59 protein-coding genes (2 of these 59 only partly in view) are annotated in these 54,619 nt (G+C 65.7%); 29 read left to right on the plus strand and 30 right to left on the minus strand.

Going from position 1 to position 54,619, the window contains the following annotated elements:
* Both ACVENA_RS07230 and ACVENA_RS07235 read left to right on the plus strand, forming a co-directional pair.
* Positions 1–1,024, plus strand: the 3' portion of a protein-coding gene (locus ACVENA_RS07230; protein ID WP_449328219.1) for a TrbI/VirB10 family protein. Its footprint begins 224 nt before the window's first position; the window shows 1,024 of its 1,248 coding nt (coding positions 225–1,248); its start codon lies off the left edge, out of view; its stop codon occupies positions 1,022–1,024.
* Entirely contained in the window at positions 1,021–1,269 is a 249-nt protein-coding gene (locus tag ACVENA_RS07235; RefSeq protein WP_449328220.1) for a DUF2274 domain-containing protein, read from the plus strand. Before ACVENA_RS07230 ends, ACVENA_RS07235 begins: the two co-directional genes overlap by 4 nt.
* Here ACVENA_RS07235 and ACVENA_RS07240 read toward each other — a convergent pair.
* From ACVENA_RS07240 to ACVENA_RS07270, 7 genes are all read right to left on the minus strand, one after another.
* Positions 1,242–2,153 carry a LysR substrate-binding domain-containing protein gene (locus ACVENA_RS07240; protein WP_449328221.1) on the minus strand — a complete coding sequence of 304 codons (912 nt, stop codon included), beginning with the start codon at positions 2,151–2,153 and terminating at the stop codon, positions 1,242–1,244. The two genes, ACVENA_RS07235 and ACVENA_RS07240, sit on opposite strands and share 28 nt — an antisense overlap.
* Positions 2,153–3,550, minus strand: a complete 1,398-nt coding sequence (locus ACVENA_RS07245; protein ID WP_449328222.1) for a PepSY-associated TM helix domain-containing protein — start codon at positions 3,548–3,550, stop codon at positions 2,153–2,155. Before ACVENA_RS07245 ends, ACVENA_RS07240 begins: the two co-directional genes overlap by 1 nt.
* An 11-nt stretch (positions 3,551–3,561) precedes the next feature.
* Positions 3,562–5,634, minus strand: coding sequence for a TonB-dependent receptor (locus ACVENA_RS07250; protein ID WP_449328223.1), 2,073 nt, complete (start codon positions 5,632–5,634; stop codon positions 3,562–3,564).
* Positions 5,635–5,667: 33 nt separating this feature from the next.
* A complete protein-coding gene (locus ACVENA_RS07255) occupies positions 5,668–6,201 on the minus strand; it encodes a DUF2244 domain-containing protein (protein WP_449328224.1) in 534 nt (177 codons plus the stop codon).
* Positions 6,202–6,270: 69 nt separating this feature from the next.
* The gene (locus ACVENA_RS07260) at positions 6,271–6,675 is read right to left on the minus strand and encodes a DUF2946 family protein (protein WP_449328225.1); all 405 of its coding nucleotides are present in this window, start codon (positions 6,673–6,675) and stop codon (positions 6,271–6,273) included.
* Positions 6,672–6,986: a hypothetical protein gene (locus ACVENA_RS07265; protein WP_449328226.1), complete on the minus strand. Its 315-nt coding sequence runs from the start codon at positions 6,984–6,986 to the stop codon at positions 6,672–6,674. Before ACVENA_RS07265 ends, ACVENA_RS07260 begins: the two co-directional genes overlap by 4 nt.
* Before the next feature lie 47 nt (positions 6,987–7,033).
* Complete coding sequence (locus ACVENA_RS07270; protein ID WP_449328227.1) at positions 7,034–7,414, minus strand: DUF2946 family protein; 381 nt, start codon at positions 7,412–7,414, stop codon at positions 7,034–7,036.
* A gap of 61 nt (positions 7,415–7,475) precedes the next feature.
* On the opposite strand from ACVENA_RS07270, the gene ACVENA_RS07275 reads away from it, so the two are divergent.
* Together ACVENA_RS07275 and ACVENA_RS07280 are read left to right on the plus strand one after the other, a co-directional pair.
* Positions 7,476–8,156 (plus strand): hypothetical protein, encoded by a 681-nt coding sequence (locus tag ACVENA_RS07275; RefSeq protein WP_449328228.1) that lies wholly within the window; start codon positions 7,476–7,478, stop codon positions 8,154–8,156.
* 238 nt (positions 8,157–8,394) lie between these two features.
* Positions 8,395–9,126, plus strand: a complete 732-nt coding sequence (locus ACVENA_RS07280; protein WP_449328229.1) for an RNA polymerase sigma factor — start codon at positions 8,395–8,397, stop codon at positions 9,124–9,126.
* On the opposite strand, the gene folE is transcribed toward ACVENA_RS07280, so the two are convergent.
* Positions 9,123–9,770, minus strand: coding sequence for a GTP cyclohydrolase I FolE (gene folE, locus ACVENA_RS07285; protein WP_257549598.1), 648 nt, complete (start codon positions 9,768–9,770; stop codon positions 9,123–9,125). The genes ACVENA_RS07280 and folE overlap by 4 nt on opposite strands.
* A gap of 150 nt (positions 9,771–9,920) precedes the next feature.
* Here folE and ACVENA_RS07290 point away from each other — a divergent pair, with 150 nt between their 5' ends.
* The 6 genes from ACVENA_RS07290 to ACVENA_RS07315 all read left to right on the plus strand — a co-directional run bounded on the left by ACVENA_RS07290 (position 9,921) and on the right by ACVENA_RS07315 (position 15,527).
* Positions 9,921–10,508: a ferritin-like domain-containing protein gene (locus ACVENA_RS07290; protein WP_449328230.1), complete on the plus strand. Its 588-nt coding sequence runs from the start codon at positions 9,921–9,923 to the stop codon at positions 10,506–10,508.
* A 3-nt stretch (positions 10,509–10,511) separates the two neighbouring features.
* A complete protein-coding gene (locus tag ACVENA_RS07295; protein WP_449328231.1) occupies positions 10,512–10,886 on the plus strand; it encodes a c-type cytochrome in 375 nt (124 codons plus the stop codon).
* Between the two features lie 192 nt (positions 10,887–11,078).
* Entirely contained in the window at positions 11,079–12,050 is a 972-nt protein-coding gene (locus ACVENA_RS07300; RefSeq protein WP_449328232.1) for a glucokinase, read from the plus strand.
* A gap of 42 nt (positions 12,051–12,092) precedes the next feature.
* Positions 12,093–12,833, plus strand: a complete 741-nt coding sequence (locus ACVENA_RS07305) for a gamma-glutamyl-gamma-aminobutyrate hydrolase family protein (protein WP_449328233.1) — start codon at positions 12,093–12,095, stop codon at positions 12,831–12,833.
* A 212-nt stretch (positions 12,834–13,045) separates the two neighbouring features.
* Positions 13,046–14,419: an aspartate aminotransferase family protein gene (locus tag ACVENA_RS07310; protein ID WP_449328234.1), complete on the plus strand. Its 1,374-nt coding sequence runs from the start codon at positions 13,046–13,048 to the stop codon at positions 14,417–14,419.
* 172 nt (positions 14,420–14,591) lie between these two features.
* The gene (locus tag ACVENA_RS07315) at positions 14,592–15,527 is read left to right on the plus strand and encodes a DUF808 domain-containing protein (RefSeq protein WP_449328235.1); all 936 of its coding nucleotides are present in this window, start codon (positions 14,592–14,594) and stop codon (positions 15,525–15,527) included.
* A 104-nt stretch (positions 15,528–15,631) separates the two neighbouring features.
* Here ACVENA_RS07315 and ACVENA_RS07320 read toward each other — a convergent pair whose 3' ends face one another.
* From ACVENA_RS07320 to ACVENA_RS07350, 7 genes are all read right to left on the minus strand, one after another.
* Positions 15,632–16,759 (minus strand): ABC transporter ATP-binding protein, encoded by a 1,128-nt coding sequence (locus ACVENA_RS07320; protein ID WP_449328236.1) that lies wholly within the window; start codon positions 16,757–16,759, stop codon positions 15,632–15,634.
* A 111-nt stretch (positions 16,760–16,870) separates the two neighbouring features.
* The gene (locus tag ACVENA_RS07325; RefSeq protein WP_449328237.1) at positions 16,871–17,716 is read right to left on the minus strand and encodes an ABC transporter permease; all 846 of its coding nucleotides are present in this window, start codon (positions 17,714–17,716) and stop codon (positions 16,871–16,873) included.
* Positions 17,716–18,621, minus strand: coding sequence for an ABC transporter permease (locus ACVENA_RS07330; protein WP_449328238.1), 906 nt, complete (start codon positions 18,619–18,621; stop codon positions 17,716–17,718). The genes ACVENA_RS07325 and ACVENA_RS07330 overlap by 1 nt, the downstream gene beginning before the upstream one ends.
* A 30-nt stretch (positions 18,622–18,651) precedes the next feature.
* Complete coding sequence (locus ACVENA_RS07335) at positions 18,652–19,758, minus strand: ABC transporter substrate-binding protein (protein ID WP_449328239.1); 1,107 nt, start codon at positions 19,756–19,758, stop codon at positions 18,652–18,654.
* A 93-nt stretch (positions 19,759–19,851) separates the two neighbouring features.
* Positions 19,852–21,243 carry a glutamine synthetase family protein gene (locus tag ACVENA_RS07340; RefSeq protein ID WP_449328240.1) on the minus strand — a complete coding sequence of 464 codons (1,392 nt, stop codon included), beginning with the start codon at positions 21,241–21,243 and terminating at the stop codon, positions 19,852–19,854.
* A gap of 13 nt (positions 21,244–21,256) precedes the next feature.
* On the minus strand, positions 21,257–22,519 hold the full coding sequence (locus ACVENA_RS07345) for an NAD(P)/FAD-dependent oxidoreductase (RefSeq protein ID WP_449328241.1): 1,263 nt from the start codon (positions 22,517–22,519) through the stop codon (positions 21,257–21,259).
* Between the two features lie 122 nt (positions 22,520–22,641).
* Positions 22,642–23,988: a glutamine synthetase family protein gene (locus ACVENA_RS07350; RefSeq protein WP_449328242.1), complete on the minus strand. Its 1,347-nt coding sequence runs from the start codon at positions 23,986–23,988 to the stop codon at positions 22,642–22,644.
* 532 nt (positions 23,989–24,520) lie between these two features.
* Here ACVENA_RS07350 and ACVENA_RS07355 point away from each other — a divergent pair.
* Both ACVENA_RS07355 and ACVENA_RS07360 read left to right on the plus strand, forming a co-directional pair.
* Entirely contained in the window at positions 24,521–25,834 is a 1,314-nt protein-coding gene (locus ACVENA_RS07355; RefSeq protein ID WP_449328243.1) for an aminotransferase class III-fold pyridoxal phosphate-dependent enzyme, read from the plus strand.
* Positions 25,835–25,981: 147 nt separating this feature from the next.
* Entirely contained in the window at positions 25,982–27,073 is a 1,092-nt protein-coding gene (locus ACVENA_RS07360) for a choice-of-anchor A family protein (protein WP_449328244.1), read from the plus strand.
* On the opposite strand, the gene ACVENA_RS07365 is transcribed toward ACVENA_RS07360, so the two are convergent.
* Positions 27,070–28,296: an ATP-binding protein gene (locus tag ACVENA_RS07365; protein ID WP_449328245.1), complete on the minus strand. Its 1,227-nt coding sequence runs from the start codon at positions 28,294–28,296 to the stop codon at positions 27,070–27,072. The two genes, ACVENA_RS07360 and ACVENA_RS07365, sit on opposite strands and share 4 nt — an antisense overlap.
* 149 nt (positions 28,297–28,445) lie before the next feature.
* On the opposite strand from ACVENA_RS07365, the gene ACVENA_RS07370 reads away from it, so the two are divergent.
* Together ACVENA_RS07370 and ACVENA_RS07375 are read left to right on the plus strand one after the other, a co-directional pair.
* Positions 28,446–28,859: a hypothetical protein gene (locus ACVENA_RS07370; protein WP_449328246.1), complete on the plus strand. Its 414-nt coding sequence runs from the start codon at positions 28,446–28,448 to the stop codon at positions 28,857–28,859.
* 49 nt (positions 28,860–28,908) lie between these two features.
* On the plus strand, positions 28,909–29,910 hold the full coding sequence (locus ACVENA_RS07375; RefSeq protein WP_449328247.1) for a fumarylacetoacetate hydrolase family protein: 1,002 nt from the start codon (positions 28,909–28,911) through the stop codon (positions 29,908–29,910).
* 58 nt (positions 29,911–29,968) lie between these two features.
* Here the strand turns inward: ACVENA_RS07375 and ACVENA_RS07380 are convergent, their stop codons facing one another.
* The 7 genes from ACVENA_RS07380 to ACVENA_RS07410 all read right to left on the minus strand — a co-directional run bounded on the left by ACVENA_RS07380 (position 29,969) and on the right by ACVENA_RS07410 (position 37,032).
* On the minus strand, positions 29,969–31,015 hold the full coding sequence (locus tag ACVENA_RS07380; protein ID WP_449328248.1) for a type II secretion system F family protein: 1,047 nt from the start codon (positions 31,013–31,015) through the stop codon (positions 29,969–29,971).
* 10 nt (positions 31,016–31,025) lie between these two features.
* Positions 31,026–31,985, minus strand: coding sequence for a type II secretion system F family protein (locus ACVENA_RS07385; RefSeq protein ID WP_449328249.1), 960 nt, complete (start codon positions 31,983–31,985; stop codon positions 31,026–31,028).
* A gap of 81 nt (positions 31,986–32,066) precedes the next feature.
* Entirely contained in the window at positions 32,067–33,344 is a 1,278-nt protein-coding gene (locus ACVENA_RS07390) for an AAA family ATPase (protein ID WP_257549638.1), read from the minus strand.
* Positions 33,341–33,991: a CpaD family pilus assembly protein gene (locus tag ACVENA_RS07395; protein WP_257549641.1), complete on the minus strand. Its 651-nt coding sequence runs from the start codon at positions 33,989–33,991 to the stop codon at positions 33,341–33,343. Before ACVENA_RS07395 ends, ACVENA_RS07390 begins: the two co-directional genes overlap by 4 nt.
* Positions 33,992–34,014: 23 nt before the next feature.
* On the minus strand, positions 34,015–35,487 hold the full coding sequence (locus ACVENA_RS07400) for a type II and III secretion system protein family protein (protein WP_449328250.1): 1,473 nt from the start codon (positions 35,485–35,487) through the stop codon (positions 34,015–34,017).
* Position 35,488: 1 nt separating this feature from the next.
* Positions 35,489–36,529 (minus strand): Flp pilus assembly protein CpaB, encoded by a 1,041-nt coding sequence (cpaB, locus tag ACVENA_RS07405; RefSeq protein WP_257549644.1) that lies wholly within the window; start codon positions 36,527–36,529, stop codon positions 35,489–35,491.
* 44 nt (positions 36,530–36,573) lie between these two features.
* A complete protein-coding gene (locus ACVENA_RS07410) occupies positions 36,574–37,032 on the minus strand; it encodes an A24 family peptidase (protein WP_449328251.1) in 459 nt (152 codons plus the stop codon).
* Positions 37,033–37,152: 120 nt separating this feature from the next.
* Here ACVENA_RS07410 and ACVENA_RS07415 point away from each other — a divergent pair, with 120 nt between their 5' ends.
* Together ACVENA_RS07415 and ACVENA_RS07420 are read left to right on the plus strand one after the other, a co-directional pair.
* A complete protein-coding gene (locus ACVENA_RS07415; protein ID WP_449328252.1) occupies positions 37,153–38,283 on the plus strand; it encodes an NAD(P)/FAD-dependent oxidoreductase in 1,131 nt (376 codons plus the stop codon).
* Between the two features lie 91 nt (positions 38,284–38,374).
* Positions 38,375–38,551 carry a YegP family protein gene (locus tag ACVENA_RS07420; RefSeq protein WP_076074922.1) on the plus strand — a complete coding sequence of 59 codons (177 nt, stop codon included), beginning with the start codon at positions 38,375–38,377 and terminating at the stop codon, positions 38,549–38,551.
* An 18-nt stretch (positions 38,552–38,569) separates the two neighbouring features.
* Here the strand turns inward: ACVENA_RS07420 and rnhA are convergent, their stop codons facing one another.
* From rnhA to ispH, 3 genes are read right to left on the minus strand one after another with little or no spacing between them, the layout of a single operon-like run.
* Positions 38,570–39,022: a ribonuclease HI gene (gene rnhA / locus ACVENA_RS07425; RefSeq protein ID WP_257549657.1), complete on the minus strand. Its 453-nt coding sequence runs from the start codon at positions 39,020–39,022 to the stop codon at positions 38,570–38,572.
* Positions 39,019–39,981 (minus strand): homoserine kinase, encoded by a 963-nt coding sequence (gene thrB, locus ACVENA_RS07430; protein ID WP_257549659.1) that lies wholly within the window; start codon positions 39,979–39,981, stop codon positions 39,019–39,021. The genes rnhA and thrB overlap by 4 nt, the downstream gene beginning before the upstream one ends.
* Positions 39,981–40,955, minus strand: coding sequence for a 4-hydroxy-3-methylbut-2-enyl diphosphate reductase (ispH, locus tag ACVENA_RS07435; RefSeq protein WP_257549661.1), 975 nt, complete (start codon positions 40,953–40,955; stop codon positions 39,981–39,983). Before ispH ends, thrB begins: the two co-directional genes overlap by 1 nt.
* 152 nt (positions 40,956–41,107) lie before the next feature.
* On the opposite strand from ispH, the gene ACVENA_RS07440 reads away from it, so the two are divergent.
* The 9 genes from ACVENA_RS07440 (at position 41,108) to tatC (ending at position 48,403) form a co-directional block, all read left to right on the plus strand.
* Entirely contained in the window at positions 41,108–41,782 is a 675-nt protein-coding gene (locus ACVENA_RS07440) for a hypothetical protein (protein WP_257549663.1), read from the plus strand.
* A 135-nt stretch (positions 41,783–41,917) separates the two neighbouring features.
* Positions 41,918–43,645, plus strand: coding sequence for an arginine--tRNA ligase (gene argS, locus ACVENA_RS07445; RefSeq protein ID WP_449328253.1), 1,728 nt, complete (start codon positions 41,918–41,920; stop codon positions 43,643–43,645).
* On the plus strand, positions 43,645–44,445 hold the full coding sequence (locus ACVENA_RS07450) for an SPOR domain-containing protein (protein ID WP_449328254.1): 801 nt from the start codon (positions 43,645–43,647) through the stop codon (positions 44,443–44,445). The genes argS and ACVENA_RS07450 overlap by 1 nt, the downstream gene beginning before the upstream one ends.
* Positions 44,446–44,539: 94 nt before the next feature.
* Entirely contained in the window at positions 44,540–45,547 is a 1,008-nt protein-coding gene (gene nagZ / locus ACVENA_RS07455) for a beta-N-acetylhexosaminidase (protein WP_449328255.1), read from the plus strand.
* Positions 45,547–46,335 carry a segregation and condensation protein A gene (locus tag ACVENA_RS07460; RefSeq protein WP_449328256.1) on the plus strand — a complete coding sequence of 263 codons (789 nt, stop codon included), beginning with the start codon at positions 45,547–45,549 and terminating at the stop codon, positions 46,333–46,335. Before nagZ ends, ACVENA_RS07460 begins: the two co-directional genes overlap by 1 nt.
* Positions 46,332–46,925 (plus strand): SMC-Scp complex subunit ScpB, encoded by a 594-nt coding sequence (scpB, locus tag ACVENA_RS07465; RefSeq protein ID WP_449328257.1) that lies wholly within the window; start codon positions 46,332–46,334, stop codon positions 46,923–46,925. Before ACVENA_RS07460 ends, scpB begins: the two co-directional genes overlap by 4 nt.
* A gap of 25 nt (positions 46,926–46,950) precedes the next feature.
* Entirely contained in the window at positions 46,951–47,181 is a 231-nt protein-coding gene (locus tag ACVENA_RS07470; RefSeq protein ID WP_449328258.1) for a twin-arginine translocase TatA/TatE family subunit, read from the plus strand.
* A 35-nt stretch (positions 47,182–47,216) separates the two neighbouring features.
* A complete protein-coding gene (tatB, locus tag ACVENA_RS07475) occupies positions 47,217–47,588 on the plus strand; it encodes a Sec-independent protein translocase protein TatB (protein WP_449328259.1) in 372 nt (123 codons plus the stop codon).
* Positions 47,585–48,403 carry a twin-arginine translocase subunit TatC gene (gene tatC / locus ACVENA_RS07480; RefSeq protein ID WP_449328260.1) on the plus strand — a complete coding sequence of 273 codons (819 nt, stop codon included), beginning with the start codon at positions 47,585–47,587 and terminating at the stop codon, positions 48,401–48,403. The genes tatB and tatC overlap by 4 nt, the downstream gene beginning before the upstream one ends.
* 22 nt (positions 48,404–48,425) lie before the next feature.
* Here the strand turns inward: tatC and ACVENA_RS07485 are convergent, their stop codons facing one another.
* On the minus strand, positions 48,426–48,554 hold the full coding sequence (locus ACVENA_RS07485) for an entericidin A/B family lipoprotein (protein ID WP_257549682.1): 129 nt from the start codon (positions 48,552–48,554) through the stop codon (positions 48,426–48,428).
* A 228-nt stretch (positions 48,555–48,782) separates the two neighbouring features.
* Positions 48,783–50,243, minus strand: a complete 1,461-nt coding sequence (gene mgtE / locus ACVENA_RS07490) for a magnesium transporter (protein WP_449328261.1) — start codon at positions 50,241–50,243, stop codon at positions 48,783–48,785.
* Positions 50,244–50,433: 190 nt separating this feature from the next.
* Here mgtE and ACVENA_RS07495 point away from each other — a divergent pair, with 190 nt between their 5' ends.
* Complete coding sequence (locus ACVENA_RS07495) at positions 50,434–50,883, plus strand: peptidylprolyl isomerase (protein ID WP_257549686.1); 450 nt, start codon at positions 50,434–50,436, stop codon at positions 50,881–50,883.
* 123 nt (positions 50,884–51,006) lie between these two features.
* Here ACVENA_RS07495 and ACVENA_RS07500 read toward each other — a convergent pair whose 3' ends face one another.
* Positions 51,007–52,143 (minus strand): NAD(P)H-dependent flavin oxidoreductase, encoded by a 1,137-nt coding sequence (locus ACVENA_RS07500; RefSeq protein WP_449328262.1) that lies wholly within the window; start codon positions 52,141–52,143, stop codon positions 51,007–51,009.
* A gap of 94 nt (positions 52,144–52,237) precedes the next feature.
* On the opposite strand from ACVENA_RS07500, the gene nadC reads away from it, so the two are divergent.
* The 3 genes from nadC to ACVENA_RS07515 all read left to right on the plus strand — a co-directional run bounded on the left by nadC (position 52,238) and on the right by ACVENA_RS07515 (position 54,111).
* Complete coding sequence (gene nadC / locus ACVENA_RS07505; RefSeq protein ID WP_257549690.1) at positions 52,238–53,083, plus strand: carboxylating nicotinate-nucleotide diphosphorylase; 846 nt, start codon at positions 52,238–52,240, stop codon at positions 53,081–53,083.
* Positions 53,070–53,789 carry a ribonuclease T2 family protein gene (locus ACVENA_RS07510; RefSeq protein WP_449328263.1) on the plus strand — a complete coding sequence of 240 codons (720 nt, stop codon included), beginning with the start codon at positions 53,070–53,072 and terminating at the stop codon, positions 53,787–53,789. The genes nadC and ACVENA_RS07510 overlap by 14 nt, the downstream gene beginning before the upstream one ends.
* Before the next feature lie 94 nt (positions 53,790–53,883).
* Positions 53,884–54,111, plus strand: a complete 228-nt coding sequence (locus tag ACVENA_RS07515; RefSeq protein WP_449328264.1) for a hypothetical protein — start codon at positions 53,884–53,886, stop codon at positions 54,109–54,111.
* On the opposite strand, the gene ACVENA_RS07520 is transcribed toward ACVENA_RS07515, so the two are convergent.
* Positions 54,108–54,619: the 3' end of an MFS transporter gene (locus ACVENA_RS07520; protein WP_449328265.1), read on the minus strand. It continues 760 nt past the right edge of the window; the window shows 512 of its 1,272 coding nt (coding positions 761–1,272); its start codon lies off the right edge, out of view; it ends in the stop codon at positions 54,108–54,110. The two genes, ACVENA_RS07515 and ACVENA_RS07520, sit on opposite strands and share 4 nt — an antisense overlap.

Consider the following 54,619-nt stretch of genomic DNA (forward strand, 5'->3'; position numbering starts at 1 on the left):
CAAGGGCGAGCGGCAGGAACTTTACGGGACGGAAGGCAGGGCGACCGCCGAAAACATCACGTCCGGCCCGAAGGACTACAGCCAGGTTCCAAAACTCGGGGCGCCGCTCCCCGGCGATCTTGGGCGGCCGATCCTGTCGGCGCAGCAGCGCGGCGAGAACGTGCCCGTCCCGCCGATGGGAACCGGACAATCCGATCCGCGCGCGCAGGCCGCCGAAGCCGCCCGCCAGCGTGCGCAGCAGGAACGCGACGCCGCCCGCACCGCCAGCCTGTTCCTCGGCAGCGGCACGGCGAGCGGCGGGGCCGCCATGCCGACGGTCGGCGCAGCGCCGGACTCCGCCGTCCCTACACAGCCGGATGGAGCGGCGTCGCAGGGCGACCAGGCCGGCAAGCGCGCCTTCATGGCGCAGGCGTCCAACCCGCGCACGGTGAGCGTCGAGCGGCTGACCACACCGGCATCGCCCAACATCGTGCAGGCGGGCAGCATCATTCCTGCCGCGCTTATTACGGGCGTCCGTTCCGACCTTCCCGGCCAGATCACCGCCCAGGTGACGCAGAACGTCTATGACAGCCCGACCGGGCGCATCCTGCTCATTCCGCAGGGCGCGCGGCTGACCGGCGAATACGACAGCCAGATCGCCGCCGGGCAGACCCGCGTGCTGCTCGCCTGGGATCGCCTCATCATGCCGGACGGGCGCTCGATCGTCCTCGAGCGCCAGCCCGGCGCCGATCCGGCCGGTTTCGCGGGGCTACAGGACCGCGTGAACCAGCATTGGGGCAATATGCTGAAAGCCGCTGCCATCTCGACCTTGCTCGGCATGGGGACCGAGCTGGCGGCCGACAGCGAAGGCGATCTCATTCGCGCCCTGCGCAGGGGCACGCAGGACACCATCAATCAGACCGGCCAGCAGATCGTGCGCCGCCAGCTCAATGTGCAGCCGACGCTCACCATCCGGCCGGGGCATCCCTTGCGCGTGGTCATCACCCGCGACCTCGTGCTTGAACCGATCGGAGCGACACGATGACGAAATTGAAGCTGGGGCCGCTGGCCGATGACCGCCCGGTCAAGATCAACGTCGAGCTACCCGCCGCCGTCCACCGCGATCTTGTCGCCTATGCTTCCGCGCTCGCCGCCGAGACACGACAACAACCCGTTGCGCCGGAGAAGCTGGTCGCGCCCATGCTCGCCCGCTTCATGGCGACCGACCGGGCATTTGCGAAGGCGCAGCGCCAGGGTCAGCCTCATGGAATGTCGAAGGACAGCGCATAGCGTTCGCGCACGAAGGCGAGAAAGCGACGCAGCGCGGGATTGCCGTTGTCATTCCGCCAGTATCCCGAAAAGCCGATCAGCACTGGCCCCTGCTCGCCGTGGACGGGCCGGTAAACCACATCAGGATAGCGTGCTCCGGTCGCACCCTCGCAGATGATCGAGAGGCCGAGACCGCCGCCCAGGATGCTCAGGATCGTCTCGCGGCTGGCGTGGTGCATCCTGATGTCCGGCTGGACTCCCGCGACCGACAGGCGACCGAGCAACATGTCGCGAATTTCCGGGCCGGGATCGGCGGCCGTGAGCAGGAACTGCTCGCGTCGAAGGTCTGTCCAGTGGAGCAGGTCGCGCTCGGCCAGCGGATGACTGGCTGGCAGCGCCACCAGCACGCGCTCGCTCCAGAACGGCTCGTGCCGGAACCCGTCATGGCTAGTGACGCCCACGAGGATCGCAATGTCGATCTCGCCGGTATCGAGTCCGGCGAGCAGTGCGCCCCGATCGGCTTCCACGCCATCCAGATCGACATCGGGATGTGCGTTACGCCAGCCCAGCATGGTCGCGCGTAGATTTCCGGCCGAGACCGAGCTGTAGTGCCCGACCATCAGACCGCCTGCGCGGCCTTGCCCTGCCGCCCGCATGGTCGCCACCAACTTGTCCGCATTGGCGACCATAGGCTTCACCGCGCGGATGAACGCGCTTCCTGCGATCGTCATGGTAACTCCCGCGCGCGAGCGATCGAAGATTTTTGTGCCGACCACACGCTCCAGCTTGAGGATATTTCGGCTAAGAGTGGACTGCTCGACATCCAATGCCCGCGCGGCCCGGTAGAAGCTGCCGTGATCGGCCGCCGCGATGGCGTAACGGAGTTGACGGATGTCGAACGGCATCACGTTCTTCCTACTCGCGCGAATGCCCGCACCGAGCGTTGAAAGCCAAGCACGATCAGCAACGACGCGCCGACGAGTGGAAACAGAATCGCCATTGCCGCGATCATGCCGACGACGATCGGAGGTAGCCTGTCCGTAGGATGTAGGGCCGGCGCCGCCAACTCCCCCTTGGGCCGTCTGCGCCACCATAGGACGATGCCGGCGACCACGCCGCCGATCAGCGCCAGGCAGACGGTCAGATTCGCGAGTTGGTTGGCGAGGCCATATTGCCGCCCGACATGAAGCTCCACGCCCCATTCAACGGCCTTGGCGATCGGGCTGTAGTTTTCCCAACCGACATTACCGATGATCCTGCCGTTCGCCGGATCGACATAGATGGTGCGTTGGCCCTCGGCCTTGTCGGGGACATAGCTGATCGTGAACACGGATGCCGGATCAGCGGGGTAGAAGATACGCACGCCTTCGCCGAACTGCTGCCGGTCGAGCAGCGGTAGCAGCCGCTCTATATCGGCGATGCCGATCCGTTGATGGTCGCCGTGATGATGGCCGCCCGATCCATGCGGTGGTGTGGTCTGGCGGATCGTCCAGGGCAGCTTCGCGGCCTCGGGATCGTGCATCGCATGATCGTTGGCGCCAGCTCCGCCGTCCACCTTGGGCGCCGCGCGAAAGTTGGGCGACGGCGCGATGAACGGCACGCTCTCCCCGATCCGAGCGAACTGGTGGCCCCAAAAGGCCGACCAAGGGAGGCCGGTTAAAATGAGCAGGGCGACGAGGACGGCATTGACCGTTGCCGGAATAGCATGGAGATCGCGCCAGAAGCGCCGCCCCGTCGCCGACAGCCGGGGCACGAATACGCCCTTGAGCTTCCACCGGCGCGGCCACCACAGCCAGATGCCCGTCGCCAGCATCACCAGCGTCCAGCAGGCGATCAGCTCGACAACGTAGCTGCCCGCCTCGCCGGCCATGAGGTTGCCGTGCAAGTCGCGGATGATGTTCGTCGGTTGGGTCGCGGGATCGACCGTTCCGGTCACACGGCCCCGGTATGGATCGAGATAGACGTCGCGCATCGCACCATCGGGCAAGCGGACGTTCCACACCGACGCCTCACCTGGCCCATGAGGCAAGCGGACGCGGCCGATCCGCGCGTCCGGCAGGGCGCGTGCCACGGCGGCCTCCTGCGTCGCCAGCGGTAGCGGCGCACCGGCGACGGCCACGGTCTGAATCTCGCGGTTCCACCAGCCATCCACTTCCCGGTCGAATAGGTAGAGCGCGCCCGTCAGCGTAAGAATTACGAGCAGCGGGGCCGTGAACAGCCCCGCGTAGAAATGCCAGCGCCACACCGCCCGATAGGCGGTGGGCCGCGCTGGCGGATCGTTATCGATCGCAGTCACGGCCATATTCGCCTCCCTTAGAAGTTGACGCCGAGGCGCAGGGAGAAGGTGCGGGGATCGCCCGGTATGACCGCGAAGCTGTTGCCCGACGCCGTGTAATAGGTCTTGTCGAACAGGTTGTTCACGGTCGCGTCGATCGTGACGGCTCCCAGGCGATAGCCCGCGCCAATATCCGCGATGGTGTATGCCGGCAGGCGCACCGAACTGCCGTTCACCAGCAAGCGGCTGCCGATATGGTTGATCCCGCCCCGGAGCGACAGGGCCGTGCCGGGGATGGCGATGGAGGTTCGCGCCGTGACGGTGTGCTTTGGCACGTCACCGAGCGGCGAGCCCTGATCCCCATCATTACTGCGCGTGATCTTGGAATCTAGGTAGGCATAGCCCGCCGAGATCGACCACCAGGGCAGCGGGTGCCATTCGCCCTCCATCTCCACGCCGCGCACCCGCTGCGCGCCGACATTGATGCTGAAATCGGGGTTGTTGGGATCGGTGGTGAGCGCGTTGACCCGCTTGATCTGGAAAGCAGCCACGCTGCCCCGCAGCGTGCCATGCCGAAGCCGCAGCCCGACTTCCGCTTGATTCGACTCTTCCGGCTTGAGGGGCTTGCCATCGGCGGCCCGCGCGCCTGCGCTGCTCTCGATGTCGAAGCCGGTATTGTAACCGGCATAGACGGAAAGCGCGTCGTTCAGGCGATAGGTAGAGCCAAGTTGCCAGATGGTGGACTGGACGCGCGACCGATCGGCGGCCGGCCCGCCATAGTCTCCATTCGCCGCCTCGATCCAGCTATGCCGGATCGCGCCGATCACGTCCCAGCGGTCGGTGAGGGCGATCTGATCCTGCGCATAGAGCGCATGGCCGTCTATGTTGTAGAAGCTGTCGAAGGCGAAGGCCCGAGCCGGAGATACGCCCCTGAAACCATAGACCGGGTTCACCACGTTGATCGGCGTGACGTTGGTAAGGTTGTATTGAGTGAAACGACCGCGCTCGCGGTCATATTCATAGCCGAGCAGCAGCTTGTGCGTGATCGGCCCCGTTCTCACCGTCCCCGAGAGGTCGAGCTGCGCGATGGTATAGGCATCGTCCTCGCGGCCCACGCGACCGTTACGATTGATGGTCACGAGATCGGCTCGCGGGCTTTGCAGCCGGATTTGCAGGAAGCTCGTATTGAACTCCTGATACTGGAACCGGGGTGTGAGGGTCCAGTTGTCCGACAGCTTCACGTCGACCCACGCCTGGACGAGCGGCGCGTTCGCGTCCATCCGGTCAACATCGGGCTCGCTGAGGTTGAGGCCGCGCCGGAGGGTTCCGACACCGTTCGACTGGACGGTGCCGGGAATGGGCAAGCCGACATAGCGCCGGGTCTTCCGCTCGACATATTCGGCGACCAGGTTGGCCGTGATGCTATCCGATGGGGCATAGCGCAGGCTGAGACCCGCGTTCAGCCGATCCATGTCCTGAAAATCGACGAACGTGCCGGAGCGTTCGACTTCGCCGGTCGCGCGAACGGCAAGGCCGGGAGCGAGGCCGCCAGTCATGTCGAAGCTGAGCATCTTCTGATCGTAGTTGCCGATCGTGCCGGCGAAGCTGCCCGCCGCTTCTTCCTGCGGGCGCTTGGTGACGATGCTGATGATCCCGCCCACGGCCGACTGGCCGTAGAGCACGCCCGATGGGCCTTTCAGAACTTCGACGCGCTCGATGTTGGACAGGGCCGACGCATCGACATCCTCGTAGTAGCGCTGGCGGATGCCGTTGCGCATCTGATCGGCAAGGAAGCCGCGCACCTTAAGGCTGAACGACTGGTAGGCGCCGACGCGCGAGTAGCCCGCGTTGGCGCTCGGCACGCCGCGCAGCAGGTCGCCTATTGATCGCGCGCCCTGCTCGATAATGTCGTCTGCGGTGACGATCTGGACGCTCTGCGGCACCCGCTCGATCGGGATGCCCGACTTCGCGCCGAAGTCGCCGGAGAACTTGGTGCCGGTAACGATGATCGTATCCACCTCTTGATCCGGGGTGGCTTTTTGGGCGGCGGCGGGATTGGCGGCCGCCAGGGCGGACAGGGCGGCCGAAGTCGCCAGAGCAATCTTGAACATTTGGATTTCCTTGTTTGGACGGATTGGCGGCGCTCAGCGAGCTGCGGCCAGCGTGTTGGCGATGATCCCGGCGACCGCGCGGCGTTCATCTGCGGCAAGGCAGAGGCCGATCGGGTAGCGGTGGTTGCGGAAGATGAGCGCGAGCGCGGGCGAGACTTCCGAGCCGCGCAGGTCGAGCTTCGTCCAATAGGCGGGCAGCGCGAGCCGCTGTTCGCGGCCCTGATCGTCGATACTGAGATGGACGATCTTGCCATCGACCAGCGTCAGCCGCTCTTCGGGCGGACGGGTCCGACGAAAAGCATGGAGCGCCGTGACAAGCAGAGTCAGGTCAAGGGCGCTGAACACGAGCACCGGCCATGCGCCGATGAGCACGAAGCGCAGCGACATAGCCGCCATGACCAGGCCGAAGCCGATGAGGACGAGATTGGTCCCTTTCGGCAGGGCAGATCGGTTGGCGACCATGCGCAGGTCGAGCGTGCAGGGCTCGAACCATGCAGATGCGGGGAGCCTGCCGGCATCGGCAGGATCGGACGGCCGCAGAGGCCGCCCGGCGATTGAATATGCCATGATAGTATCCTGATCCGGCGCGCGCGCCGTTAGGACGGACGCGCGTGCGTTGTTGAGCGTTCGGATGGATCAGGCGGTGGCGGGTGGTCCGCGCAGCGGGGGTCGCAAGTAAGCGCGACGCGCCAGAACGGGTCGCGAAACGAAGAGGAAAACAGTCGCGATGATGAACGCGATGGCGACTACGAGCAGAAGCGGATCGGCTGCCGCGAGAGTCGGCGTCGAGAGCCCTGCGAAGGCGCAGGGCATGTCCGCCTTTTTATGGTGATCGTGGTTGTCGGAATCTCCGGCCGTGCCGGGGATTTCCATCTGGATGGTCTGCACGCCTTGTCCGGTGCAGAGCTGGATCGTCATCGTGCCGTTCGCGAAAGCGGGCATGAAGCCCGCCGGCACGACCAGCTTGACCACCAGCGCGGTGACAACCAGCCAGAAGGCCAGCCAGCGATGCCGCGCGACGAAGGTCCGGAACAGGGTCACGAGTGGGCCACCCCGGTCAGCCTTCGGCTATCCGCCAAGCGTTGCTCGACGAGACGGCGAACGCGATCCAGCAGCTTCGCTCGATCGTCGTCATCGGCTCTGATAGCCGCCTGCATTTCATCGACGAGATACTGAAGGCTCTTGGGGCCGTAGGTTGCGACCACCCTCTTCGCAATCTGTTCTACTTCTTCCTCAGACCAGGTTTTCGGCCAAATGCTGAGTGCGCGGCCGTGGTCCCGATGGCCCGATATTTTTCTAATCCCCATTCCGTTTCCCCATCCAATATTTTGAATGAACGACTGCCCGCTCACGGCCGCCCTAGTCGGTCCGTTCGCGCGTCGTCCTTCAGATAAATGGATCAGGCGGTGGCGGGTGGTCCGCGCAGTGGGGGTCGCAGATAGACACGACGCCGTAGGACGGGTCGCGAAACAGTGCGGAAAGCGGTCGCGATGATGAACGCAATGGCGACCGCGAGCAGGAGTGGATCGGCTGCCGCCAGGGTAGGCGCTGACAGGCCGGAGAAGGCGCATGGCATCTCGGCGCGCTTGTGATCGCTCTTGTCATGATCACCGGCTTGGCCGGGAATCTCCATCATGACTGTCTGGGCGCCCTGCCCGGTGCAGAGCTGGACCACCATCATGCCGTTTGCCATGCCGGGCATGAAGCCGGCTGGTATCAGCACCTTCAACAGCACCGCCGCCGCGACCAGCCAGGCGGCCAGCCAGTGATGGCGAGTCATGAAGGTGCGAATGGTGCCCACGGCGGGCCGTTTAGATTGAACGACACCAATTGTCGAGTTTATGACGTTGCTCGACGCGGTTGGATTGCAGCCTTCACCGTTCACGATCTATGCAGCGCGCTCGAGCTGGAAGGGAGGATGGGATGGGATGAGACGTGCGGCGATGACGATGCTCGCGGCTGCCCTGGCGGTCGCGGCTTGCAGCAATCCCAAGATGACCGACGACCCAAAGACGACCACGGATGCCAATCTCAAAGCAGCCTTGCAGGCGTGGTTCGATGAGCATCCCGATTGCGTCCGGCTCGATAGGAGCGGCAGCTTGCCGATCGAGCGCGAAGCATCGCGCCAGGTGGACAAGCCGGCGCTGGACGCGGCCGTCGCTGCCGGCCTGCTCTCGGTCGAACCGCTTGCCGGCGATCGGGTCCGATACAGCCGGACCGACGCCGGTAAGGGTGCCCTGCGAGACGGGGACCGATTCCTCCGGGGCGTGAACCTTTGCTACGCCCGGCGCAACATCGAGGCGGTCGAGAACTTCACCGAGCCGACCGACATGGCAGGGGTGAAGGCGACGCGCGTCACCTACCGTTACACGCTCAAGGATGTTGCGTCTTGGGTGAGCAACCCGGCCATCGCTGCCGCGCTTCCGGCGATCCCCGAAGCGGTCGCTAAGCCCCCCTCGACAGACGCCGACGACCTGATATTGACCGACAAAGGCTGGACGCACCATCGCGCGCTACGCTGACCGTTCCCTTATGCCATAGCGTGTGAAAGCGCATGGCGACCGGGAACGGCGGGGCAATGCGGGGAAGTGCGGCCCTAGCGTAGTAGAAGCGGCGACACGTAGTTATCAGATGAATCCGTGACGGCGCGCCATTCCCTTCCATCGATCGATATTCCCGCCTAAACGGAGCCGCGGCCAGCGATTTCGTGGGAACATTTTTGCGCGTGCCGCATCCAATCGCCTTTGGCGGGAGGTGTCGATGGCTGATTCATCGGTGATGGCGGCAGGGGTGACGGCGGCAGGCGGGTTCGAGGCCATGGCCGACGCCGGGCTCGTCGAGCAGGTGCGGCGCGGCGAGCCGCTGGCCTTTTGTGCGGTGATGCGGCGTTACAATCAGCCGCTGTTCCGCGTCGCGCGCGCGATCATGGCCGACGATGCGGAGGCCGAGGATGTCGTGCAGGAAAGCTATGCGCGCGCTTTTGCCGCGATCGACGGCTTTCGCGGCGAGGCGGGGCTGGGGACCTGGCTGACGCGGATCGTGATCAACGAAAGCCGCGGCCGCCTGCGCCGCCGGCGGCCGCTGGTCGATCTCGATCAGGTCGAGCGGAGCCAGGCGGCGGGCGCGTTGATCCTCGGCTTTCCGGGCGGCAAGGTCGTCGACGATCCCGAGGCCGACGCGGCGCGCGCCGAGGTGCGGCGGCTGCTCGAACGCGCGGTCGATGACCTGCCCGAGCCCTTCCGCCTCGTCTTCATCCTGCGCGATATCGAGGGCCGCTCGGTCGAGGAGGTCGCGGGTCTGCTCGATATCCAGGCCGAGACCGTCCGCACCCGGCTGCACCGTGCGCGCCGCCAGCTTCGCGCGGCGCTCGACGCGACGCTTGCCGACGCGCTGCGCGGCAGTTTTCCCTTCCTTGGCGCCCGGTGCGACCGGCTGGTCGACGCTGTAATGCGGCGGCTGCGGGCAGAGCGCGGCTGGCCCGATCCGCTCTAGCGATCGAGTCCGAACGGGATTGCGGCGAGCAGATCACGGCGCAGGTCGGGATCTTCGCGAAAATCGCCGAGCCACGCCTTGGTCACCATTGCAACGCCCGGTTGGTTGACGCCGCGCGTCGTCATGCAGCCGTGCCGCGCCTCGACGATCACCGCGACGCCGTGCGGCTTTAGGACGGAAAACAGCGTGTCGGCGATTTGCTGGGTCAATCGTTCCTGCAATTGCAACCGGCGGCCAAAGGCGTCGACCAGCCGTGACAGCTTCGATATGCCGACGACCCGGCCGCGCGGGCGATAGGCGACATGGACGCGCCCGGTGATCGGCGCGAGATGATGCTCGCAGGTCGAAACGAGCGGGATGTCGCGAAGCAGGACGGTGTCTTCATATCCGTTCGCCTCGTCGAAGACGCGCGCCAGATAGGCGGCGGGATCGACGGCATAACCCGCGAACCATTCGGCATAGGCGCGCGCAACGCGGGCGGGCGTGTCGCGCAGCCCCTCGCGCGCGGGATCGTCGCCCGCGGCCGCGATCAGGGTGCGGACGGCGGCCTCGACCGCCGCGCGTCCGGGGCGCGGTGCGGCTGCCGGATCGAGGGTTTCGCAGTCGTGGCGGTCGGCGGAGGCGGGGGGCTGCAATAAATCCATGACATATCCTTGGCGTTTCGGAGCGCATTGGATGGCGCGGCGCGGGGAATGTTCCGGAATCTTTTTCGGGAACGCCGCGCCCGCATCCGCATCGAATGACCGCCATCGCGCGGCGTATTCCCGCCGCGCCGACTGCAAAGGAGGCTTTCGATGATCGAACATTATAGCTCGCGCCGCGGATTGCTGCGCGCGACCGGCACTGTGGCCCTCTCCGCTGTCGCTATCGGGATATTGGGCGACGCGCCGGCGCTGGCCCGCGCGGCGGGAAAGGAACCGGGAGGCGCCGCCAATGCCGGCGACATCGACATATTGAACGTCGCGCTCGGGCTCGAACATGAAGCGATCGAGGCGTATCAGATCGGTGCCGAAAGCGGCCTGCTGCAAAAGCCCGTGCTCGACCTTGCGCTGGTCTTCCAGGGCCAGCACAAGGGGCACCGCGATGCGCTCGCCGGCGCGATTGGCCAACTCGGCGGCAAGCCGGTCCAGCCCAAGTCGCGCGCCGACTATATGACCAGCCTCAACATCGCCGCGATCAAGACCCAGGCCGATATCCTGCGCCTCGCGCAGGCACACGAACTGGGGGCGGCCAACGCCTATATCGGCGTCATGCCGTCGCTCGGCGGCAAGGACCTCGCGCAGGTCTGCGCGAAGATCGCCGCCGATGAGGCGGCGCATTGGTCGCTGCTGACCTCGGCGCTCGGCGAAGCGCTGCCCAAGCCCGCCTTCATGTTCGGTTGAGCCATGCGGTGGGCACTTGAAACGGCTGCGGCGGCCTGGCTGGCCGTTGCGGCCACCGCGATGGCGATGGCGCCGAGCGGGGATCCCGCGCGCGGTGGCAGACTCTATGCCGCCAATTGCGGAAGTTGCCACTCGCTCGACGCCAACCGCGTCGGCCCGGCGCATCGCGGCGTCTATGGGCGCAAGGCGGGAACCGCGCGCGGCTATACCTATTCGCCCGCGATGCGCGGCGCGCGGATCGTCTGGAACGAAGCGACGCTCGACCGCTTCCTCCAGAATCCGCAGGCGATGGTGCCGGGAACGCGGATGGGCTTTCGCCTGACCGACCCCGCCCGCCGCGCCGATGTGATCGCCTATTTGCGCCAGCAGAGTCGCTAGGCGCAGGCGGACAAGGGCCGGCCGTCGCCGCGCGGCAACGATTCGCGGGCGACATCGTGGCCGATCCGGGCGGCGAGCCTCGATCCACCCCCTGCATCGAGGTCTCGTCGCCGATCGCGCGCGCATAGCTATGGCGGTTGCGTCGGCCGATGCGATGCGACATGCCCTCCCGAACAAACGCAAGGGAGAGTCATGAGCGAAGCCATCGTCACGGTTGATATCGGCGGCACCCATGCGCGCTTCGCGATCGCCGAGGTCGAGGGCGGCCGCGTCGTCGCACTTGGGCCGGAAGCGACGCTGCATACGAAGGATCATGCGAGTTTCCAGACCGCATGGCAGGATTTCGAGCGGCAGCAGGGCCGTGCGTTGCCTCGCGCGGTCGCCATCGCGATCGCCGGGCCGACGCGCGGCGAGATCATCCGCTTTACCAACAATCCCTGGATTATCCGCCCGGCGCTGATCGGCGAGAAATTGAACGTCGATCGCTATGCGCTGGTCAATGATTTCGAGGCGGTAGGGCACGCCGTCGCGCAGGCTGGCGAAGCTTATTTCGAGCGGTTGACCGGCCCCGACGAGCCGCTGCCTGTCACGGGGACGATCAGCATCATCGGCCCCGGCACAGGCCTTGGTGTCGCGCATGTGTGGCGCGACGGCGCCGATTATCGTGTCCAGGCGACCGAGGGCGGCCATATCGACTTCGCGCCGCTCGACAGCATCGAGGATGCGATCCTCGCGCGGCTGCGGACGCGTCATCGCCGCGTGTCGGTCGAGCGCGTCGTTTCGGGGCCGGGCATCGTCGACATCTACGAGACGCTGGCGAGCATGGAGGGGCGCGCGATCACGCCGCTCGACGACCGCACCATCTGGACCCGCGCGATGCGCGGCGAGGATGCGCTCGCCGCCGCTGCCGCCGACCGCTTCTGCCTGTCGCTCGGCAGCGTCGCTGGCGATCTTGCTCTGGCGCAGGGGGCGAGCGGAGTCGTGATCGCGGGGGGATTAGGCCTTCGCATCCGCGACCAACTCGTCCGCTCGGGCTTCCCCGAACGTTTCGTCGCCAAGGGACGGTTCGAGAATTTCATGGCGGCACTGCCTGTCAAGCTGATCACGCATCCGCAGCCCGGCCTGTTCGGTGCCGCCGCTGCCTTCGCGCGCCGATACGCCTGAAATTCCGCTGGCGCCGCGCGCTGAAACGCGGCAGCAAGGGGCATGGCCGCACGCCCCGTCCTCGGCATCATCGCCTGCAACCGCACGGTCGGGAGCGAGGTCGCGCAGGTGGTGATCAACCGCTATGCGACCGCGGCGATGCGCCACGCCGATTGCGCCGCGCTGATCATCCCGTCGCTGCCCGACTATATGCAAGCGGGCGAGGTGGTCGGCCGCCTCGACGGGGTGCTGCTGACCGGCACGCCGTCGAATGTCGAGCCGGCGCGCTATGGCGATCCGGCGGCGGGGGAGGGGCCGTTCGACCCCGACCGCGACCGCATGATGCTGGACCTCGTCGAAGCGGCGATCGCGGCGCAGCGGCCGCTGTTCGGCATCTGTCGCGGCTTTCAGGAGATCAATGTCGCGCTGGGCGGGACGCTGCGGCGCGATACCTCGGCTGCCGGGGAATTGCTGCACCATCATGCGCCTGACGGCGTGGCGTTCGATGCGATGTTCGACCATCATCACAAGATCGATCTGGTCGAAGGCGGCTGGCTGGCGTCGGCGTATGACGCGCCGTCGCTCGACGTGAACTCGGTTCATTATCAGGGGATCGGCGACCTTGCCGACGGTTTGCAGGTCGAGGCGCGCGCGCCCGACGGGCTCGTCGAGGCCTATAGCGCGCGCCCGAACGGCGCGCCCCTGCTCGCGGTGCAATGGCATCCCGAATGGGCGACCGACGACAACGACCAGAGCCGGACCTATTTCCGCCTGCTCGGCCGGGCGCTCAGGGGGGCGTTATGAACCGCTGCGTTACCCGCTATAACCGCTATCTCGCACGGCTTGGGTTTTCGCCCTGAACCGGGACTCCCCTCCCTGAAAGGGAGGGGGCGTTCAGAGGCACGTGACTCTGAACGCGGGTGGGCGGCTCGCCGCAGGCGAGCGCTCTTCCCTGTAACGTCCTTACCCACCCCCCGACCCCTCCCTTTCAGGGAGGGGAGAGCAGGAAGAAGCTCATGCCCCGCAATTACGACATCGCCGAACTGCGCCGTCTCGACATCGCGCATCATCTGCCCGCGCAGGCCGACTGGGCCGAGATCGAAAGGCTCGGCGGAAGCCGCATCATCACCCATGCCGAGGGCGCTACCATCACCGACGGCGACGGCCACCGCATCCTCGACGGCATGGCGGGCCTCTGGTGCGTCAACATCGGCTATGGCCGCGAGGAACTGGTCGAGGCGGCGGCGGCGCAGATGCGCGAGCTGCCCTTCTACAACACCTTCTTCAAGACCGCGACGCCGCCGACGGTGACGCTCGCGGCGAAGATCGCCGAACTCACCGGCCAGCGCCTGCCGCACATCTTCTTCAACGCCTCGGGCAGCGAGGCGAACGACACCGTCTTCCGCATGGTGCGCCATTATTGGAAGCTGAGGGGCGAGCCGAAGCGCACCGTCTTCATCAGCCGCTGGAACGCCTATCACGGCTCGACCGTCGCGGGCGTCTCGCTCGGCGGGATGAAGGCGATGCACGCGCAGGGCGACCTGCCGATCCCCGGCGTCGAGCATGTCCGCCAGCCCTATTATTACGGCGAAGGGCAGGGGATGAGCGAGGAGGCGTTCTGCGACGCCTGCGTCCAGGCGATCGAGGACAAGATTCTCGAGGTCGGCCCCGAAAATTGCGCCGCCTTCATCGGCGAGCCGGTGCAGGGCGCGGGCGGCGTCATCATCCCGCCCAAGGGCTATTGGCCGAAGGTCGAGGCGGTGGTGCGCAAATACGGCCTGCTGCTCGTGTCCGACGAGGTGATCTGCGGTTTCGGGCGTACCGGCAAGATGTGGGGGCACGAGACGATGGGCTTCACGCCCGACCTGATGCCGATGGCGAAAGGGCTGTCGTCGGGTTATCTGCCGATTTCGGCGACCGCGGTCGCCGCCCATGTCGTCGACGTGCTCAAGACCGGCGGCGATTTCGTCCACGGCTATACCTATTCCGGGCACCCGGTCTGCGCCGCGGTCGCGCTCAAGAATATCGAGATCATCGAGCGCGAAGGGCTGGTCGAGCGCACCGGCAGCGTCACCGGCCCGCATCTCGCCAAGGCGCTCGCGACCCTGAACGATCACCCTCTGGTGGGCGAGACCCGCGCGATCGGCCTGCTCGGTGCGGTCGAGATCGTCGCCGACAAGGATATGCGCGCCCGCTTTGGCGGCGCCGAGGGAACGGCGGGACCGATGGCGCGCGACGCCTGCATCGCGAACGGATTGATGGTGCGCGGCATCCGCGACAGCCTCGTCATGTGCCCGCCGCTGATCATCACGACCGAACAGATCGACGCGATGGTGGCCATCATCCGCAAGTCGCTCGATGAGATCGAGCCGAGATTGCGGGCGCTCTGAACCTTTCATCCGTCATCCCGGCGAAGGCCGGGATCTCGCCGGTGCGTCGGGTGGCTAGGGTGAGACCCCGGCCTTCGTCGGGATGACGGAGAAGGGTAGACGACCTTCGACAAGCTCAGGGCGAACGGATAAGGGACAAGGCACAACACTTTAGAAGAAAGACCTAGCCCCCATGCCATCCGGCCTTTTTGCCCTGCTCGACGACGTCGCCACCATCGCCAAGGTCGCCGCCGCGAGCATCGACGATGTCGGCGCCGCGGCGTCGAAGGCCGGGGTGAAGGCGGCGGGGGTGGTGGTCGACGATACCGCGGTGACGCCGCGCTACGTCACCGGCTTCACCCCCGACCGCGAGTTGCCGATCATCTGGCGAATCACCAAAGGGTCGCTGTTCAACAAGCTGGTGCTGATCCTGCCGGCGCTGCTGCTGCTCTCGACGTTCCTGCCGTGGGCGATCACGCCGCTCCTGATGCTCGGCGGCGCCTATCTCTGCTTCGAGGGCGCCGAGAAGGTGCTGCACGCGCTGCGGGAGGACAAGACCAGCCTGGCGGAGGACGCCGAGATCGTCGCCGACAGGAATCATGAGGAGACCATGGTGAAGGGTGCCGTGCGCACCGACTTCATCCTCTCCTCCGAAATCATGGTCATCGCCCTCAATGAGGTGCTCGACCAGCATCTCGTCATGCGCGGCGCGACTCTCGCGGTCGTGGCAGTGCTGATCACCATCGCGGTCTACGGTGTCGTCGGGCTGATCGTGAAGATGGACGACATCGGTCTGCACATGGCGAAGGAAGGCAATGCCGCGCGCCGGGGGATCGGGCGTGGGCTCGTCGCCTTCATGCCGAAGCTGCTCGCCGCGCTCGCGACGATCGGCACCGCGGCGATGCTGTGGGTCGGCGGACAGATCGTGCTGCACGGGCTCGACGAATATCATATCGGCGGGCTGGGTCATGCGCTGCACGCCTTCGCACTGAAAGTTGGCGGCGGTCTGCCGCTGGCGGGCGTATGGGAATGGCTGATCGCCGCCGCGGGCGCGGGTGTGTTCGGGCTGATTCTGGGCGGACTGATCGCCGGCGTGCTGCATTTCCTGCCGGGCAAGAAGGCCCACTAACCTCGTCACCCCGGACTTGATCCGGGTCCGGCTGAGCGACGCCCGAAAAGCGGGACCCCGAATCAAGTCCGGGGTGACGGTGGCGGGTTGCGTCTTTGGGTAATCTATCCCAGCAACACGACCGGACTATCGGCGCGCCAGTGCATGCTCACCTTGTCGTCCCAGGTGAAATCCTCCTGGTCGTGGCGCGACAGGTTCGGGCGCGAGACACGGAGGCGCGCGCCGCTTTCGAGTTCGATCTCGAACAGCGTGATGTCGCCGAGGTAGCTCATCCCCTTGATCGTTCCGCGCGCGAAATTATGCCCGTCGGGCGCGTCCTGCGCGGCCGCTTTCACCGCCTTGCCCGCGCCGGGAACGTGAAGATAGATTTTCTCCGGCCGCAGCGCGACCCAGACGTCTGCGCCGTGCGGGCCGGTAACGCCGTGGTTCAGATAGACCTTGCCCAGCCCCGGACAGTCGACCGCCGCCTTGTCGGGTTCGTCCAACGTCAGCTTGCCCTCGAAGATGTTCACCGAGCCGACGAAATCGGCGACGAAGCGGTTGGCGGGATATTCGTAGAGGTCGGACGGGGTCGCGAGCTGCGATACCTCGCCCTTGTTGATCACCGCGATGCGGCACGCCATCGACAGCGCTTCGTCCTGGTCGTGGGTGACGGTGACGAAGGTGATCCCGACCTTTTCCTGCAATTCGGAAAGCTCGAACTGCATCTGCGCGCGCAGCTTGGCGTCGAGCGCCGACAGCGGCTCGTCGAGCAGCAGCACCTTGGGCCGCATGACGAGGCTGCGCGCGAGCGCGACGCGCTGGCGCTGACCGCCCGACATCTGGTCGGGCATCCGGCTCTCATACCCGCCGAGCTTGACCAGTTCGAGCGCTTCGGCGACGCGGTCGTGCACCTCGCTGCCGCGCACGCCCGCGATCTTCAGGCCATAAGCGACATTGTCGGCGACGCTCATATGCGGGAACACCGCATAGCTCTGGAACACCATGTTCACCGGCCGCTTGTTCGGCGGGATGCCCGCCATGTCCTGTCCGTCGATCAGGATGCGGCCCTCGGTCGGCAGCTCGAACCCCGCGATCATGCGCAGCAATGTCGTCTTGCCGCAGCCCGAAGGGCCGAGCAGCACGAAGAATTCGCCCGCCTGGATGTCGAGGCTGACATTGTCGACCGCGGTCACCTTGCCGAAGCGCTTGGAGATATTCTGGATCTGGATGATCGGTGGGGCGTCGGTCATGGTCTACCTATCTTCACCGTTCGCATCGAGCGAAGTCGAGATGCCCATCGGTGGTGCGCGCCTTATGGGTGTCTCGACTTCGCTTGACACGGAACGGGATGAAAAATTGCATCAATGCGTCTCCGCAATCGCCTTCACGCCCTGCAGCTTCAGCGCGATGGCGGTCAGGACGACGGTCAGGATGATGAGAATGGTCGAAGCCGCGTTGACCTCCGGCGTCACCGAAAAGCGGAGCATCGAATAGACTTTCACCGGAAAGGTGATCGTCTCCGGCCCGCTGGTGAAATAGGTGATCACGAAATCGTCGAGGCTGAGCGTGAAGGACAGCAGCGCGCCCGCGACGAGCGCTGGCTTCATGTGCGGGATCAGCACGTCGCGGAACATCTGCCATTCGCCCGCGCCGAGATCCTTCGCCGCTTCCTCCTGCTCGCGGTTGAAGCTCGCGAGGCGCGAGCGCACGACCATCGTCACGAAGGGGAAGCAGAAGGTGATGTGGGCGATGGTGATCGCGCCCAGGTTGAGCGGCCAGACGAGATCGGTCGGCCAGTGGAGCCCTTTGGCGAAGAACATCAGGAAGGCGACGCCCATGCAGATTTCGGGGACGATGATCGGCAGCGAGATCGTCCCGTCGATCGCACCCTTGAAAGGAAAGCGGAAACGCCACAGCATCACCGCCGCGACCGCGCCGAGGATCAGGCTGAAAATCGTCGCGAGCGCCGCGATGGTCAGCGAATTGACCAGCGCCTCGATCAGCGCGTCGTTGTTCAGCGCCTTGTCGTAATATTTGAGCGTGAAGCCGCGCCACACCACGTTGCGCTTGCTGTCGTTGAAGCTGAAGATCATCAGCACGATCAGCGGTGCATAGAGAAAGACCATTACTGCGCCGACCCACAGGCGCATCCACAGGGTGCGGCTATATTCGAGCGGGGCGATCGGGGTTCGGGAGAAGAGCGCCATCAATCGATCTCCGGCACTTTCCGGCGCATCGATTGCAGCGCGATCAGGATGAACATCGCATAGATGAGGATGAAGGAGAGCGCCGAGCCGAAGGGCCAGTCGTTCGCCTTCTTGAACTGGCGCTCGATCACGTTCGCGATCATCTGGCTGTCGGTGCCGCCCATCAGGTCGGGAGTGAGGTAGGCGCCGAGCGCGGGGATCAGCGTGATCATCACCCCCGCGACGATCCCCGGCGCGGCGAGCGGGACGACGATCTGCATGATCGTGCGGAAATGACCGGCGCCGAGATCGAGGCTCGCCTCGATCAGGCTGCGATCGAGCCGGTCGAGCGCCGCGTAGAGCGGCAGCACCATGAAGGGCAAATGGACATAGACGAGGCCGAAGACGACCGCGAAATTGTTGAAGAGAAGCTGCACCGGCTCCCACGTCGGCAGCGGCTGGAGCCCGACGAGCGTCTTCACCCAGCTCGCGCCGCCCCAAAGCGCCCCGAGCCCCTTGTTGGCATAGCCTTGCTGCCCGAGCAGGATCATCAGCGCATAGGTGCGCACGAGCAGATTGGTCCAGAAGGGCAGCATGATGCCGAGCAGCAGCCACGGCCGCCATTTCTCGCTCGCGAAGGTGATCGCCATCGCGACGGGAAAGCCGACGATCAGGCAGATCAGCGTGACGAGCGCGGCGACCGCGAAACTCTTGCCGAAGATACCAAGGTAGAGCCACTCGGTCGCGCGCTTGTAATTGTCGAGCGTGCCCGAGACGTGGATTTCGTTGAGCCCGGCATTCTCGCCGAAACTGTAGAACCAGACGATCGCCATCGGGACGACGAAGAAGACGAGCGTCCATAGCAGCGTCGGCAGCGACACCGCCGCGAAGACCCTCTTGTTGGCTTTCCAGTCCTGTTCGGCCATCCCCCCGATGCCCCTTTCAGGATGTTGCGATCAGGCCGCCCGTACCTTGGTGAAGGCTTCCTCGTAGAGCGGCTGCAGCTTTTCGTTGAACTTCGCATATTCGCACCGCGCGAGGACGTCGGCGGGCGGATAGATGACCGGGTTGTTCTTGTAACTGTCGGGCATCAGCGCCTTGGCCGCCGCGTTCGGAGTCGGAAAGAGGATCGTTTCGGTGATCTTCTTGTCGACCTCGGCATCGAGCATATAGTTGATGAAGGCGTGGGCGTTCTTCGGATGCGGCGCGCCCTTCGGGATCGCGAGCGTGTCCGAATTGAACTGGCTGCCTTCCTTCGGAACGATGAAATCGAGGTCGTCATCCTCGGTCATCACCTGCGCGATATCGCCATTATATTCGAGCACGACGTCGCAATCGCCCTTCATCAGCAGATCCTGCCCGTCGTCCTCGTGGAATTTCTTCACATAGGGCTTCTGCTTGATCATCATCGCCGAAATCATCTCGATATCGGCGGGAGTGAGGGCATTGACCGACTTACCGAGATATTTGCCATAGAGGCGGTACATGTCGCCCGCCTCGGACAGCCAGGCGATGCGGTCCTTATATTCGTCGCTATCGAACAGCACCTTCCAGCTATCCGGCTTCGCCTTCACCTTCGACTTGCGATAGCCGATGCCGAGCACCAGCCAGGTATAGGGCATCGAGAATTTGCGGCCCGGGTCGTAATCGACGTTCATGAAGCTCGGGTCGATATTCTTGATGTTCGGAATCTGCGCATGGTCGAGCGGTTGCAGCATGTCGGCGCGGATCATGCGCTCGACGAAATCGTTCGAGGGCACGATCACGTCATAGCCGGGATTGCCCGCCTTGAACTTCGCGAACAGGGTATCGTTGCTGTCGAACAGGTCCATCGTGACGTCTACGCCGGTCGCCGCCTTGAAATCGTCGAGCGTCGTCTCGCCGATATAGGTGTCCCAGTTGTAGAAGTTGAGCCGGGCCTCCTCGCCGTTCGCGAGCTTCTTGCCTTCGCCCTTGCCGCACGCCGCAAGGCCGCCGAAGCTGATCCCAACCGCCGCGACCCCCAGCGCCTGCAGCAATGAACGGCGACCGCGGCTTTGCCCCAACATGTCTTTCAGATCCATGGCCGGCCTCCCTGTTTCAATGGGGCAAGCTGACTCAATAATGGCGGGTTGGAAAGAGGCTATTTTGCGGCACTGCGCAAATTTTTGAAGAGATCAGGCGTTGCGAAGATACCAGTCGTAATCGAGTGTCGGAACGACGCTGAAATAATGGTCCTGCTCGACGCGCTTTACGATGCTGAACATGTCGACGAAGCGGTCGCCGAGATAGTCGCGCATCAACGCCGAGGCATGGAAGCGATCGACCGCGGCGAACCAGTTCGACGGGGGCTTCTCGCCGCCGCTGTTCTCCCGGTCATAGCCGTTGCCGACGACCGCCGTGCCGGGATCGGCCCTGTTCGTCATCCCGTGATGCATCCCCGCCAGCACCGCCGCGGCCGCGAGATAGGGGTTGGCGTCGGCGCCGCAGGCGCGATGCTCGACATGGCGGCTCGCGGGCGGCCCTGCCGGGATGCGGAAGGAGACGGTGCGGTTGTTGACGCCCCAGGTCGGTGCGACCGGGGCGTAGCTGTTCGCCTTGAAGCGGCGATAGCTGTTCGCGTGCGGCGCAAAGAGCGCGAAGCCGTCGCCGACGCTGGCGATCATCCCGCCGATCGCATGGCGCAGCGCGGGAGTGCCCTCGGGATCGTCACTCGCGAAGATGTTCGCGCCGCTCGCGTCATCGACCGAGACATGGATATGCATGCCGCTCCCCGCCTGTTCGGCGAAGGGTTTCGCCATGAAGGTCGCCTCGAGGCGGTGTTGCTGCGCGATCGCCTTGACCAGCCGCTTGTACATGATCGCATCGTCGCAGGCGCGCAGCGCATCGGGCTTGTGGCGCAGGGTCAACTCGAACTGGCCGGGCGCGAATTCGGAGATCGCGCTTTCGAGCGGCAGGCCCTGCCCATCGGCCGCGACATAAAGCGCGTCGAAGAAAGGCCGGAAATCGTCGAGTTCGCGCAGGCCATAGACCTCGACATTGCGCGGTGTATCGCGACTGTAGCCGGGGCGCGCGGGGCGGATCGACCCGTCGCGCGCGCGGCGCGGATCGACGAGGTAGAATTCGAGCTCGATTGCGAGCACCGGCGTCAGCCCGTCGGCAGTGAAGCGATCGAGCACGCGCCCGAGAACGTGGCGGGGGTCGAGGTCGTGCGGGGTGCCGTCGAGTTCGTAGAAGCTGGTCAGGAACTGCGCGGCATGGTCGCCGCCCCACGGCGTGCGGACGAGCGTGCCGGGAACCGGCTTCATCGAGCGGTCGGCATCGCCGTCCTCCCACACGAGGCCGGTCTCGATCGTATCCTGTCCGGTGATGTCGACGACGGTGATCGATCCGGGCATCATCCGGCCGCTGTCATAGACCGCAAGCACTTCGTGCCGGCGTAGCCGCTTGCCGCGCGGAACGCCGCCCATGTCGGTATAGATGAGCTCGATCGAATCCACGTCGGGATTGGCCGCGAAAAAGGCTTCGGCCTCCGACCTCGGGGCGATCACGCCCGATGACTTCGACATGGATTACGCTCCTTCACCCCAATCGGTCGCGCAGCGCATACCAGAGCAGGCCGAGCGTAGCGAGAGGGCGCCGGAGCCATTTGTCGCCGGGAAACGGCCGCGACGGCAGGCTCGCCAGCACATCGAACCTTTCGGCGGTACCGGCGAGCGCTTCGGCGATCAACTCGCCCGCGAGCGTCGTCACCAATGCGCCGTGCCCCGAAAAGCCGTGCGCGAAGAAGATATTCCCACGCCGCCCGATATGGGGCAGCCGGTTTCGTGTCACCGCGACCGCACCGCCCCAGCCGTAATCGATCGGTGCGTCGGCGATCTGCGGGAACACCTCGGCCATGAACGGCCGCACGAAGGCCGCGATATCGCGCGGCGGCGTCTGCGAATAGCGCTCGCCGCCGCCGAAGATCAGGCGCTTGTCGGCCGAGAGGCGGAAATAGTTGAGCACGAACCGGCTGTCGGCGACCGCGGCGTCGCTGGGCAGCAGGTCATCGGCATTCGCGAGCGGCGCGGTCGCGATATTATAGTTCATGATCGGCACGGTGTAGCGGCCGAGATCGGGTTCGAGGTTGCCGATCCAGCTATCGGTCGCGTCGATGAAATAACGCGCCTCGACCGATGCGTCGCGGGTGAGCAATTCGCCGGGGTTGAAATCGAGGAGGCCCGTGACGCGCTCTTTTTCGATGATGCGAACTCCGGCGGCTTCCGCGGCTTTCGCCAGTCCAAGCGCATAATTCAGCGGGTGGAAATGCCCGCCCTGCGGATCGTAGATGCCGCCATGATAGAGCGGGCTCGCGATATGGGCGCCCATATCGGCCTTCGCGACGATATCGCTTGCATAGCCGAAGCGAGCGGCGAGGTAATCGGCCTCGCGCTGCATTGCGCCCAAATCCTTCGGCGTCCACGCCGCCTCCAGATGGCCGGTTTTGAGATCGCACGCGATGCCGTGCCGGGCGATCCGCGCTTTCACCCGATTGTCGCGCCAGCAGAGGTCGAACAGCGCATCGGCGCGTTCGCGGCCGAACTCTTCTTCCAGTTCGGACGCCGTCCAGCGGAGGCCGGGAATCAATTGTCCGCCGTTGCGTCCCGAGGCGCCGAAGCCGATATGCTCGGCCTCGAACAGGATCACCGAAAAGCCGCGCTCGGCGCAAGCCAGCGCGGCGCTGAGACCCGTGAAGCCGCCGCCGATCACCGCGACGTCGCACGCCAGTTCACCATCGAAGGTGCGCGGCCGCCAATCATGCGCGGTCGCGGCGTAGTAGCTGTCAGCGAGCGGATCGGTCATCGGTGAGGAGACCTCTAAATTCCGTTCGCGTCGAGCGAAGTCGAGACGCCCATCATGCCTGCACGGCGTCTCGACTTCGCTCGACGCGAACGGGGAGGAAGGGTCCGGAAATCATCGCTTGGTCACACCCGCATCAGCAGATGTTCGCGCTCCCAGCTCGACACTACCGACTGATAGTTGAACAGCTCATAATCCTTCACCGCGAAGAAGATTTCGAAGAAATCGTCGCCGAGCAGGTTGCGGACCTTCTTGCACGAAGCAAAGCGGTCGAGCGCTGCTTCCAACGTGCGGGGCAGGGTGCGTGCGCGATTGTAGGCGCTGCCGGTGATCGGTTTCGGGGGCATCATGCGGTCGACCATCCCGATATAGCCGCAGACGAGCGAGGCTGCGATCGCCAGATAGGGATTGCTGTCGGCGCCGGGCAGGCGGTTCTCGACCCGACGGTTGTTGCGGTCCGACACCGGCACGCGGAACCCGCACGAGCGATTGTCGATGCCCCATTGCACGTTGATCGGCGCCGCGCTGTCGGGGCGCATCCGGCGAAAGCTGTTCACATTGGGCGCCCACATCGGCGAGATTTGCGGCATGAAGCGGATCAGCCCGGCGACGTAGGAGCGGAAGGCCGCGCTGTCGCGGCCGTTGGCGGTCGCGAACAGGTTGCGCCCGGTCTCTGCGTCGACGACCGACTGGTGGATATGCATCGCGCTGCCCGGCTGGCCCGCCATCGGGTTCGCCATGAAGGTCGCATAGACATTGTGTTGTTTAGCGACATTGCGGACGACGCGCTTGAACAGGAAGACCTCGTCGGCGAGGCGCAGCGGGTCGCCGTGGATGAAATTCACCTCGAGCTGCGCCGCGCCCATTTCGTGGATCATCGTGTCGATATCGAGCCCCATCAGCTCGCAATCGTCATAGATATGATCGATGATATCCTCATATTCGTTCATCGCTTCCAGCCCATAGGGCTGGCTCGCGGTCTCGCTACGGCCCGACTGGCCCACAGGAGGCGTCAGCGGAAAGTCGGGGTCGGCGTTCGGCGAGACGAGATAGAATTCGACTTCGGGCGCGATGATCGGCTTCCATCCCTTGTCGGCATAGAGCGCAAGCACCTTCTTCAGGATCGTCCGCGGCGCGATGTCGACCTCGGTCCCGTCTCCGTTATAGGCATCGGCGATTACGAAGGCGGTCGGCGAGGTGAAACCCGGCGCGACGCAGATGGTGTCCGGGTCGGCGAGCAATATCTTGTCGGGATCCTTGTCCCAGATATCGTCGATATCCTCCGGGTAATGGCCGTCGATGGTGCAGATGAAGACGCTGCCGGGAATGCGCAGCGACTTGTCCTTCACCGACGACAGAAACTTCTTGGCGGGCAGCACCTTGCCGCGCTGGACCCCGTTGATGTCGGGGACGATGCATTCGACTTCGTCGACCGCGTGCTCGCTGATCCATTGTTCCAGATTGACCGCCATGCGCCCCCGATTGGGCCGAGGAACTGGCCCGCTTGTGGAAGGCCAGCCTATCGCAACCCCGGACGAAGCGCCAGAGGGGCCGGTATCGGCCATTTTTCCGTGGATCTTTAGGGAGCGAATGTCTGGTTTCGACCGGAAGCGGACCTATCTTCTCCCCTCCCGCAGGCGGGAGGGGTCGGGGGTGGGCAGCGACGGTGCAAGGACCCACCCCGCTGCGACTAACGAACAAAGTTCGTAAGTCTCGCCGCCCCTCCCGCTTGCGGGAGGGGAAAGTAGCGCCATCCTTCAACGTCCGCTCCCCACCCCAAAGCCGCCATTCCGTCAGACGATTTTTCGCTGTCCTACTTTATTCGGGCGCGATAGCGTTACGCCATGTCGATGCCCGCGCATCCCGTCTCCTGCGACCGCGCCCTGCATGGCGTATTCATCGGCAGGGGCGAAACAAGAGGGGGACGTAGCGTGACTTTCGTGACCTTTGGAATAAAATTACACGGAACAGCGCGGGCGCGTCGGACGGTCATGGAGATGCGCAATGCAGGGTGACAACGACGTTCTGGCCTCCTTCTGGATGCCCTTCACCGCGAACCGGTCTTTCAAGGCGCATCCGCGCCAGCTCGTCGCGGCGAGCGCCATGCATTACCGATCGGGCGACGGGCGCGAGATTCTCGACGGCACCGCGGGCCTGTGGTGCAGCAACGCCGGCCATTGCCGGCCCGAGATCACGGAGGCGATCGCCAAGGCGGCGGCGACGCTCGATTTCGCGCCGACCTTCCAGCTTGGCCACCCGGCGCCATTCGAGCTGGCGCAGCGGCTTGGCGAGCTGATGCCCGCGGGGCTTGACCGGATCTTTTTCACGAACAGCGGGTCGGAATCGGTCGATACCGCGCTCAAGATCGCGCTCGCGGTGCAGCGCGCGAGGGGGCAGGGGACGCGCACCCGGCTGATCGGGCGCGAGCGCGGCTATCATGGCGTCGGGTTCGGCGGCATCAGCATCGGCGGCATCGTCAGCAATCGCCGGACCTGGCCGGGACTTCCCGGCACCGACCATCTCCGCCACACCCACGACTTGGCGCGCAATGCCTTCACGCGCGGCTTTCCGCAGCATGGCGCCGAGCTGGCCGACGACCTCCAGCGTCTCGTCGACCTGCACGGGGCGGAGACGATCGCGGCGGTGATTGTCGAGCCGATGGCGGGCTCGACCGGAGTGCTGTTGCCGCCCGCCGGCTATCTCCAGCGGCTCCGCAAGATTTGCGACCGCAACGGCATCCTGCTGATCTTCGACGAGGTGATCACCGCCTTCGGCCGCGTCGGCGCCGCGACCGCAGCCGAGGCGTGGGGGGTCACCCCCGACATCCTCACTATGGCGAAGGGCCTCACCAACGCCGCGGTGCCGATGGGTGCGGTCGCGGTGAAGCGCGAGCTGCACGACGCGGTGATCGACGGCGTGCCGGGCGGGATCGAGCTGTTCCACGGCTACACCTATTCGGGGCACCCGCTGGCGAGCGCCGCCGGGCTGGCGACGCTCGACCTCTATGCGCGCGAAAGCCTGTTCGACCGTACGAACGAACTCGCCGCTTATTGGGAAGAAGCCGCGTTCAGTCTGAAGGGCCGGCGCCATGTCATCGACATTCGCACCGTCGGGCTGGTCGCGGGCATCGAACTCGAACCGCGCCCCGGCGCGCCGACCGCGCGTGCGATGGAATTGTTCCATGCCTGCTTCGACAACGGCCTGCTTGTCCGCGCGACCGGCGACATCCTCGCGCTGTCGCCGCCGCTGATCGTCGAAAAGGTCCAGATCGACGAGATGTTCGGCAAGATTGGGGATCTGCTGAACGCGATCGACTGACGCTGCCGCAGATTTGCCACGCCTTGCAGAACGAACGGACCGCCTGTGCCGAAATGGGACGAGCGACCTATGGTCTATGAAAACCAAATGCGGTAAGGGGCTGCAACGCCGGAATCGGCGAATCTCCCCTTTAAACAGGTTTTTACAGTGTCCTTTGCTTTTCGTTACCTCGCCCCGGCGGTCGTCGCGGCGTCGCTGGCGGCTTTGCCCGTGCTGGCGCAGTCGGGTTCGTCGATCACCGGGATCGACGCGCTCAAGGAGTGGAATCTTGTCGTCCTCGGCAATCTCGAATCCTCGTCAGAGGTCGAGGGGCGGACCTTCGTCGGCGGCAATCTGACCGGCAATTCGTCGACCTATAATATCCGCGGCTGTACGCCGTCTGCCAATGGTCAGCCGGGGCTGACGGTCGTCGGCGACGTCATCGGCGGCCACAAGAATCTCAACAATGGTTCGGGCGCGGTGGTTGGGGGGAATGTCAGCAGCGGTTTCAACCTCAACGGTGCGCCCCAGACGGTGAAGGTCGGGGGGACGATCAGCAACACCAACGTCAACCAGAACACCGTCCTCTCGAACCTCGGCACCAGCGATCCCGCGTTCACGGTCAGGCTCCAGCAGCAGAAGAGCGACCTTGCGGACAGCATGGGCAGCCTGTCCTATGCGATGGGGACGCTGACCTCGAACAGCCAGCTCAGCATCCAGGGCAACCGCGGCATTTTCAATGCCCAGCCCGATGCGAAGGGGATGGCGGTGTTCAACATCAGCGCCGCCGACCTCGACAAGATCGGCGAGATCCAGTTCAACCTGAACGGAGCCGACACCGCGATCGTCAACGTCAGCGGCCGGGCGATCAACCTCAACGACAATTTCCTCGGCGGAACGAACAACCTCGGCGAGCATGTCATCTGGAATTTCCCCGACGCCGAGGAATTGAACGTCACCACCGCCTGGGGCGGCTCGGTGCTTGCGCCGCTCGCCGATGCAGAAACGCGCAATTACATCCAGGGCTCGGCGGTCTTCGGCAATCTCAAGCAGAATGGCGAGATGCACGTCGGCACGTATAACGGCACTTATTCGCCGCCGCCGCCGGGAGGCTCCTCTTCGGGTGGGTCGTCGTCGGGCGGCTCGAGCTCGGGCGGCGATCCGGTGCCGGTACCCGAACCCGGCATGGTCGGGCTGTTCGGCCTGAGCGTCGCGGGACTGATCTATCTGCGGCGGCGGCGCGCGAAGCGCGAGGATTAGGCGCCGTCCGCGAGCGGGAAGGCCACCGAAACCCGCGTGCCCTTGCCGAGCGCGCTTTCGATATCGAGCAGCCCCTGATGGCGCTCGCTGATATGCTTGACGATCGCGAGACCAAGGCCGGTGCCGCCGACCGAGCGGCTGCGTGCCTCGTCGACGCGGTAGAAGCGCTCGGTCAGGCGTGGGAGGTGATCGGGGGCGATGCCGTCGCCTTCGTCGCTGACCGACAGGCGGATGCGCTGTCCTTCGCGGGCCAGTTCGACCGTCACCGGCGTGCCGGCGCGGCCATATTTCATCGCGTTCGAGACGATGTTGTGCACGAGCTGGCCAAGCTGTGCCTCGTCGCCAAGCATCGGCTGCTTTTCCGTTCCGAACCGCGCGACGATATCCTTGGGGCGTGCGGCTTCGCTGTCCTGTAGCTGCGCGATCGTATTGCGCACGATCGCGGCGAGATCGACCGATGCCGTCGGGCGGCGAAAGCGGTCGGCCTCGACACGCGAAATGGACAGGAGGTCGATAACGAGTTGCTGCATGCGGCCCGCCTCGCGCTCGATGATCGAAAGGAAGCGGTGACGCATCGGGCCATCGGCCTCGCCGTCCATGTCCTGTAACGTCTCGACATAGCCGAGGATCGCCGCCAGCGGCGTCCTGAGCTCATGGCTGGCGTTGGCGACGAAGTCCGATCGCATGCGATCGGCAGCGTCGATCGCCGTGCGGTCGGACAGGAAGATGATCCGGTCGTCCCCCGACAGCGCGGCGACACGCATCGTCCAGCGCTGTCCCGGGCGCGGAAAGTCGACGAGATTCAGCGTTTCGAGCGGCGCCTCGCCGCCGATGCGCGCCAGCCATTCGGTCGCGGCAGGGTGGCGGATCGCGGTGCGGACGTCCGCACCGACGATGTGCCGACCAAGCAGGCGCACCGCGGCATCGTTGGCGATCGTCACGATAGTGCCGTCGACCCCGATCAGCGGCTCCTGCTCCTGATCGACCCAAAGCGCGAAATCGGGGTGACGCAGCAGGGAGAACAGGGGCGCTTCGACCGGGGACGGCGCCTGCGGCTCGGGAAGCTGAGCGGGGGGAGCGGTATAGACCGCGGCCGCGCCGACGATGCCCGCCAGCGCCAGAATCACGATCGTCAGCGCGTCGCCGCCGGCCAGCGCGGCAAAGATCGCCGCGACCGCAATCAGCGTCAGGGCGGCGACAAGGCTCGAAAGGCGATCGAACATCGCCTTTGCGCCTCGCATGAAGCGAGGGGCCGTGCAAGGATGTTCGCGGCCGTTAACCCTCGTTCGGGACATGTCCCATTGCGGGAAGCGCCGCGATGGGCGCGGTGTTTCGCTTTTCCTGTCCGCAGCATTGAGCTATGCGCTTCGCGATGGAAAACAGTGATATCCCGGCCGAAAATCCCATTCATGACGAAGAAGGCGTGCCGTCACGGCGCCGGATGCTGGCGCTCGGCGCGGTGGGCGTGTCGGCGGCACTGACGATCCGGCCCGCCTTTGCCCAGACCGCGGTATCGGTGATGAACTGCCAGATTCCGGTGCCGGGACCGACGGCCGCCGGTCAATATATCGACACGAGCGGCAAGCTGGTGCCACCGGGGACCAAGGGTGCTTTTCCGGGCTCGCCGCGTCCCTTTACGGGCGAAGAGGTTCGGCGCGCGTTCCGCGGCCAGACGCTGCCCGGCGCAACCTACAACCAGTCGCAGGCCTATCTCCAATATATCCGGCGCTTGCAGGCGGGGCAGAGCGGCTTTACCTGTTTCGCATCGATCCAGATGCCGCGCTGATCATCCCCGTCTCGGGCGATGAACGGCATCGCCAGACAAAGGGATATATGTGAAACTAGCTTCGCTCAAAGCCGGCCGCGACGGGCGGCTGGTCGTCGTGTCGGACGATCTCGCCTGGTACGCCGACGCTGGCCAGATCGCCCCGACGATGCAATATGCGCTCGACAACTGGGCCTATGCCTCGCCGCGCCTCGCCGCGCTGGCCGAAGACCTCAATCACGATGCGATCCCGAAGGAGCGGTTCCACGAGCGCGATGCCGCATCGCCGCTGCCGCGCGCCTATCAATGGGCCGACGGCAGCGCCTATGTGAACCATGTCGCGCTGGTGCGGCAGGCGCGCGGGGCGGAGATGCCGGACAGCTTCTGGCACGACCCGCTGATGTATCAGGGCGGCAGCGACGCCTTTCTGGCGCCGCGCGACCCGATCCCGCTCGGCGATCCGGCGTGGGGCTGCGACATGGAGGCAGAGGTCGTCGTCGTCACCGGCGACGTGCCGGCCGGGATCGATCCGGTCGCGGCGCGCGAGCATATCCTGCTCGTCGGCCTGACCAACGACGTGTCGCTGCGCGGGCTGATCCCGGCCGAACTCGCCAAAGGATTCGGTTTCTTCCAGTCGAAGCCGTCGTCGGCCATGTCGCCGGTGTTCGTCACGCCCGAAGCGCTGGGCGATCGCTGGCAGGGCGGCAAGCTGCACGGCGCGCTGTGTGTCGATCTCAACGGGCAGCCGCTCGGCCGCGCCGACGCGGGGGTCGACATGACCTTCGACTTCGGCCAGCTCATCGCGCACGCGGCGAAGACGCGTAACCTCGGCGCGGGGACGATCATCGGGTCGGGAACGGTGTCGAACCGCGACGCCGACGGCGGTCCCGGCAAGCCGATCGGCGAGGGCGGGCTCGGCTATTGCTGCCTCGCCGAAGTGCGGACGGTTGAGACCATCCGGCAGGGTGAACCGAAGACGCCCTTCATGCAAAAGGGCGACGTCGTGCGCATCTGGATGGACGATGAGCGCCATCACAGCATTTTCGGCGCGATCGAACAGCAGGTCGGCTGAGAAACAAAAAAGGGGCGGGATCGCTCCCGCCCCTTCAATTATCGCCAGGGATCCGGGTTTAACCGGCGCTTTTGCCGAACCCGCCGCCCGACATCGCGTCGCTCAGCGAACAGGCCGCCGGGCCGAGGATCACGATGAACAGCACCGGCAGAATGAACAGGATCAGCGGCACGGTCATGATCGCGGGCAGGCGCGCGGCCTTTTCCTCGGCGCGCATCATGCGTTCGTTGCGGAATTCGGCCGACAACACGCGCAGCGCGCTCGCCAGCGGCGTGCCGTATTTTTCGGTCTGGATCATGGTCGTAACCACGCCCTTCACCGATTCCAGATTGACGCGATAGGCGAGATTCTCGAACGCTTGCCGACGTTCGGTCAGAAAGCCGAGTTCGATCGACGTCAGCGCGAATTCTTCGCCGAGTTCGGGATAGGCGCGACCAAGCTCCTTCGCGACGCGCGAGAAGGCGGCGTCGACGGTCAGGCCGGCTTCGGCGCAGATGACGAGCAGATCGAGCGCGTCGGGCAGGCCCTTGCGGATCGCGTCGGTGCGCTTCTGGCGCTTGTTCTGCACGAACAGATCGGGCGCCTTGTAACCCAGGATCAGCGCGGCCATCGTAAAGCCGGAACGCTTGAACGGCGTCATGTCGGGCCACATGTCGACCCAATAGATCAGAAAGGCGGCAAGCCCGCCGAACAGGATCGGCAGCACGAGGCGGCCGAAGATGACGGTGACCGCCAGATCCTTCGACCGGATGCCGGCCTGCGCCAGCTTTTGCTGGACGTCCTGAATCTGCCCTTCCTGCAGCACCTGGAGCCGGCCGAGGAAGGTGCGCATCCTGTCGGCGGTCTGGTTCTTGCGGACCAGCTTCGCGCGGCGTTTTGCGGTCGAGGCGGTGATCCCGGCCTTGAGCTGTTCGCGGCGGTCGTTGAGCGCCTTGACGCGCTTTGCCATCGGGTTGCGGACGGTCAGCGCGCCATAGATGGCGAAGAGTACCGCGCCGACGCCGACCGCGGCCAGCATCGTCGCCGCCCAGACGACGTCGACGCCCATCAGCGTCGGACCGGGCTGTGCTCCGGTAAAGGCGGCAAGAAGGAAATTGCTGTTCATCTGCCGCCCTTCAGATCTCGAAGCTGATCATTTTTTTCATGATGAGGGCACCGATGGTCATCCAGATCAGCCCCCCGATTCCCGCGATGATCAGACGCTGTTCGAAGAAGAAGCCCGCGAGATAGTCGGGATTCATCGACCAGACGACGCCGAACACGAAGAAGGGCAGGGCGCCGACGATATAGGCCGATGCCTTGGCTTCCGACGACATGGCGCGGATTTTCAGCTTCATCTGCGCGCGCTTGCGCAACACTTCGGACAGGTTGGCCAGCGTTTCGGCCAGGTTGCCGCCCGTCTCGCGCTGGATCGCGATGGTGATGCAGAAAAACTGGAATTCGGGCGTTCCGATCATCTCGGCGGTTTCCTGGAGCGCGGCTTCCATCGTGTTGCCGATACGAATCCGCTCGATCACACCCTTGAACTCCTCGCCGACCGGGCCCGGCAATTCCTGGCTGACGACCTGAAAGGTCTCGGTGACGGGAAGGCCCGATTTCAGGCCGCGAACGAGCAGATCGATCGCGTCGGGAAAGCGGGTGTTGAACTTTTGGACGCGCTTCGCGATGACCTTGCCGACATAGGCGTGGGGCAGGCCGATGCCGACCAGCAGCCCTGCCATCACGGCGAGCAGGAAGGGAGTCCGCAGAACGAGCAATCCGCCGGTCGCGACGACGAAGAGGCCCATGCACCAGAATATATATTGGGTGAGGTTCCAGCCCTTGCCCGCGCGGCGCAACCGCTTTTCCATCAGGTCGCGGCGCGGCACCAGGTCGGAGAGGCTGCTCCCGCCCCGGCCGCCGACCGCCTGAATCGTCTTGCGCATTTGCGCCGCGACGACCGCTTCGGTCGACGCGGCGTGTCGGTCGCGCACCGATGCGAGCCGGCGGCTTTTCGCCTTGCCGGCCGACGGCCCCGCAAAGGCGAGAACCAGCATGGCAAGCGCCACGATGGCGGCGGCGACGGTCAGGATCATTGGCAGGTTCATAATGGCCTTTTGTCCGTTTCCTGCTTGGAAAGCCGCCACGGCCGGGATGCCCCGGCCGCTGCGGCGTCCTTATTTCGCGCTTTTCTTCGCGACCAGCGTGCCGAGGCCGCCGAGCTTGCCGAGCAGTGAGCCGCCACCCGGTTTCGCCTTGCCGGCGATGGCCGCTTCCTCGCTGCTTTCGTCGGCGCCGTCGATGATGACGCGCATCAGGCTGGTCCAGGCCTGGGCGCCCTTGGTGCCCTTGCAGATTTCGGCATAGGATTTGCCGAGCTTCGCGGCCTGGCTGACCAGCTTGGGATCGAACGGAATCGTGATGTCGATCGGACGTTCGATCGACGATTCGAATTCCTTGCGCGACAGTTCGCCGATGGCATTCTGGAACTTGTTCGCGACCAGCACCACGCGGGCGCCCGGCACATGCTGCTTGAACCAGGAAAGCAGGCGGATGGTATCGCGCGCCGAGGCGAGTGTCACGTCGCTGACGAGCAGGATCGTGCCCGCTTCCTGCACCAGATGCGGGAAGGGGATCAGGACGTGGCGCGGAATATCGACGATCGTCATTTCGAACGCGCCGCGCAATTCCTCTTCGAGCTGGAAGAAGGCCGAGCCGTCGGTCATCACCGGCTGATGGATCGGGGCCTCGGCCGACAGCAGGCTGAGCTTGTCGGAGGCGCGCACCATCGCGCGTTCGATGAACAGGCCGTCGATGCGGCTGGGGTTGTCGATGGCGTCGATCAGCCCGCGGCCGGGCTCGAGGTCGAGCGTCAGCGCGCCGGTTCCGAAATGCACGTCGAGGTCGAGCAGCGCCGTCTGCCGGCTGCCCTGTTCGCTCATCACCCAGGCCAGCGACGTCGAAACCAGCGACGCGCCGACCCCGCCGCGCACGCCGACCACCGCCGTCATATGGTGCGGCTTGTCGTCGTGCATGTCGGCATGTTTCGGCGCCGACAGCATCGCCTGCGCCATGGTGAAGCTCTCACGCACCTGGTCGAGCGACAGCGGCTTGAGCAGATAATCCTGAATGCCGCTCGACAGGAGGTCGCGGTATAGGCGAACGTCGTTCACCTGGCCCGCCGCGATCACGACCGTGCCCGGCTCGCAGACTTCGGCGAGCGCGTTGATGTCGTTGATCGGGTCACCCGATTCGGACATATCGACGAACAGGATGTTCGGGCTCGCCGACACCGAAAGCGACTGGACCGCGTTGCGCAGCCCGCCCTTGTTGCATTTCTCGATCGGCCAGCCGAGGTCGGCGGCGGCGACGCGGATCAGCTCCAGCGTATCGTCGTCGCAGACGAAGGCGTTGAACGGATCACGCAGCCCGGCTGCTTTGAAAGGAGCGTTCACTGAGCGCCTCCGCTGTTGCTCGTTGACGTGGCCTTGAGTTCGCCGGCCCCCGTCTGGGGTTTTTCCCGATAGGTCTTGATCGCGCGTGTCGCCGCGTTGGGATCGTTGACCGTGGCCCGGTTGCCCTTGATCAAGTCATTGGGGTCGGCGACCATCGCCGCAAGATTGCTGTTCGTCGCGCAGCCGTAATTGGACGAGGTCGCGTTGGTCGGATTGATCGACGATTTGCTCGACCAGTCCGGGCAGCCCGGCACATGTGCCGACGCGCGCGTCACGATGACGCGGACATAGCCCGGCGGCACCGCGCCGGTCGTCACCGGAACGTCGGGGCTCAGCAACAGGCCGCGGCGTTCGACCATCGCGCGGATGGTCGCCTGTGCTTCGCCCGCGCCATACACCGACGGATCCTCGATCGAGACGCGATCGCCGTAGCGGATGCCCATCGCGTCGAGCCATCCCTGGAGGCGGCCCTGTTCGCTCGGCACCAGATCACCGCTACCGACGGCGACGTCGAACTGGTGGATGGTGTTGCGGACCACCGGCTGGTGGACCGATTCCAGGCTGTGGTTGCTGTTTGCGGCCCCGGTGCAGCCCGTCAGCGACGTTGCCAGTGCCAGGGCGGCGGTCCAAGTTGCGATTTTGCTCATCACTCTGCTCCCCAAAACCAGCGTCACTTCTTGTTCAGGCTGAAACCGGGCGCGACATCGCCGCCGCCGCGCGGGCGATCCGCGTCGCCGACCGCCGTATCGAGCGACGGCTTCGGCCGGTCGCCACCGGTCACCCCGTCGCTCGTCTGATTGAGCAGCAGGCGCTGAAGATCGTTGGCATCCTGATAGGCGTCGGTCGGCAGCTTGATTTCATTCGCCGACACCGGCTGAACCAGATAGGGCGTCACGACGATGACGAGTTCGGTCTCGCCGCGCTTGAAGCTGTCCGATTTGAACAGCGTGCCGAGGATCGGCACGTCGCCGAGACCGGGAATCTTGTCAATCGCGCCGATCGAACGATTGTTCATCAGGCCGGCGATCATGAAGCTTTCGCCTGAACCCAATTCGACCGTCGTTTCGGTACGGCGGATGGTGAGGGCCGGGATCTGGAAGCCCTGCATCTCGATCGCGCCTTCGGTCGACAGTTCCGACACTTCGGGGCGAACACGCAGGCTGATGCGACCGTTCGACAGCACCGTCGGCGTATAGGCGAGGCTGACGCCATATTTGCGATATTCGATCGTCGTGCCGGCGAAATTGCCGGGGATCGGGATCGGAAATTCGCCGCCAGCGAGGAAGTCGGCGGTCTCACCCGACATCGCGGTGAGGTTCGGCTGCGCCAGCGTCGCGACCAGGCCCGAACGCTCGCCGAGATCGAGCGAGGCGATCAGGTCCAGCCCGAACAGACGGCCGGCGCCGGCCAAGCTGTTGGTTCCGGCCGGGGTGCTGAACTCAACGGTCTTGGTGCCGTCGGGGTTATAGGTGATCGTGCCGGGATTGCGGCCGCGGAACACCCCGCCCAGGAAACCGCTGCTCTTGTCCCGCGTCAGGATGTTGCCGCTGATCTCCTTGACGAGCGAGCGGTTCACTTCGGCGATGCGGACCTGCAAATTGACCTGCAGCGGCGTCGCCGTGCGCAGGCGCGACAGCACCTTGGTCTGTTCGCCGACAAACGCCTGGACCAGCCGTTCGGCCTCTGCAGCATCGTCGGGCGATGCGACCGTGCCGGTGAGCAGCACGAAGCCGTTCATCGTGTTCGACGTGATCTTTGCGTCGGGCATCGCCAGTGTCAGCATCTGGTCGATCGTCTCGATATTGTTGCCGACGCGGGCAACGGTCGAATAGACCACCCGGCCGCTGGCGTCGGTCGCATAGATGCTCGTCTCGCCCGGCGCCTTGCCGAAAACGTAAAGCTGGCGGCCCGAACGGACCTGAACATCGGCAACCTTGTCGTCGGCGACGAACACGTCGGTCATCGGCGCCGACAGGCTGACCAGGCGACCACGCCCGACCGAGAGGTCGACGCTGCTGCTGGCATTCTGCGTCGCCTGGGCCGAAGCCTGCTGCGCCGGGGCGGAGATCAGGGTCGCCGCGACCAGGCCGATCGCCAGGGTGCGGGCGAGCGCGGCCGCCTTGAAACGGGTTTTGCTGGTCATCTTACTTACCCCCAACCGGAACTTCGGTCATCTTGTCGCCGCGCGTCACGCGGACCACCGGACCCCTGGGTGCCGCGGGGGCGCCCATGGTCACGGGCGATCCGCCGCCACTGAAGGATTGCTGCTGCGGCTGCTGGCGCGGGGCCGACACGCGGCCGCTTACCGGAACCCAGAAGCGCGAGACGTCGCCGCCCGTGGTGGCCGAGCTCTTGTTCGCGGTCGGCCGTGCGGCGGCCTCGGCGAGCATCTTCTTTTCGGCGGCGGTGCCGCCACCGGCCGGAACATTGACTTCGCCCGACGCGATCGCGGCTTCCAGGTCGCCGCTGTTTTCGGCGAGGGGACGGAGCGCGAGCGACAGCTTGCCCATATTCTGCGCGACGGCGATCTTCTCCGCGATGTCGGGCGTCGCCTCGAGCGTCACCGAGCCGAAGGTGCGGACCGGCGTCTTGCCGGTTTCATCCTCGGCATCGTAGCGCTGGTCGGTCGCCAGGACGCGAACGTTGCGGACGATCGTCTCGGCCGTATAGAGTTCGTCGTCGGGATAGGCGCTGCCTTCCTTGATCTTGAGCTCCTGCGCCAGAACCACGTCGACGCGGTCGCCCGGAAAGACGAAGCCGGCGACGCCCTGTTCCTGCGAAACCTTGACCGTCACCGCGCGCATGCCCGGCCCAAGCGCCGCGGCGAGGAAGCCGCGATCATCGGGATGGACGAGCGCGCCCTGCGTCAGCGGCTGCCCCGCGGTGATCGGATAGCGCACGACGGTGCCGACCAGAGTCTGGACGTCGGTCTTTTCCTTCAGGAAATAGGCCTTTTCGACCAGTTCCTTCGGCCAGGGCTGAAAGCGGAAGCTGTCGGGGCCGATGATCGTGCCGGCCGGCAGCTGCCGGGTCGCGACAAGGATCATGGGTCCGTTGATTTCCGGCGCAGCCGCCGCGCGTGCCGTCGGCGTCGACGCGCCGCGCATCATCTGATTGACCCCGAACGCAGCCCCGATCGCAATGACCAGCGCGCCGACGATCAGCATAATCTTTCGTGTATCCACGATTTTCGCCTCCTACGCCGAACCAGAGATGGTGGCGCTTGCCCTCAACTCGATGCGATAGACTGAAAGTGGTTAAGATATTGTTGGTGAAGCGCCCAAAGACCGGCGATCGCGATCGCCACGCCGTAAGGAACCTCTATTGCCTTGTCCGAAGGCCTTATTTTCGACTGGATCAGCATGACGGCCGACAGGATGCCCCCGCCGATCGCCATGATGGTCAGCATCGGAGCGAACAGCGGCAGCGGAATCCACAGCATCACCGCGCCGATCATCTTCACGTCGCCGCCGCCCATCGCGCCGATCGCGAACAGTCCGGCGAAAAGCAGGAAGACGGCGAACGCGGCCACCAACTGAAGCGGAATATCGGGCCATATCGCCCATCCCGCGGCGATCCAGAAGGGGATGGCGAGCAACGCCATCGCCGCATTCAGGCCGTTCGAGATGGTGCGCGAGCGTAGGTCGCTGACCGCCGCGGCGATCATCAGCATGCCGAGAAGAGCCATCAGGCATAGGGAGACGAGGCCGCTTTGCATCGGTTTTTCCCTACACATCATGGCTTACCAAAGAGTAACCATGTCATCCGCACGGGTTGCATTCCGGCGCACAGCCGATATGCGGCGGCGATGACCGATGCGCTGCCCTCCTCGACCGACGTGCTGATCGTCGGCGCGGGCATCGCCGGTGCCAGCCTCGCCGCCGCGCTGGCGCCCTATCGCCGGATATTGATGATCGAGGCGGAGGATGTTCCCGGCTATCATGCGACCGGCCGTTCGGCGGCCTTCTGGCAGGAAACCTATGGCGGACCCGGCATCCAGCCGCTGTCGATCGCGTCGTTCGATGACTTGCAGAATCCCCCAAGCGAATTTTCGGCGCGCGGTTTTCTGTCGCCGCGGACTGCCGTCAACCTCGCGCGCCGCGGGGATGCGGCTGCGGTCGATGCGTTCGTTGCGGGCTTTGCGGCCGGCGGCGTGCCGATGGAACGGATGTCCGCGACCGGGATTGCACGCCTCGTTCCCGGAATCCGCCCCGAATGGAGCGAGGCAGCCTTCGAGGCGTCTTGCAGCGATATCGACGTCGGCGGGCTTCACGCCGCCTATCTGCGCGCGGCGAAGCGCGCGGGCGCAGGGCTCGCGACGCGAGCGCGGCTCGATAGCGCACGCCGCACGGATGCAGGGTGGGAGGTTCGTCTGGGGGACGAAACCGTCCGTGCGAACCTGATCGTCAATGCCGCCGGAGCCTGGGCCGACCGGGTCGCCGAAGCCTGCGGCGCCGCGCCGCTGGGCATCCAGCCTTATCGGCGAACCGTCATCCAGCTTCGGCTTGATTATCCGGTGCCCGCCAGTCTGCCGCTGGTGATCGACATCGGTGGCGCTTTCTATTTCAAGGGCGAAAGCGGAGGGCGGGTCTGGCTCAGCCCGCACGACGAGACGCCGTCGCCGCCCTGCGACGCGGCGCCCGAGGAACTGGACGTCGCGCTCGCGATCGAACGGCTGCGGCAGGTCGTCGACTGGCCGGTCGCGGCGGTCGAGCGGAAATGGGCGGGACTGCGCAGCTTTGCGCCCGACCGCCTGCCTGTCTTCGGCGCCGATGCGTGCGTTCCCGGCTTCGTCTGGTGCGCGGGGCAGGGCGGGTTCGGGATCCAGACCTCGCCGGCGATCTCCGCGCTGCTCGCGGCAGAGCTCGGCGCCCCCGCGCCGGAGGGTGCGATAGGGCGTGTCGACCCGGCGCCCTATGCCCCATCGCGGCTCGCCTGAGCCGCATCTAGCCGCTTGCGCGGTGAGATCGGTGGATTACCATGGGCTTAGCCGCGTCACCCCCGTCGCGGCCTGACCTGTGGAGGATGGCATGGCCCATTATTTCGAAATCAAGAAGAACAAGAAGGGCGAATTTGTCGCCTATTTCAAATATAATAGCGAACCCATCTTCTGGACCGAAGGCTACACCAGCAAGGCTTCGGCGAAAAATGCCATCGAGTCGATCCTCAAGAACGGGCCGGGCGCGGAAGTCCGCGAAGCCGAATAATAGCGAGGGCGCGGGCGTTCAGCGCGCCCGCGCCACTTCCAGCGCGGCGTCGCTCGCCAGCTTGTCGGCCAGTTCATTGTCGCCATGCCCGGCGTGGCCCTTGACCCACAGCCACTCGATGTCGTGCCGCGCTGCCTCGGCGACCAGCCGCTGCCACAGATCGGCGTTGGCGACCGGCTTCTTCGCCGCGGTCTTCCAGCCGTTGCGCTGCCAGCCGTGCACCCATTTGGTGATGCCGTCGCGGACATAGATGCTGTCGGTCGACAGTTCGACATGGCAGCGCCGCTTGAGCGCGGCGAGCGCTTCGATCGCGGCCATCAATTCCATGCGGTTGTTCGTCGTGTCGCGCTCGCCGCCCGCCAGCGTCTTGACCACATCGCCCCAACGCAGCACCGCGCCCCAGCCCCCCGGGCCGGGATTGCCCTTGCACGCGCCGTCGGTGGCGACGATCACCGTCTTGCCGGTCGTCATGCGGCGGTGAACAGGCTGGCGGCATCGCCCGCCTGATAACGGCGCAAGCGATTGAGAAAGGGCACCGGATCCTTGCGCGTGACAAGCGCGTCGGCCGGGGTGTGTACCCAGTCGTGCGCGCGCGTGAGCAGGAAGCGCAAAGATGCGCCGCGCGCGAGCAGCGGCAGCGCGGCGATTTCCGCTTCGCTCAGCGCGACCTCGCGTGCATAGCCACGCATCAGCGCCCGCGCGCGGACGGGATCGCAATGGCTGCCGTCGTCGGAAAAGGTCCATGATGCATGGGTGACCGCAAGGTCATAGGCGCGAAAGTCGCTTGCCGCGAAATAGAAGTCGATGAGCCCCGTCACCGTCTCGCCGAGCATCAGCACATTGTCGGGGAAGAGGTCGGCGTGGATGACGTGCGCGGGAAGCTCCCCGGGCCAGTTCGCGTCGAGGAAGGCGAGCTCCGCCTCGACGATATCCTGCAGTCCAGAAATCACCGCGTCGAGATCGCCGGTCGCATCGGCGATCGCACGCCAGTGGCGGTGGCCCATGCTGTTTTCGCGCCCACCCGGAAAATCGGCGGCGGCGCGGTGTATCGCGCCGAGCGCCGCGCCGACCGCCGTGCACTGATCCGGCGTCGGGTGGCTCGGCGATATGCCCGACAGAAACTGGATGATGCAGGCGGCGCGGCCAGCGATTTCCTGGATCGCGATGCCTTCGCGGTCGTGGATCATCGCCGGAACCGGGCAATCGCGGCTCGCGAGATGATCGAGCAGATCGACGAAGAAGGGCAGGTCATCCACCCGCACCCGCTTTTCATAGAGCGTCAGGATGAACTGGCCGCCGCTGGTTTCGAGCAGGTAGTTGCTGTTCTCGACCCCTTCGGCGATGCCCTTGCACGACCGGACGGTGCCGATATCGTAGCGGGAAACAAGGGTCGCGAGGTCGTCGGGATCGACGTGCGTATAGACTGCCATCAGTCGGCCACCGGCTCGAGCCCGCGCGGGAGTTTGAAGACCATGTTTTCTTCGGCGGTTACCACGACATCCTCCACAATCGGGCGGTGCGCGGCGACGGCGTCGATGACTTCGCGGACCAGCGTTTCGGGGGCGCTGGCGCCCGCGGTGATGCCGAGCGTGGCGATGTCCGTCAGCCAGGCCGGATCGATATCGCTGCCGCGCTGGACGAGATGCGCCGGGGTGCCCAGCCGCTCGGCGACCTCGACGAGGCGCAGGCTGTTCGAGCTGTTGGGGGCGCCGATCACGATCATCCGGTCGCAGCGGCGGGCGATCGCCTTCACCGCGTCCTGGCGGTTCGAGGTCGCATAGCAGATATCCTCGCCGCGCGGCCCGGCGATCGACGGGAAACGATGCTGGAGCGCCGCGACGATGTCGCGCGTGTCGTCGACCGACAGCGTCGTCTGGGTCAGGAAGGACAGCATGTCGGGATCGGGCGGCGCCAGCGCGGCGACATCGTCGACCGATTCGACCAGGGTCATCGCACCCTCGGGCAATTGGCCGAGCGTTCCGATCACCTCGGGATGGCCGGCGTGGCCGATGAAGATGATGTGGCGGCCGCTTTCGTTCGCGCGTTCGGCCTGGCGATGAACCTTCGAGACCAGCGGGCAGGTCGCGTCGATATAGTCGAGCCCGCGCGCCTCGGCCTTCGCGGGCACGGCCTTGGGCACGCCGTGGGCGCTGAATACCACCGGAACGCCGTCGGGAACCTGATCGAGCGATTCGACGAAAATCGCGCCCTTGGCCTTCAGCGATTCCACGACATAGCGATTGTGGACGATTTCGTGGCGGACATAGACCGGGGCGCCGAAGCGGATCAGCGCCAGTTCGACGATGCGGATCGCCCGGTCCACACCGGCGCAAAAGCCGCGCGGCGCCGCGATCAGGACCGCGAGTTCGGCGCTTTCCTGCGCGATCGGTTGGGGAGCGTTCATGGTGCGCGCGCTCTAGCCTAGCTCGGTATATGCGGTAAAGCAGGTTCGTCCGTGTTGCGCCTCGTTCATCGCGCCGATAAGAAGCGGCGCGCATGGAGCGTCGGACAGCCGGTTCGTCGGACCTGCCTCGAGATTTGGAAAGCCCGGTTTCTATGATGTTCATCTCCTCCTCGTCCCGCAAACTCGTCGCCGTGCTGTGCGGGGGCGCGGCCCTGGCGACGATCGCCGGCTGCGCGAAGGACAATGACATCGACGTTTCGGCGGGCGGCGCGGGCATCACCGCGACGCGCAGCGCTTGCCCGGCGGTCGCCGTTCCCGCCTATACGGGTGACATCACCCTGTTCGACCCGGCGACCAGCCGCGACGCGCGGGCGATCGACGTCGTCGCGACGATCACCCACGTCACGCCGCAATGCAATGATCAGGCCGAAAAAGTCTATCAGCTCGCCGATTTCGACGTCGTGGCGACGCGCCGCGACGCGGGACCCGCGCGAACGGTGACCTTGCCCTATTTCTCGACGGTGGTGCAGGGCGGTACCGCGGTCATCGCCAAGCGTGTCGGCCAGGTCACGGTGAGCTTTGCCGAAGGCCAGGTGCGCGGTACAGGGCACGGCCAGGCCGCCGCCTATGTCGATCGCGCTGCGGCGACGCTGCCCGCCGATATCCAGGAACGTATCACGCGCCGCCGCAAGGCCGGCGAAGAGGATGCCGCGATCGATCCGCTGAGCATCCCCGAAGTTCGCACCGCGGTGCAACGCGCGAGCTTCGAACTGCTCGTCGGCTTTCAGCTCACGCAGGATCAGCTCGAATATAACGTCCGACGATAAGGTTCGCGGCGGCGCACCAGCGCCGTTCGCTTTCGCTCATGCCCTGCCGCGCCGACGCGAGGCAGGGCTTTTCGCGTGCCCAAAGCTGCGTTAGGGCGCGCGCGACCGTTTTTTCGCTTCAAGATAGGCCTCGCCGTGACCCTGTTCAGCCGCTTTTCCGCCCATATCGACGCCGCGCTCGATGCGCTGGTCGCGCGCGATGCGCTTCCCGCCGGACTCGACCGGAGCGCGATCAGCGTCGAGCCGCCGCGCGATCCGTCGCACGGCGACGTCGCGACCAACGCCGCGATGGTGCTCGCCAAGCCCGCGGGGACCAATCCGCGCGTGCTCGCCGAACAGCTTGTCGCCGAACTCGGCGCGCTCGATGAAGTGACCGAAGCGAGCGTCGCCGGGCCCGGCTTCATCAACCTGCGCCTTGCCGACGACAGCTGGCGGAGCGAGCTCGCGCTGATCCATGCCGAGGGCGGCGATTACGGCCGCTCGGCGATGGGCGAGGGGCGGCGGGTCAATGTCGAATATGTCTCGGCCAACCCGACCGGGCCGATGCACGTCGGCCATTGCCGCGGCGCGGTCGTCGGCGATGCGCTCGCGGCCTTGCTCGAATATGCGGGGCATCGGGTCACCCGCGAATATTATGTCAACGACGCCGGCGCGCAGGTCGACGTGCTCGCGCGCTCGGTCCACATGCGCTACCGCGAGGCGCTGGGCGAAGACGTCGGCGCGATCCCCGAGGGGCTCTATCCCGGAGATTATCTGAAGCCCGTCGCCGCGAAGCTCGCCGCCGAATATGGCGACCGCTATGTCGGAGCGCCCGAGAGCGCGTGGCTCAGTCTGTTCCGTGCCGAGGCGGTCAGCGCGATGATGGACATGATCCGCGCCGACCTCGCCAAGCTTGGCATCCATCACGACCTCTTTTCCTCCGAAGCCGAGCTTCAGGCGGAAGGCAAACCCGCTGCGGCCGAGAAATGGCTGCGCGACCATGATCTGGTCTATGACGGACAGCTCGAAGCCCCGAAGGGCGAAACCCCCGAGGATTGGGAACCGGTCGAACTGCCGCTGTTCCGCTCGACGCAGTTTGGCGACGATCAGGACCGGCCGATCAAGAAATCCGACGGAAGCTGGACCTATTTCGGCGCCGATCTTGCCTATCATTTCCAGAAGAGCCAGGATGCCGACGAACTGATCGACATCTGGGGCGCCGACCATGCGGGGACGGTCAAGCGGATCAGGGCAGCGGTCGCCGCGCTGACCGGCGGCAAGACGCGTTTCGACGTCAAGCTGGTGCAGATGGTCCGGCTGCTCAAGAATGGTGAGCCGTTCAAAATGTCGAAGCGCGCGGGCAATTTCGTCACTCTCGCCGACATCGTCGACGAGGTCGGCAAGGATGCGGTGCGCTTCACCATGCTGACGCGCAAGGCCGATGCGCAGATGGATTTCGACTTTGCCAAGGTTGTCGAGGCGTCGCGCGACAATCCGGTCTTCTATGTCCAATACGCCCATGCGCGGATCGCGTCGCTGAAGCGCAAGCTCGCCGAGGCGGGCGTTGCGGCGGCGACGCCGAACCCGGCGCGGCTCGACGACTATGAGCTCGGCCTCGTCAAGCTGCTCGCGCAATTCCCGCGTATCGTCGAGGCGGCGGCATCGGCGCGCGAGCCGCACCGTATCGCCTTCTACCTCGGCGATCTCGCCGCGGCGTTCCATGCCTGGTGGAACATGGGTAACGACCGGCCCGAAGCGCGTGTCATTTTGGCAAACGACCCCGAACTGACCGCGACGCGGCTTTATTTGGCCGACGGAATCGGGCAGGTTATCCGAAACGGGCTCCACCTGATGGGAGTGGAAGCCCTTGAGGAGATGAGCTGATGGCCGAGGGTAAGGGCGAAACCGCAGAGGAAACGGGCGGCGAGGGACTGGGCCTCGAAGGCGAGGATCGCCTGCCCTGGCTCGAAGCCGCCGACGGCTATGAAGAAGATGGCGAGGTGTCCCCGGTCCGCCTGCTGGTGATGGTGCTCGGCGGGTTGCTGCTGATCGGTGCCGTGCTTGGCGCCCTGTGGTGGCTCCAGAACGGCGGCGCGCGCGGGCAGGGCGAACTGATCGCGGCACAGAAGGGCGATTACAAGATCGCGCCGAAGACCGACGGCGCCAAGACCTTCGAGGGTGAGGGCGATGCGAGCTTCGCCGCGACCGAGGGTGCGGTTCCGGCGGGCAAGGTCGATCCGACGCGGATGCCCGAGGAGCCCGCGGTGACCCCGGCGGAGCGCGAAGCCGCGGCCCGGGCCGAAAAGGCGAAGGCCGACAGCGAAAAGGCGGCCGCGGCAAAGGCCGAGGCGGCGCGCATCGCCGCCGCCGACAAGGGCAAGCCGGGGCCCGCCGCCATGTCGGTCAAGACCGGCGACGCAGCGGCGGCCGACAAGGCGCAGACGGGCGGTTCGGCGACGATCCAGCTCGGCGCGTTCAGCAGCGAGGCCGCGGCGGCGAAGGCGTGGACCAATTTGTCGAAGCGCTTCCCCTATCTGGCCGACCTCGGCAAATTGGTGTCGCCAGCAACGGCGGGGGGCAAGACCGTCTACCGGCTACGCGCCTCGGCGGGAAGCGCCGCCAACGCCGCGTCGCTTTGCGGAAAATTGCGCGTCGCGGGTGAAAATTGCGTCGTCGTCCGCTGATTCGGCCCGCTTGGCCGCAGAGGACATTGGTTCGTTCCCCCCGCCGTGCCATGTTGAGGCTAAGGGGGCGCCGGCCGATGGAGGTTGACGCACGATGATACCCGCGATTTTCGGGCTTTCGGGCCTGACCCTGACCGATGACGAGCGCGCTTTCTTTCGCGACAGCGATCCCGCTGGCTATATCCTGTTCGGTCGCAATATCGCGAACCGCGAGCAGCTTCGGCGCCTGACCGATGATCTGCGCGGGCTCGATGGACGCGCCAACCTGCCGATCCTGATCGATCAGGAGGGCGGCCGCGTCGCGCGGATGAAGGCGCCCGAATGGCCCGATTTTCCGAGCGGCGCGGCGTTCGACGCGCTTTACGAGCGCGCCCCGGCCAGCGCGATCGAGGCGGCGCGGCTCAATGCGATGGCGCTTGCGGTGATGCTTGCCGAGGTCGGGATCACCGTCGATTGCCTGCCGTTGCTCGACGTGCGTCAGCCGGGGGCAAGCGATGTGATCGGCGACCGTGCGCTCGGCAGCGAGCCGATGCGCGTTGCGGCGCTGGGCCGCGCGATCCTCAGCGGGCTTCAGGCCGGCGGCGTCGTCGGCGTCGTCAAGCATATCCCCGGCCACGGCCGCGCGATGCTCGACACGCACGAAGCGCTGCCGACCGTCACCGCGTCCGACCATGATCTGCAGAGCGATCTCGCGCCCTTTGCGGCGCTGCGCGATGCGGCGATGGCGATGACCTGCCACGTTATCTTCGACGCCTGGGATCGGGATCGGCCCGCGACGCTGTCGCCGACCGTGATCGACGGCATCATCCGCCAGCGCGTCGGTTTTCACGGTCTGTTGATGACCGACGACCTCGATATGAAGGCCCTGTCGGGCACTGTCCCGTCGCGCGCCGCCGATGCGGTCGCCGCCGGGTGCGACATCGCGCTCAATTGCTGGGCGAAGATGGACGACATGATCGGCATCGCGCAGGCGCTCGATCCGATCAGTACGCTTTCGCGCGCGCGGCTCGAAGGGGCCATGGACCGCATTTCGGGCGCGCATGACTCGCGGCAGTTCGCGGTGCTCATCGACCAGCGCGACGCGCTGCTGGCGCTCGCCTGATGGAGGAGCTGCCGCTCGCCTTTGAACTGGCACCGGCGGCAGCGACCGAGCGCGAGGATGCGCTGCAACTCAACCTCGATAGCTGGGAGGGGCCGCTCGACCTGTTGCTGACGCTCGCGCGCGGGCAGAAGGTCGACCTTCGGCAGATTTCGATCCTCCAGCTCGTCGAACAATATCTCGCCTTCATCGCCGAGATGCGCGCGAAGCTGGAGGTCGCGGCCGATTATCTGGTGATGGCGGCGTGGCTCGCCTATCTGAAATCGGCGCTGCTGCTGCCCAAGGACCCGCTGGAGGAGCCGTCGCCCGACGAGCTGGCGTTGCGGCTGCAATTGCGGCTCCAGCGCCTCGCCGCGATGCGCGAGGCGGCGGCGCGGCTGCTCGCGCGCGATCGCATCGGCCGCGACGTCTTTCTGCGCGCGAAGCCGGAAGGGCTGCACGACGTCAGGGTGCGGCGCTGGGATGCGAGCCTTTACGACCTGCTGGCGGCCTATGGTCAGGTCAAGCTGCGCACCGAGCCCGTCGTCCACATGGTTGCGCGGCGCCCGGTGATCACGCTCGACGCGGCGCTCCAGCATCTCGAACGGATGATCGGGCTCAAGGTCGACTGGGCCGAACTGTCCGATTTCCTGCCGTCCGACTATCAGGGGCCGCTGCGCCGCTCGGCGATCGCGTCGAGCTTCGTCGCCGCGCTTGAGCTGGCGCGGCAGGGGCGCGTCGACCTCAAGCAGGCGGGGGCATTCGAACCCCTTTATCTGAAGGCAGCCCCCATAGGACAACAACCGGCATGATCGATGATCTGGAACGCGCGATAGAAGCGATGCTGTTCGCGAGCGACGAGCCGCTCGATGCGCGGCAGGTCGCGGGACGTCTGGGCGATGAGATGACGCCGGGCGAGGTTCGGACGATCATCGTGCGGATCGCCGAGCGTCATAAGGGCAGCGGCATCGAACTGGTCGAGCGCGGCGGGCATTGGCATTTCCAGACCCCCGCCGACCTTGCCCATCTGCTGCGCCGTGAGCGCGACGATCCGCGCAAATTGTCGCGCGCGGCGGCCGAGGTGCTGGCGATCGTCGCCTATCATGAGCCCGTCAGCCGCGCGGAGATCGAGGCGATCCGCGGCGTCCAGACCTCGAAGGGGACGCTCGACGTGCTGATGGAGGCCGAATGGATCGCGCCTGCCGGACGGCGCGAGGTGCCGGGGCGGCCGCTGATCTACAAGACCACCGATGCCTTTTTGCAGCATTTCGGGCTCGCGAGCCGCAAGGATCTGCCGGGAATCGAGGATTTGCGTGCTGCGGGCCTGCTCGACCCGGTCGACCTCGCTTTCGAGGAAGCGATGGGCGAGCTGGACCTAGTAAAAGACGGCGAGGACGCCTAGATAGCGGCCTCAAGGAGATTGGAAGATGGGTAGCTTCAGCATCTGGCACTGGCTCGTGGTCGGGATTCTCGTCCTGCTGCTGTTCGGCAAGGGTCGCTTTTCCGACATGATGGGCGACGTCGCCAAGGGCATCAAGAGCTTCAAAAAGGGCATGGCCGACGACGACGCGCCGCCGCCGCCCGCTCCGCGCCAGATCGACGGCCAGCGCTCGCCCGAAGCGACCCCAACGCCGACGGCTGAAACCGAAATCCGCTAACCGCGCAATTTCGCCTGCGGGGGAAGCTCTAGTTCATGTTCGACGTCGCGCCGACCGAGTTGCTGCTCGTCATCGTGGTGGCCCTGGTCGTCATCGGCCCCAAGGATCTGCCAAAGGCGATGCGTTTTGTCGGCAAATGGGTCGGCAAGGCGCGCGGCATGGCGCGCCATTTCCGCGCCGGGCTCGACACGATGATGCGTGAGGCCGAGCTCGAGGAGCTCGAAAAGCAGTGGCGCGAGCAGAATGACGCAATCATGCGCGAATTTCCGCGCATCGACGATGTCGCCGCCGGAACCCCACCGATCCTGCCCGCCGAAGCGCCGGCCGAAACGTCCGGATCTGAAGAGGCGGAAGTAGCCAAGCCCGAGACGCACGATGTGCCGCCGCCGGGCGGGCCGCTGCCATGACCGTCGAAGCGCCCGTCGAAACCCCCGTCACCGCCGATGAGGATGGCGCCGGCGGCAAGATGCCGTTGCTCGACCATCTGATCGAGCTGCGCTCGCGTCTGCTGAAGTCGCTGCTCGCGGTCGGCCTGGCCTTTGGGGTGTGTCTTTACTACGCGCGGCCGATTTTCGGCATCCTCGTCCATCCGCTGGTCGTGGCGGGGCAGGGGAAGCTCATCTATACCCAGTTGTTCGAGGCGTTTTTCGTCGAGATCAAGGTCGCGCTGTTCGCGGCGACGATGATCGCCTTTCCGGTGATCGCGAACCAGCTCTGGAAATTCGTGGCGCCGGGCCTTTACCGCAAGGAAAAGCGGGCGCTGCTGCCGTTCCTGTTCGCGACGCCGGTATTGTTCGCGATCGGTGCCTGCTTCGCCTATTTCGTCACCATCCCGATCGCGCTCAAATTCCTGCTCGGATATCAGGGGAATGTCGGCGGCGTGACGCAGGAAGCGCTGCCTTCGGTCGGCAATTATCTGAGCTTCGTGATGCAGTTCATCCTGGCGTTCGGCATCGCTTTCCTGCTGCCGATCCTGCTGATGCTGATCGAGCGGGCGGGGCTGGTGACGCGCGCGCAGCTGATTTCGGCGCGGCGCTACATGATCGTTGCCGCCTTTGCGGTCGCGGCGGTGTTCACGCCGCCCGATATTCTCAGCCAGTTGCTGCTCGCGATCCCGCTCGTCTTTCTCTACGAACTCTCGATCTTCGCGATCTGGTTCACGGGGCGCAAACGCAAGACAGGCGCCGAAGCGGCGCCTGTCGAGCCTCTCGAAGAGGCCTAGGGGTAAGTCAGCACCGCGCCGATCAGTGAATGGCGTCGTCGCCGGCCTGTCCGACCGACTCGATATCGCGGCCGACGCCTTTCACCGTGTTGCAGCCAGCGACCAGAAAGCTGGCTAGCAGGGTGAGAAGGATTACACGGACACTCGTCATTGGATCACCTCTTGCGGGTCATGTCTTGAGCGCAAAATGGCCCGGCACGCGTTCGAGGGGGGGGAGGGAATGCGGGCCGGGCCAATGTTGCTGAGCAGCGCTGCGGGGGGGGCGATGCCGCTGCTCGAAAAGGAAACGACCGGCGCGGCGAATAAGTTCCCGAAAAAAATTGCAGCGATAAAAATTTTTTTGCGATTCTTTTGAATCGCTTGGATTCCAGCGCTTTGATCAGTTCATCGCGGTCAGGCCGCTGAGCACCGCGAGCCCGAGGAACGAGAAAAAGCCCATGATGTCGGTCAGCGTCGTCACGAAAACCGCCGACGAGACGGCGGGATCGACGTCGAACCGGTCGAGCGTCACCGGCACCAATATGCCGGCGAGCCCCGCAACCAGATTGTTGATCAGCATCGCCGAGGCGATGACGACGCCGAGCAGCGGGTTGCCGAAGATCAGCGCGGTGCCGGTGCCGATCAGCACGCCGAGCGACAAGCCGTTCACCGTCGCGATGCGGAGCTCGCGGAAAATCATGCGCAACGTGTTCGACGCGGTGAGCTGATTGGTCGCGATCGCGCGCACGGTGACCGCCAGCGTCTGCGTTCCCGCATTGCCGCCCATGCCCGAGACGATCGGCATCAGCACCGCGAGCAGCGCGAATTTGGCGATCGCACCCTCGAAGAAGCCGACCACCGACGCCGCGAGCATCGCGGTGCCGAGATTGACGACCAGCCAGCTCAACCGGGTGCGGATCGTCATCACGATCGGTTCGTTGATATCGCCGTCGCCCGCGCCCGACAGGCGCAAGATGTCCTCGCCCGCCTCTTCCTGAATGATGTGGACGACGTCGTCGACGGTGATCATGCCGACCAGACGCCCGGCCTTGTCGACGACCGCGGCCGAGATCAGCGCATATTTCTGGAAGCGCAGCGCGACCTCTTCCTGGTCCATGTCGACCGGGATCAGCGTCTGCTCGCGCTTCATCAGGTCGCTGATCGCGATGGTGCGCGGCGCGCGCAGGATCCAGCTCAACTGGCAGGTGCCGACCGGGCGGTGCATCGGATCGACGACGAAGATTTCCCAGAAATCGGTGGCAAGATCGACATCCTCGCGGAGGCGGTCGATCACGTCGCCGACGGTTACATGCTCGGGCACCGCGACATATTCGCGCTGCATCAGACGCCCGGCGGTCTCCTCGGGATAGGAGAGGGCGTCCTCGATCGCGGCGCGATCCTCGGGCTCCATCGCCTGAAGGACGGCCTGCTGCTCGTCCTCCTCCATGTCCTCGATGATCGCGACGGCATCGTCGGTATCGAGTTCGGATGCGATTTCGGCCACTTGCTCCGGCGCGAGCAGGTCGATCAGCCGTTCGCGCACATGGTCGTTCATTTCCGCGAGCACGTCGGGCGAAACCATATCGCCGAGCACGTGCGCGAGGAGCGGGCGATCCTCGTCGGAAACGAGCTCGAACAGGTCGGCGATGTCGGCGGGGTGGAGACGGCCGACGCGTTCGCGCGCCGCCTCAACCTCGCCCGCTCCGGCGAGGTCGATAACGTCGCGAACGAAGGCGGGTTTCAGCCGGTCATCCTCGTCGAGTTCGGTTTCGGCTTCGCGCGGGGCTGGATCGCGGTCGATCTCGCGATCGTCGGTGATGGTCACGTCGTCGGGGGGCAGGGATTCTTCGCGTTTGTCCATCGCGCGGTCCTCCCTGGAATATGCGGCGTGTGATGTGGCTTCCGGCCTTCCCCTAGTCCCGCCGCCGCATGATGGCAACGCCGCCGCGACGCTTTTTGCGCAATTAGGGCGTGGCTTTGCCGCGCGGCGCGGCTATGGCGCTCGCATATCCATCATGCCTTTCCCAAGGCTTTCCAACCAGGAGTTCCTCATGTCCGACCAGACGCTCACCCTTTCGCTGTCGACCGGCGACGTCGTCATCCGCCTGCGCCCCGATCTTGCGCCGCAGCATGTCGAGCGCATCACGACGCTCGCCAAGGAAGGCTTTTACGACGGCGTCGTCTTTCATCGCGTGATCCCGGGTTTCATGGCGCAGGGCGGCGACCCGACGGGCACCGGCATGGGGGGCAGCAAGCTTCCCGACCTGCCGCAGGAGTTCAACGCCGAGCCGCACGTCCGCGGCGTCTGCTCGATGGCCCGCGCGCAGAACCCGAACAGCGCGAACAGCCAGTTCTTCATCTGCTTCGAGGACGCGCGCTTCCTCGACAATCAATATACCGTCTGGGGCGAAGTGATCGAAGGCATGGAAAATGTCGACGCGCTGCCCAAGGGCGAGCCGCCGCGCGAGCCGGGGAAGATCGTCAAGGCGACGGTGGCGTAAACAAAAATAGCCGTGCTCCCGCGAAGGCGGGAGCCCATCTCCGGCCGGTTCCATCTTGCACCGACCGGAGATGGGTCCCCGCCTTCGCGGGGACACGCAAATATTTTATGAAGCCGGCTGGGATCATTCCCCCACGAACCCGTTCAGCCGTTCGCAGGCGCTGATCCAGTCTTCCTTGAACGCCTGCACGACCTGCCCGGCGCCCATCGCCTCGTTCATCAGCCCCACACCCTGGCCGACCCAGTAAGTCGCGAGCGCCTTGGCGCCTTCGTGGCCGCCCTCGGACAATTTGTCGACCTTGCGCAGCGCCGGTTCGCTGACCAGCGATTGCAGCGGCATGGGGAGCGGTTTGGGCGCGCCCTCGGCTTCCCAGGCGTCGGTCCACGGCGAGCGGAGCTGGCGCGAGGGTTTGCCGGTGCGGCTCTTCGACCGCACGGTGTCGCGCGCCGAGGCGGCGAGCATCTTTTCCTTCACGACCGGGTTGGTCTCCGCCTCGGCCGTGGTCAGCCAGACCGATCCGGTCCAGGCGCCGTGTGCGCCCATCGCCATCGCCGCCGCCATCTGGCGCCCGGTGACGATGCCGCCCGCGGCGAGGATCGGCGTTGTCGCGCCGACCGCCTCGACCGCCGCCGCGACTTCGGGCACCAGCACCATCGTAGCGACCTCGCCGCAATGACCGCCGGCCTCGCCGCCCGCGACGACAAGGATATCGACCCCCGCGCGGACCTGTGCCAGCGCATGGTCGCGCGTGCCGACGAGCGCGGCGACGGGCACCTTGTGGCGCTTGCCGAGTTCGAGCATCAGCGGCGGCGGCACGCCGAGCGCGTTGGCGATCAGCGCGATCGGATGGCGGAAGGCGACTTCGAGCAGCCTCGCCGCGCCGTCCTCATGCATATTGTCGCCGAAGCTCTGCCGCGTCTCCATCGCCTCTTCGAGCCCCGCCGCATCGACGTCGAACTTGCCGAGCAGGTCGGCGGCGAAGCGCAGGTGCGATTCGGGAACCTTGGCGGCGTTGGACGTCGGCGCCTCGCCCTTGCCGGCGAAGCTGTTGGGGACGATCAGGTCGACGCCATAGGGGCGGCCGCCGATATGCGCGTCGATCCAAGCCAGTTCCTCCTCGAGCCGTTCGGGCGGCAGCGCGGCGGCGCCGAACACGCCCATGCCCCCCGCCTTCGACACCGCGACGACGACGTCGCGGCAGTGCGAGAAAGCGAGCAGCGGAAATTCGATGCCGAGCATGGCGCAGATGGGGGATTGCATGGGGTCTCTCCATTTCCTTATTTGCCGCCATGTCAGCGCCAGTTGACGTAAACGTCAAGTTGATTTGCGTGGGAAGCCCTCTATCGCTCGCCCTATGAGCGATTTTTCCCTTTCCGGTTTCGACCTAGACGCCTTTGTCCGCAACACCTTGGCCGAGGATCTGGGGTCGGGCGGCGACATCACCTCGATGGCGACCATCCCCGCCGACGCGCGTTTTTCGGGGGTGATGGACAGCCGCGACGCGATCACCGTCGCGGGCCTGCCGATCGCCGAAGCCTTTTTCCGTGCGCTCGATCCCGCGATGGAGATCGACATATTGGTCGCCGAGGGCGAACGGGTGGCGGCGGGAAGCGACCTGATGCGGCTGTCGGGCAACGCCCGCGCGATGCTGACCGCCGAGCGGTCGGCGTTGAACACGGTGCAGCATCTGTCGGGAATCGCGACGATGACGCGGGGCTATGTCGATGCGCTCGGCGGCACCGCGACTCTGCTCGACACGCGCAAGACGATCCCCGGCCTGCGGGTGCTGGAAAAATATGCGACGCGGATGGGCGGCGCGACCAATCATCGCATGGGGCTGTGGGACGCGGCGATGATCAAGGACAATCATGTCGCGGTCGCCGGATCGGTCGAGGAAGCGGTGCGCCGCGCGGTCGCGGCGGGGATCGAAAACATCATCGTCGAGGTCGACCGCGTCGACCAGGTCGAACCCGCGCTGAAGGCCGGGGCGACGCATCTGCTGCTCGACAATATGGGGCCGGATGCCCTGCGCGAGGCAGTTGCGATCGTCGGCGGCCGCGTGCCGACCGAGGCATCGGGAGGCGTGCGGCTCGACACCATCGGCGCGATCGGGGCGACGGGGGTGACTTATGTGTCGGTGGGGCGGCTGACGCAGTCGGCGCCGGCGGCCGACATCGGGCTCGATTTTGCGCTGGCTTGATATTGCGCTGGCGCTGCTGCTTGCGCCCTCTGCCGCGCAGGCCCAATCGCCCGCTTGCGTCGCGCCCGATCGCGTTCCCGTCCCGCGCCTCGAACAGCCGCGGCGCGGCGAGCCGGTACGCAAGGCGCCGGTCGCGGGCTATCTGCTGAGCATGAGCTGGTCGCCGCAGCGCTGCGCGGGGGTGCGCAATCCGAAGGATGCGCGCGACCGCTTCCAATGTTCGGGGGAGAATGGCCGCTTCGGCTGGGTGCTGCACGGACTATGGCCCGAGGCCGCCGATGCCGGCTATCCGCAATGGTGCCGGCCGGCGAAGATCGTGCCGCAGCCGGTGCTGAAGAAGCATATGTGCATGACGCCATCGGCGCAGCTCCTGCAGCACGAATGGGCGAAGCACGGTACCTGCATGAGCCCGAATCCCGCCGCTTATTTCCGCGCCGCCGAGATCCTGTTTCGCGCGGTGCGCTTTCCCGACATGAAGCGGCTGGGGGCGGCGCCGCAGACCGCGGGCAGCGTCCGGCGCGCCTTCGCAGCGGTCAATCCGGGGGTGAAGGAGACGATGATCGCGGTTGCGGCCGGCCGCGACGGCTGGCTCGACGAAGTGCGCCTCTGCCTTGGTCCGCGGATGAAGCCGCAGCAATGCCGGCCGTTCCAGAAGGGGCTGGCCGATCGCCGCAGCGTGCGCGTGCGGCCGATGCCGCGCGATTAAGCAAATCGGGAATCGTCGTCCCGCGCCGGGACAGGGACGGCGTTAACGATTTTTTAACCTTATCGACTCGTTAAGCACGCCCTAGCTTCGGGGCATGGACTCGGGCCGACAGATCGACATTCGCGAACGGCTGCGCGCGCACGCGGCGCGGCAGGCGACCATCGCGCGGCTGACCGCGCCAGAGGATTGGCAGGGCGAGCTGGTGCGGATGCTGCGGACGCAGCGGCCGCTTCCGTCGCCCTGGTCGCGCGACGGCGATTTGCGGCTGTTTCTGGAAAGTTTCGCGATCTTCTTCGTCGCGACGATGATGTTCCTGATTTAATCGCAGGCCTTATGTAGCTTCCACGCGAGGAAGGCCGATACCAGGCACATCGCCGCGACCATCAGCAGCGTGTCGTCGATCGTCAGCCCGAGGCCGATCAGCACGCTGAGCAGCAGCGTCGCCGCGACCATGAAGCCCGAATTGACGATATTATTCGCGGCGACGGTGCGCGCGGTCTGCGACTTGGCGACGGTGGTGGTCAGGAACGCATAGAGCGGAACGACGAACATGCCCCCGGCGACCGCGATGCCGAACAGATCGAAGATGATGCGGTCGCCCGCGCTCAGCGACAGGAATTCGCGCCAGTCCATCAGCGTCGCATCGGCGTGGACCCAGCCCTTCACCGACCACCAGAGGTCGAGGACGAACAGACCCATCACGATCACCGATCCCGGCGAATAGCGCGCCGAGACATGGCCTTTGAGCAGCCGGTTGACGACGATCGAACCGATCGCGACGCCGATCGAGAAAATGGCGGTGAACATCGTCGCGACAGTATTGTCGCCGC

The organism is Sphingopyxis sp. 550A, from assembly GCF_053569535.1.

Bases quoted from the DNA above. Each gene is read 5' to 3' on its own strand.
- ACVENA_RS07235 (WP_449328220.1), top strand. From the start codon at position 1,021: ATGACGAAATTGAAGCTGGGGCCGCTGGCCGATGACCGCCCGGTCAAG.
- ACVENA_RS07240 (WP_449328221.1), bottom strand. From the start codon at position 2,153: ATGCCGTTCGACATCCGTCAACTCCGTTACGCCATCGCGGCGGCCGAT.
- ACVENA_RS07245 (WP_449328222.1), bottom strand. From the start codon at position 3,550: ATGGCCGTGACTGCGATCGATAACGATCCGCCAGCGCGGCCCACCGCC.
- ACVENA_RS07250 (WP_449328223.1), bottom strand. From the start codon at position 5,634: ATGTTCAAGATTGCTCTGGCGACTTCGGCCGCCCTGTCCGCCCTGGCG.
- ACVENA_RS07255 (WP_449328224.1), bottom strand. From the start codon at position 6,201: ATGGCATATTCAATCGCCGGGCGGCCTCTGCGGCCGTCCGATCCTGCC.
- ACVENA_RS07270 (WP_449328227.1), bottom strand. From the start codon at position 7,414: ATGACTCGCCATCACTGGCTGGCCGCCTGGCTGGTCGCGGCGGCGGTG.
- ACVENA_RS07275 (WP_449328228.1), top strand. From the start codon at position 7,476: ATGACGTTGCTCGACGCGGTTGGATTGCAGCCTTCACCGTTCACGATC.
- ACVENA_RS07280 (WP_449328229.1), top strand. From the start codon at position 8,395: ATGGCTGATTCATCGGTGATGGCGGCAGGGGTGACGGCGGCAGGCGGG.
- folE (WP_257549598.1), bottom strand. From the start codon at position 9,770: ATGGATTTATTGCAGCCCCCCGCCTCCGCCGACCGCCACGACTGCGAA.
- ACVENA_RS07290 (WP_449328230.1), top strand. From the start codon at position 9,921: ATGATCGAACATTATAGCTCGCGCCGCGGATTGCTGCGCGCGACCGGC.
- ACVENA_RS07295 (WP_449328231.1), top strand. From the start codon at position 10,512: ATGCGGTGGGCACTTGAAACGGCTGCGGCGGCCTGGCTGGCCGTTGCG.
- ACVENA_RS07300 (WP_449328232.1), top strand. From the start codon at position 11,079: ATGAGCGAAGCCATCGTCACGGTTGATATCGGCGGCACCCATGCGCGC.
- ACVENA_RS07305 (WP_449328233.1), top strand. From the start codon at position 12,093: ATGGCCGCACGCCCCGTCCTCGGCATCATCGCCTGCAACCGCACGGTC.
- ACVENA_RS07310 (WP_449328234.1), top strand. From the start codon at position 13,046: ATGCCCCGCAATTACGACATCGCCGAACTGCGCCGTCTCGACATCGCG.
- ACVENA_RS07315 (WP_449328235.1), top strand. From the start codon at position 14,592: ATGCCATCCGGCCTTTTTGCCCTGCTCGACGACGTCGCCACCATCGCC.
- ACVENA_RS07320 (WP_449328236.1), bottom strand. From the start codon at position 16,759: ATGACCGACGCCCCACCGATCATCCAGATCCAGAATATCTCCAAGCGC.
- ACVENA_RS07325 (WP_449328237.1), bottom strand. From the start codon at position 17,716: ATGGCGCTCTTCTCCCGAACCCCGATCGCCCCGCTCGAATATAGCCGC.
- ACVENA_RS07330 (WP_449328238.1), bottom strand. From the start codon at position 18,621: ATGGCCGAACAGGACTGGAAAGCCAACAAGAGGGTCTTCGCGGCGGTG.
- ACVENA_RS07335 (WP_449328239.1), bottom strand. From the start codon at position 19,758: ATGGATCTGAAAGACATGTTGGGGCAAAGCCGCGGTCGCCGTTCATTG.
- ACVENA_RS07340 (WP_449328240.1), bottom strand. From the start codon at position 21,243: ATGTCGAAGTCATCGGGCGTGATCGCCCCGAGGTCGGAGGCCGAAGCC.
- ACVENA_RS07345 (WP_449328241.1), bottom strand. From the start codon at position 22,519: ATGACCGATCCGCTCGCTGACAGCTACTACGCCGCGACCGCGCATGAT.
- ACVENA_RS07350 (WP_449328242.1), bottom strand. From the start codon at position 23,988: ATGGCGGTCAATCTGGAACAATGGATCAGCGAGCACGCGGTCGACGAA.
- ACVENA_RS07355 (WP_449328243.1), top strand. From the start codon at position 24,521: ATGCAGGGTGACAACGACGTTCTGGCCTCCTTCTGGATGCCCTTCACC.
- ACVENA_RS07365 (WP_449328245.1), bottom strand. From the start codon at position 28,296: ATGTTCGATCGCCTTTCGAGCCTTGTCGCCGCCCTGACGCTGATTGCG.
- ACVENA_RS07370 (WP_449328246.1), top strand. From the start codon at position 28,446: ATGGAAAACAGTGATATCCCGGCCGAAAATCCCATTCATGACGAAGAA.
- ACVENA_RS07380 (WP_449328248.1), bottom strand. From the start codon at position 31,015: ATGAACAGCAATTTCCTTCTTGCCGCCTTTACCGGAGCACAGCCCGGT.
- ACVENA_RS07385 (WP_449328249.1), bottom strand. From the start codon at position 31,985: ATGATCCTGACCGTCGCCGCCGCCATCGTGGCGCTTGCCATGCTGGTT.
- ACVENA_RS07395 (WP_257549641.1), bottom strand. From the start codon at position 33,991: ATGAGCAAAATCGCAACTTGGACCGCCGCCCTGGCACTGGCAACGTCG.
- ACVENA_RS07400 (WP_449328250.1), bottom strand. From the start codon at position 35,487: ATGACCAGCAAAACCCGTTTCAAGGCGGCCGCGCTCGCCCGCACCCTG.
- ACVENA_RS07410 (WP_449328251.1), bottom strand. From the start codon at position 37,032: ATGGCTCTTCTCGGCATGCTGATGATCGCCGCGGCGGTCAGCGACCTA.
- ACVENA_RS07415 (WP_449328252.1), top strand. From the start codon at position 37,153: ATGACCGATGCGCTGCCCTCCTCGACCGACGTGCTGATCGTCGGCGCG.
- ACVENA_RS07420 (WP_076074922.1), top strand. From the start codon at position 38,375: ATGGCCCATTATTTCGAAATCAAGAAGAACAAGAAGGGCGAATTTGTC.
- rnhA (WP_257549657.1), bottom strand. From the start codon at position 39,022: ATGACGACCGGCAAGACGGTGATCGTCGCCACCGACGGCGCGTGCAAG.
- thrB (WP_257549659.1), bottom strand. From the start codon at position 39,981: ATGGCAGTCTATACGCACGTCGATCCCGACGACCTCGCGACCCTTGTT.
- ispH (WP_257549661.1), bottom strand. From the start codon at position 40,955: ATGAACGCTCCCCAACCGATCGCGCAGGAAAGCGCCGAACTCGCGGTC.
- ACVENA_RS07440 (WP_257549663.1), top strand. From the start codon at position 41,108: ATGATGTTCATCTCCTCCTCGTCCCGCAAACTCGTCGCCGTGCTGTGC.
- ACVENA_RS07450 (WP_449328254.1), top strand. From the start codon at position 43,645: ATGGCCGAGGGTAAGGGCGAAACCGCAGAGGAAACGGGCGGCGAGGGA.
- nagZ (WP_449328255.1), top strand. From the start codon at position 44,540: ATGATACCCGCGATTTTCGGGCTTTCGGGCCTGACCCTGACCGATGAC.
- ACVENA_RS07460 (WP_449328256.1), top strand. From the start codon at position 45,547: ATGGAGGAGCTGCCGCTCGCCTTTGAACTGGCACCGGCGGCAGCGACC.
- scpB (WP_449328257.1), top strand. From the start codon at position 46,332: ATGATCGATGATCTGGAACGCGCGATAGAAGCGATGCTGTTCGCGAGC.
- ACVENA_RS07470 (WP_449328258.1), top strand. From the start codon at position 46,951: ATGGGTAGCTTCAGCATCTGGCACTGGCTCGTGGTCGGGATTCTCGTC.
- tatB (WP_449328259.1), top strand. From the start codon at position 47,217: ATGTTCGACGTCGCGCCGACCGAGTTGCTGCTCGTCATCGTGGTGGCC.
- tatC (WP_449328260.1), top strand. From the start codon at position 47,585: ATGACCGTCGAAGCGCCCGTCGAAACCCCCGTCACCGCCGATGAGGAT.
- ACVENA_RS07485 (WP_257549682.1), bottom strand. From the start codon at position 48,554: ATGACGAGTGTCCGTGTAATCCTTCTCACCCTGCTAGCCAGCTTTCTG.
- mgtE (WP_449328261.1), bottom strand. From the start codon at position 50,243: ATGGACAAACGCGAAGAATCCCTGCCCCCCGACGACGTGACCATCACC.
- ACVENA_RS07495 (WP_257549686.1), top strand. From the start codon at position 50,434: ATGTCCGACCAGACGCTCACCCTTTCGCTGTCGACCGGCGACGTCGTC.
- ACVENA_RS07500 (WP_449328262.1), bottom strand. From the start codon at position 52,143: ATGCAATCCCCCATCTGCGCCATGCTCGGCATCGAATTTCCGCTGCTC.
- nadC (WP_257549690.1), top strand. From the start codon at position 52,238: ATGAGCGATTTTTCCCTTTCCGGTTTCGACCTAGACGCCTTTGTCCGC.
- ACVENA_RS07515 (WP_449328264.1), top strand. From the start codon at position 53,884: ATGGACTCGGGCCGACAGATCGACATTCGCGAACGGCTGCGCGCGCAC.